This is a genomic window from Streptomyces iranensis, assembly GCF_017874715.1.
Taxonomy (GTDB): Bacteria; Actinomycetota; Actinomycetes; order Streptomycetales; family Streptomycetaceae; genus Streptomyces; species Streptomyces iranensis.
This window is the reverse complement of record NZ_JAGGLR010000001.1, coordinates 287672-345342: the sequence shown is the minus strand read 5'-3', so window position 1 is coordinate 345342 and position 57671 is coordinate 287672. Positions and strand designations below refer to the sequence as shown.

Below are 57671 nucleotides of genomic sequence, written 5' to 3'. Positions count from 1 at the left end.
AAGGATGCGGTCGGTGATGATCTCCGCATGCTTCATCTCGTCGAAAGACTCCGACCGGGTGTATTTGGCAAGCCGAGTCCAGCCAAAGTGGTCCTGCATCTTTGAGTGCAGAAAGTACTGATTGATCGCGGTCAGCTCGCCGGTCAGCTGCTCGTTGAGGAACTCGAGAACCTCGGGGTCACCCTGCATCGGAGGGGCTCCTTCCAATCCGATCGGGAACGGCAGGTTCCGCGCATCGTCGCACCGCGCCTGTTGGGGCGTCCAGTAAGTGCACGCTTAGTACGAGTTGTGCCTGTCCTCGATGCCCTGGTCACGACCACCCCCGGCGGTCTGAGACCATGGAGCCCATGGGTCAGTCGGAAAGCCGCGAGGGGGAGCTCGCGAAGCTGCCTCCTGGGCAGCGACTGCAGCGCGGTTGGCCGGTTACGCACTATGGGCCGGTCCCGAAGTTCAAGCCGGACCGATGGGAGTTCCGGGTCTTCGGCGCCACGGCGGACGGCGAAAAACACTGCTGGACGCATGAGGAGTTCTCGGCCCTGCCGTACTCGACGGTCGTGGCCGATCTGCACTGCGTCACCAAATTCAGCATGCTCGACGCCGAATGGGGCGGGGTTTCCTCGCTGGAGATCGCGAAGCTCGCACCGCCGGCGCCCGATGTCACTCATGTGATGGTGTGGGCCGAATACGGGTTCAGCTCGAATCTGCGGCTGTCGGACTTCATGGCGGAGACCACGATTTTCGCCACCCACAAGGACGGCGAGCTGCTCACCGCCGAGCACGGCTTTCCGGTGCGGCTGGTGGTGCCCCATCTGTACGCCTGGAAGGGCCCGAAATGGGTGCGCGGGGTGGAGTACATGACCGCTGACCGCCGCGGCTTCTGGGAGGAGCGCGGCTACCACAACATCGGCGACCCCTGGACGGAGAAGCGCTACTCCTACCAGGAGGAGCCGGGCGACGGCCCGGAGCTCTAGGCCGGGCCGCCGGGTAGCGGTGTTCGGTCACGCCGCCGTTGTGCGGTCAGTGGTACTGGTGGACCACCGCGTGCCCCTTGCCCCGCCCGATCATCCACTTGTTGACCGGCGTGGTGACCAGGAACGCCACCACGAACGACAGGGCCAGGCTGAGCCAGAAGAGAACGTCCGACAGCGTCGCGTCCATCGCGCCCGGGAAGACGACGATCGTCGCGTTGTCGGCCAGCTCCATGATCGTGATCGATACGGTGTCGGCCGCCAGTGCCACCCGCAGCGCGCTGCGCACATCGAGCCCCGCCCGTAGCACGCCCCGCATCGTCAGGGAGTAGCCGAAGACGAAGGCGAGCACGATCGCGAGGATCATGGTCGGGGCGTTGTGCCAGGCCAGGGCCGTGCCGATGGCCATGCCCACGACCTCGCCGATGGCGCAGCCGGTGAGGCAGTGCAGGGTGGCCTGGGCGGCCATCGACCAGCTGGTCGCGCCCCCGTGGTGCTCCTGATGGTGCTCCTGGTGCCCATGGCCTTCGTGCCCATGGCCCTGGTGGCCATGGTGCTCATGAGGTCCGCTCTGCGTGTGCTCATGCTGCCGCATGTCCGTACCCCCAGCGGTGATCGCGGATTCGTCGACCACTGTCAACGCTATACCCCCTAGGGGTATTCCTCAACGCGCCGGGCGCGTTCTCAGGCCGCCCCGGCGCGCAGCTCCTTCAGCCGGGCCACATCCGCCGCATGCCCCTCCGTACCGCCCGGTGTCTCGATTACCAGCGGCACCCCGTCGGTCGCGGGGTGGGTGAACAGCTCGCGGAACGGCTCCGCCCCGATATGCCCGGCGCCGATGTTCGCGTGCCGGTCCTTGTGGGCGCCGGCCACGTCCTTGGAGTCATTGGCGTGGATCAGCCTGAGCCGCCCCTCACCGGCGACGGCCACCAGCTCGTCCAGCGTCTGCTTAACACCGCCCGGGGCGGCGAGGTCATGGCCCGCCGCGAACACATGGCAGGTGTCCAGGCAGACCCCCAGCCGGGGATGCCGGTCCAGCGCCTCGACATACGGGCCCAGGTCCTCCACCAGCGCGCACAGCGAGGTGCCCTGCCCGGCGGTCGGCTCCAGCAGCAGCCAGGGGTCGTCGTCCCGGGTCAGCTCGTCCAGCAGCGGCAGCACCCGCTCCCGCACCTGCGCGATCGCGGTGGCACGCGGACGTCCCCCGGTCGCCGAGCCGGTGTGGACGACCACGCCGAGCGCGCCGATCTCCCTGCCGCGCCGGAGCGAATGGCGCAGGGACGCGACGGAGCGTTCGGCCGTGGCCTCGGTGTGCGAACCGAAGTTGATCAAGTAAGGGGCGTGGACGTACACCGGTATCGACCGCTCGGCGCAGCCGGCGCGGAACGCCTCGTCCTGGGCGGGCGTACCGGCCGTGGTGGCCCAGCCGCGCGGATTGGCGACGAAGACCTGGACGGTCTCGGCGCCGATGTCGGCGGCGTGCGCCAGACCGACGGTGGCCAGGCCGCCGGCCACACGGATATGGCCACCGATGGGGTTGCGGATGCGATGCGTACTCACGTCATCAAGGGTCCCAGGTGCGAAGGGCCCGCGTGTCCATCGTCGTCGCGCCCTGGGCGGGGTCAACCCATCGGTGGGCCGAGGAGCTGGTGCGCACCCGAGTTCTCAGAACACGCCGCCCTTGGTCCTGATGGTGATCGTGCTGCCCTTGGGCGCCTCGTCGCCGCCCTCCACCGACTGGTCCTGCACCTTGTCCCCGGGGAACAGCAGCGCCTTCTCGACGTCCACCTCGAACCCGGCGTCCTCCAGCTCCGCCTTGGCGTCGTCCACGTTCATCCCCGTGACGTCCGGCACCTCGACCATCTGCACGCCCTTGGAGACCGTCAGCGTCACCGTGTCGCCCTTGGCGCCCTCGTCGTCCGCCGACGGGGACTGCTCGGCGACCGAGCCCTTGTCCTCCTCCGAGAACACCTGCCGTTCGGCGATCTTCACCTTGAAGCCCTCGTCCTCCAGCGTGGACCGGGCCTCGTCGACCGAATCGCCCACCACGTCCGGGATGTCGACCGGCCGGCCCTTGCTGACCACCATCGACACCGGTGTCTCGGGGCGGCGCACGGAGTCGGGGGCCGGGCTGGTCGAGAGGACCGAGCCCTGGGCCGTCTCACTGCTGAAGCGGCCGGTGACCTTGCCGACCGTGAGCCCCTGGTCCGCGATCTTCCGCTTGGCCTCGGCGAGCGGCATGCCCACCACATTGGGCACCTCGGCCCGCGGGCGCCCCTGGGAGACCCGGATGGTCACGGTGCCGGTGTCGCGGATGCGCTCACCCGGACCGGGCTTGGAGCCGATGACCTTCCCCTTGGGGATGACATCGCTGAACTCGTTGACGACCTTCACATCGAGACCCGCGCCGTGCAGCTTCTTCTCGGCCTCCGCCTGGGTCTTCCGCAGCACCGGCGGGACCTCGGTGAACTGGCCGACGCTGATGTACCAGACCCCGACACCGAGGGCGATCGCCAGCAGCACCGCGGCGGCGATCGTCACGATCCCGCGGCGCGGCAACCGGCCCCGGCCGCCGCGGCCGCCCCGGCGGTGCCGCTCCTGCCGGGGCGGTTCCTGGGGCAGCTCCAGACGGCTGGTGTGGTTGAGCTGGTCCTGGTCGTCGGGGGCCGCCGACGGGCGCGGAACCACCGCCGTACGGTTCTCGGACCCGGCCGAGAGGTCCTCCTTGGCCTGCGGCGGCACCGCGTCCAGCTGGTCGTCGGTCAGCGCGGCCCGCACCGCACGGCTCGCGCTCAGCAGCGCGACGGCGTCGGCGGGGCGCGCCTCGACGGCGCGCGCGGTGGCCGAGGCCACCAGCGCGTCCAGCTCCGGGGCGACCCCGGGCGCGAGGGCGGAGGGCGGCGGGACGTCCTCGTTCAGATGCTGATAAAGGACCTGCGCCGGGGTGCTGCCGCCGTGCGGCTTGGCGCCGGTCAGCATCTCGTACAGCACCACACCGCAGGCGTAGACATCGGCGCGGGTGTCGGCCGTGCCGTGCTCGATCTGCTCGGGCGCGAGGTACGAGACGGTGCCGAGGACGCTGCCGGTGGAGGCGCTGGTGTTGGTGTCCACCGCCCGGACCAGGCCGAAGTCGGCGACCTTGACCCGGCCGTCGTCCCCGATGAGCACGTTCTCGGGCTTCATGTCGCGGTGGACGAAACCGGCGCGGTGGGCCGCGCCGAGCGCGGCCAGCACCGGCTCGAGAATGTCCAGCGCGGCGCGCGGATGCAGCGCCCCGCGCCCGCGGAGCACATCGCGCAGGGTGCAGCCCGAGACGTACTCCATGGCCAGATAGACATGGCTGCCGTCTGCCCCCTGGTCGTAGACGGCGACCACATTGGCGTGCGCGAGTCTCGCGACGGACTTCGCCTCCCGGATGAAGCGCTCGACGAAGGCGGCGTCGGAGGCGAGGCTCTGATGCATCACCTTCAGCGCGAGCACACGGTCCAGCCGGGTGTCGACGGCCCGGTAGACCGTCGCCATCCCGCCAACGGCGATGCGCGCCTCAATGCGGTAGCGGCCGTCGAGCTCCTGCCCGACGAGGGGGTCCTGGAGGGTCGTATCCACGGGGGAAGTCTACGAGGCGCCGATATCGGCCAGGACCGCCCGCCCCAGGTGGGGCGGGTACTGCAGCGGAACGGTGACACCGGCGGGTCAGTTGTGCGACGCGGCGGCGATCGCGGCCAGCTCCTCCAGCGCGGAGGTCCAGGACAGCGTGGCGTACTCGGCGTGCTTGGCCTTGGCGTCGTCGGGAACGGCCAGGGCGCGGATACCGCTCTCCGCGAACCGCAGCCGGGTGCCCCGCCCCTCGGGCGAGAGCGCGAACTCCACGAGGGTGGCTTCACCGGGGTCCGAGGGGGCGTGATCGGGCTCCAGGGCCAGCCGGAACCGGAAGAGGGCATCCGGGACCGCCCGCTCGACCTGGCCGTGGAACTCTCCGTGCTCGTCCCAGCGGAACCGGAGCCGCCCGCCGGGGTGCGGATCGATCTCGCAGCCGCCGGGGGCGTACCAGGCGCGAATGTGCTCGGGCGTGGTCAGCACCCGCCACACCCGGTCGATCGGCGCCGGTACGTACACCTCGCGCTCGATCCGGTCGTCCACGGTCACGGTCACGGCGACCACCTCCGGGCTGTGGGCTGCTCCCTCCCTCCACGGTAGGGCCCCACGGGGCGAGGACACCGGCCGACCGAACGCGCTGGGCCTGGCCGGACGCGCTGGGCCTGGCCGGACGCCCTGGGTCTGACCGAAGGCCCAGGGCGGCCTGGCCGAAACGCGCTGGGCCCAGCCGAAGGCGTCGGGCCCAGCAGAAGGCCCAGGGCCTAGCCGAAGGCCGGGCGCTCGGGGTCCAGGGCGGCCAGGCCCTCGGCCGGACTCGATGCCTCGGCGAAGTGGCGGCGCGGGATCCGGCCCGCCCGGTGGGCCAGCCGCCCCGCCTCCACCGCGTGCCGCATCGCCCCCGCCATCAGCTCCGGCTCCTGGGCCCGGGTGACGGCCGAGGCGAGCATCACCGCCGCACACCCCAACTCCATGGCCAGCGCGGCGTCCGACGCCGTGCCCGCGCCCGCGTCCAGGATCACCGGCACGGTGGCGCGCTCGGTGATCAGCTGGAAGTTGTGCGGATTGCGGATGCCGAGCCCGGAGCCGATCGGGGAGCCGAGGGGCATGATCGCGGCGCAGCCGACGTCCTCCAGCTTCCGGGCCAGGATCGGATCGTCGTTGGTGTACGGCAGGACCGTGAACCCGTCGTCCACCAGGATCTCGGCCGCGTCCAGCAGCTCGATCGGATCGGGGAGCAGGGTGCGCTCGTCGGCGATCACCTCCAGCTTGACCCAGTCCGTGCCCAGGGCCTCCCGGGCGAGGCGGGCGGTGAGCACGGCCTCACCGGCGGTGAAACACCCGGCGGTGTTGGGCAGCGGGCGGATCCCGTGCCGGTCGAGCACGGAGAGCACCGACCCCTGCACCGTGGGGTCGAGCCGCCGCATCGCGATGGTCGTCAGCTCGGTGCCGGAGGCCAGCAGCGAACGCTCCAGAACCTCCAGACTGGGCGCGCCGCCCGTGCCCATGATCAGCCGGGAGCCGAAGTCGGTCCCGGCGATGGTCAGCGGGTCGGGCGCGGCGGGCGTCGCGCGGTCGGTGACGCCGGGGGCCGTCGTGGCGTCGGGGGCGGTGGTGGTGACGGCTGGGGTGGTCGGGGCGACCGGGGTGGTCGTGGTGGTCGTGGTGGTCGGGGTGGTCGTGGTGGGAGCCATGGGTGGGATCAGCCTCCTTGGACCGCGGTGAGGACCTCGACGCGATCACCGTCGCCGAGCGAGGTCGCGGACCACTGGGTGCGCGGGACAACCGTCTCGTTGACGGCGGCGGCGACACCCGAGGGCGCCTGGGTGAGGGTCGCGACGAGCCGGTCGAGCGTGATGCCCTCGGGCACCTCGCGAGGCTCGCCGTTGACGGAGACGGTCATGTGTGCTGCTCCTGTGCTGGGGAGTGCGCGGCGCCGGGGGCACCGGGAGAGGGCGCCGCCGAGCCGGGCGCGGGGGCGGCCGGGGCCGGGGCGGTGTCCGCGGTGTCCGCGGGGGCCGCAAAGCGCCTCGGGCTGAACGGCTGGGCCTCCGGGGGGAGTTCTCCGCTGGTGAGGGCCTCGGCCATGACATCGCCGGTGATCGGGGTGAGGAGCACGCCGTTGCGGAAGTGGCCGCTGGCCAGCAACAGCCCCGGCAGCGCGGTCGGGCCGAGCATCGGGGCGTTGTCGGGGGAGCCGGGGCGCAGCCCGGCGGACGTCTCCACCAGCGGCAGTTCGGTGATGCCGGGTACCACCTCATGGGCGTCCCGCAGCAGTTCGTACACCCCGCCCGCGGTGACCGTGGTGTCCCAGCCCAGCTCCTCGCTGGTCGCGCCGATGACCAGCTCGCCGTTCTCGCGCGGCACCAGGTAGACCGGCCCGCCGCGCACCACGGCCCGTACGGTCCGGGAGAGGAACGGCGCGTACCGCTCGGGCACCGACAGCCGCACCACCTGCCCCTTGACGGGCCGTACGGGCGGCAGGACGTCCTCGGGAACGCCCGCGAGCCGTCCGCTGAGGCTGCCCGCGGCCAGTACGGTCCGCTCGGCGGCCAGGCGCGTACCCCCGGTCAGCTCGACTCCGGTGGCGCGGTCGCCGTCCAGCAGCAGCTGCTCCGCGCGGCCGCGGTGGAAGGCGACCCCGGCCCGCTCGCACGCGGTGAGCAGCGCCGCCGTCAGCCGCCGCGGGTCCACCTGGTGGTCACCGGCGACACGCAGCCCGCCGTGTACGCCCGGCGAGAGCATCGGTTCCAGACGGCGGCATTCACGCCCCGTCAGCCACTCGGACTCCAGCCCGAGCCCCTGCTGGAAGGTGTGGAGCTCACGCAGATGGGCGCGGTCGTCGGCGTCGAACGCGACGGCGAGCGTGCCGCACGCGCGGTGGCCCACGTCCTGGCCGCTGGCCTCCTCGAGCTCGGCCACGAAGTCCGGATAGCGGCGCGCGGAGGCCATGTTGAGGCCGAGCAGGGTCTGCTCGCCGTAGTGCAGCTCGGTGACGGCCGCCAGCATCCCGGCCGCGACCCGGGCGGCTCCGCCGCCGGGCGCGGGGTCGACGAGCGCGGTGCGCAGCCCGCGCTGGGCCGCCCGCCAGGCCGTGACCAGCCCGATGATGCCGCCGCCGATGACGAGGGCGTCGTAGCGTCCGCCGGGTGGCGGACCGCCTGAGGTGTGTGGTCCGTCGTCGTGACTTGGTGCGTGCGTGGACACGCTGCCCCTCCCTTCGCCGGCATGACCCGGATCAGGTTCGTACGGTCGGAGGCCGTTCCAGCCTCCCTCTCAGCCCGGTCCGTCCGGGCTCCCGCGAGTGCTCTGTCCCGCCACCCTAGTACGTGCCCCGAATCGCCCGAAAGAGCGGCCGCACACCAGGCAATCCAGCCCTTCAGCGTGTCCCGCCCCGTGCTTCGGCGATTTCCCCCCGCTCCCGGTACGTCGCAACCCCGCCCCGGCGATACCCCACCCACCCCCTCCAGCGGGCACCTCCCAGCGGTAGCTGGGGGAGTTAGAGGAACGAGGATCGGGGGCGGAGCCCCGTAACCCAGCCTCTCCGGCGTTCGGGGAGCGAGGCCGGGGGCGGAGTCCCGCACCCCCGGCCTCTCCGGCGTTTGAGGATCGGGAGCCCGGGGCGGAGCTCCGCGCACCCGGCGTCTCCGGCGTTCGGGGAGCGGGGCCGGGCGCGGAGCGCCATAACCCAGCCTCTCCGGCGTTTGAGGAGCGGGGCCGGGGGCGGAGCCCCGGTGGGGGCCGAGGGGGCGCAGCCCCATCGTTTCGGGAAGGGGCGGGGTGGGGGCTCACCGCCGGAGGCGCCCACAACCCGCACCCCGCCCACCCCGTCCGGCCCCCTCCCACCCCCGTCCGACCCCCGCCCGGCCCCCCGCTCTGTGTCCGACCTCTCGTAAGCCACTCTCCAGTCCGCCCCACCAGCCGCAATACAGTGATCGTGTGAGCGATGAGACGACGACGAAGCCGTCCTCGAACGGCGCCGGACAGCGCGTGGTGATCGTCGGCGCGGGCATGGCGGGAGTGCAAACCGCCGTCGCGCTGCGCGAACAGGGCTGGACCGGGGAGATCGTCCTGCTGGGCGCGGAGCCCCACCAGCCCTATGACCGGCCCCCGCTGTCCAAGGCCGTACTGCTCGGAAAGGCCGAGGGCTCGACGCTCGACGTGGACTTCGCCGGGCTCGGCATCGGCCTGCGCCTCGGCGTCCAGGTCACCGGCCTGCGCCCGGACAAGCGGCTCGTCGAGACCGCGACCGGCCAGCTCCCGTACGACGTCCTGGTGATCGCCACCGGCGCCGAGCCGATCCCGCTGCCGGGCAGCGAAGGAGAGCCCGGCGTCCATCTGCTGCGCACGCTGGACGACGCCGAGCGGCTGCGCCCGGTGCTCGCCCGGCAGCGCGAGGTCGCGGTCGTGGGGGCGGGCTGGATCGGCGCGGAGTTCGCCACGGCCGCGCGCGAGGCGGGCTGCGCCGTGACCGTGGTCGAGGCCGCCGACCGGCCGCTGGCGGGCGCGCTCCCGGCCGAGGTCGCGGCCCCCATGTCGGCCTGGTACGAGGACTACGGCGCCCGGCTGGTCACGGGCGCCCGAGTGGCCTCCGTCGACGAGAGCGGGCTGCTGCTCGGCGACGGCACCCGGCTGCGCGCGGGCGCGGTGGTCGTCGGGATCGGGGCCCGGCCCGCCACGGACTGGCTGGCGGGCTCGGGCGTGGAGCTGGCCGAGGACCGGTCCGTCGCCGCCGACGACCGGCTGCGTAGCTCCGTGCCGGACGTCTACGCGGTCGGCGACTGCGCCTCCTTCCCGTCCGCCCGCTACGGATCGCGGCTGCTGGTGCACCACTGGGACAACGCGCTCCAGGGGCCGCGCACCGTCGCCGCCAACGTGGTGGGGAGCCGGACGGCCGCGCACTTCCCCGGTGTGGTGTACGACCCGGTGCCGTACTTCTGGTCCGAGCAGTTCGGGCGCTTCGTGCAGTACGCCGGGCACCACTCGGAGGCCGATGAGCTGGTCTGGCGCGGCGATCCGGCCGGTGCCGCCTGGTCGGTGTGCTGGCTGCGCGAGGGCGCCCTGGTCGCCCTGCTGGCCGTCGGCCGTCCGCGCGATCTGGCTCAGGGGCGCAAGCTGATCGAGCGCGGCGCCCGGCTGGACCGGACGCGGGCCGAGGACCCCTCGGTGCCGCTGAAGTCGGCCGTCCTCTGACCGGCGGGCAGACCGCCGATCGGCCGTCGGCCGGGACCCCGGGGGGCGGGGCGGGTGGCCCGCGCGGCGGGCGCCCGGCTACCCACTGTCAGTCCCAGATGGCAGGCTTGTTCCGTGACCGAGATTGACGCAAAGATCGATGCTCTCGTCCCCGCCTGGCTCACCCTCCCCGACGTCGCCGAACGACTGGGGGTCGAGGTGACGCGCGTCCGGCAGCTAGTCAAGGAGGGCCAGCTGATCGCCGTGCGCCGTGGCGAGAACAGGGTCCTTCAGGTGCCCGAGGAGTTCATCGGTGACGGAAAGGTCGTCAAGGGCCTCGTGGGGACCTTGACGCTTCTGAAGGACGACGGCTTCAGTGACGAAGAGATGCTGGAGTGGCTCTTCACCCCCGACCCGAGCCTGCCCGGCACCCCGGCACAGGCGCTGAGCGAGAATCGCGGTACGGAAGTGAAGCGGCGCGCTCAGGCCCTCGCCGTCTGACGCCGTCTGCGCGCCGTCTGACGCCGTCAGCGCCCAGCTTTCCGTGGCTTTCCGTACGGGGCTCGTACACAGCCCGTACGGGGCCTGTACAGGGCTGGTCGTTTTCGCGCAGGCTCCGCGCTCTCGCCGTCGTTGTCGCACCTGACCGCACCCTGATCGCAATCTGATCGAACCCTGATCGCACCTGGCGTACGGGCCGGGCTCCACCCACGGCCCGTACGCCGCCCGACCCTCCGGGGGGACCCATGTCCACCACCGCCACCACCGCCACTTCCACCACCGCCGCCGCCACCACCGCCACCGCTCGCGAGCAGCTGGCCGACGCCCGCCTCTATCTGTGCACCGATGCCCGGAAGCGCCAAGGCGATCTGCCGGAGTTCCTGGACGCCGTCCTGGGGGCGGGGGTGGACATCGTCCAGCTCCGGGACAAGGAGATGGAGGCGGCCGAGGAACTGGAACACCTCCAGGTCTTCGCGGACGCCTGCCGTCGGCACGGCAAGCTGCTGGCCGTCAACGACCGGGCCGATGTCGCGCATGCCATCGGCTCGGATGTACTCCATCTGGGCCAGGGCGATCTGCCGGTGCCCGCGGCGCGCGCGATCCTCGGCGAGGACGTGCTGGTCGGGCGCTCCACCCACGCGGAGGCGGAGGTGGACGCGGCGGCCGTCCAGTCCGGTGTGGACTATTTCTGCACCGGCCCCTGCTGGCCCACCCCGACCAAGCCGGGCCGCACCGCCCCGGGGCTGTCCCTGGTGCGCCACGCCGCCGCGCTGGGCACGGAGCGGCCGTGGTTCGCCATCGGCGGAATCGACGCCTCCAACCTGGATCAGGTCCTGCAGGCGGGCGCCCGCCGCATCGTCGTGGTCCGGGCCATCACGGCCGCCGACGACCCGGCGGGGGCGACGGCTGAGCTGGCGAAGCGGGTCCGCGCGGCGGCCTGATCGGGTCCGGCCTGACCGGGTCCGGCCCGACCGGGATGGGGTCCGGCCCGAGCGGGATGTGGCGCGGCCCGACCGGCGTGGGAGCGCCCCGCGGCCCGGCCCGGCTTTTCACCTGGGCTTCACCCACCTTTCATCCGGCCCGGCCCGTCCGCCGGTCGAACGCGTACGGAACTGTCCGCACTGCGGACAGAAAGCTGGCAAAACCCCCATATCTCCGAGGTCGGGTGGGCGTAGCCGGGCCGGGTCGATAGCCTGCACATATGGCCCTAGGCACCGCTTCCACCAGGACCGATCGCGCCCGAACCGTGCGCGATCTGCTCGCGTCGGGCGAGCAGTCGTATTCCTTCGAATTCTTCGCCCCCAAAACGGCGAAGGGCGAGCAGACGCTGTGGAACGCCATCCGCAGGCTGGAAGCCGTCTCGCCCACCTTTGTCTCCGTGACCTACGGAGCCGGCGGTTCCTCCCGCGAGGGCACCGTCCGTGCCACCGAGCGCATCGCGACGGACACCACGCTCACCCCCGTCGCCCATCTGACCGCGGTCAATCACTCCCGGGCCGCGCTGCGCAACATCATCGGGCAGTACGCCGGCGCCGGGATCCGGAACATGCTGGCCCTGCGCGGCGACCCGCCGGGCGATCCCATGGGAGAGTGGGTCCAGCACCCCGACGGTCTCAACTACGCCGCCGATCTGGTCCGGCTGATCAAGGAGTCCGGCGACTTCTGCGTCGGCGTGGCCGCGTTCCCCGAGATGCACCCCCGCTCGACGGACTGGGACACCGACATCCGTCACTTCATCGACAAGTGCCGCGCGGGCGCCGACTTCGCCATCACGCAGATGTTCTTCTACCCCGAGGACTATCTGCGGCTGCGTGACCGGGTCGCCGCAGCGGGCTGTACGACACCGATCATCCCTGAGATCATGCCGGTCACGAACGTCAAGCAGATCGAGCGGTTCGCACAGCTCAGCAATGCCGCGTTCCCGCCCGAACTGGCTGAGCGGATCCTGGCGGTGAAGGACGACCCGGCGGCTGTACGCTCGATCGGGATCGACTACGCCACGAAGCTGTGCGCGCGGTTGATGGCCGAGGAGATCCCCGGGCTGCACTTCATTACCCTGAACCACTCCACGGCGACGCTGGAAATCTACGAGAATCTGGGACTGCATCAGCGGTCCTGATGACGGCAGCCGACGGGCGGCCGCACTGAGAGGGGCGGGCATGGGCTGGACGGTCCTCTACATCGCTTTCGGCGTCGTCGCGCTATGGCTGCTCGGAGAGGTCCTCCTGCAGTACAAGGCGCGGCTCCGCTGGCGGCTGCTGGCCTTCGTGGGCTTCCTGGGCGTGGTCCTCGGTGTGCTGATCCCGTCGGTTCCGGTGATCGGGGTGGGCGCGATCGCCTTCGCCGTCGGCCAGACGTATGTGACGCTCTCCTTCCGGCGCGGTTTCGCCGCGGGCTGGGCGCTGAGCGGCGGGCTGCCGGGGCTGCTCGGGCGCGAGGGGAGGGGCACCCGGCCGGACGACGCGGACAAGGAGCCGATCCTCGAGATCTCGGACCTGGAGGCGGTCCCGGCGGCGCGGCCGGAGCCCCCCGCGTACCAGCCGGAACCGCCCGCGTACCAGCCGGAACCGCCCGCGTACCAGCCGGAGCCCCCCGCGTACCAGCCGGAGCCGCCCACCTACCAGCCGCAGCCGATGCCCGACGACACTGGCGAGTACGGCGTCTACGAGGAGCCGTCCCCCTTCACCCCGGCCTCGGGCGGATACAACGAGGCGACGGCGGACGGCTACAGCGCGTACGAGACGTACGGCGGCTATGGCGCGCAGCAGGACCACAGCCAGGGGCAGGGCCACAACTACGGCCAGGACGTCTACGCGGACCAGATGGGCCAGGCCGGGCAGTACGGCTATGGGAACGAGGCGTACGCGGCCTACGGCCAGGACCCGTACGGCGCCGCCCAGCCCCAGGCCCAGCCCTACGACCAGCAGACTTACGGCCAGCAGACGTACGACCAGCAGGCGTACGGCCAGCAGCAGTACGCCGACCAGTACGCGGCCTACGGCCAGCAGGATCCGTACGGCGGGACCTACGGGGGCGGCGACCACTGGGCGGCCGAGGCCGGCTACGCCTCGCCGGACCCGGCCTACGACGTGATGCAGTCCGGCGGGCCCTGGGTACCGCAGCAGCGCGAGGGCGACGCCGCGCCCCCGGCGGACCAGCAGGCGTACCCGTACCAGCAGCAGCACCAGGGCCAGAACCAGGGCCAGAACCAGGGCTACCCCCAGGGCTTCGACGAGCAGTACCGCTACTGAGCTCCGCCGACAGGTGGGTGCCGCTCCCGGGAGCGGCACCCACCTGCGCGTTTGCGGGGCCCGCGCTACTCGTTTCCCGGGCCCGCGCCACGGCTGGGACGCGCCGCTCGGGCCCGCGCTACTGGGAGCCGCGCCATTCCCCGCCCTCGACGATCAGCCCGGCCACCAGCGCGCCCGACATCCCGGCGTGGGCGAGCCCGCCGCCCGGATGGGCCCAGCCGCCCGCCAGATACAGACCCGGTATCCGGGTGGCATTGGCGGGCCGCAGAAACGCGCCGTCCGCCCCGGCGAGCACCGGGCCCGGGACGCCACCGCCCCGGGCGCCCGTCTCCGCCGCGGTGTCGGCGGGTGTGCGGACCTCATGCCACAGCAGCCGCCCCCGCAGATCCGGTATCGCGGCCTCGGCGGCCGTGATCAGCCGCTGGGCGTCCTGCTCCGCCGCCGCGCCGTCCGTCCAGTCCACCGGGCCGTGCGGGGCGACGACGGCGGTAAGGGTGACGGCCTCGTGCTCCGCGTCCGGGCGCACCGTGGGGTCGTCCGGCCGCAGCACGGTCACCGTGGGCCGGGGGCAGGGCTCGCGGAGCCCCTGGCCGTCGCCGAAGACGGCGGCCAACTCCGCGTCGCGGTCCGGGGCGTGGACCACGGTGCGGTGCGCGGTGTCCTCGGGGCGGGCGCCGCGCAGCGCCAGAAAGACGGTCAGCCGCCCCGGTGTGCCGCCGCCCGCGCCGGGCTCCGGCCGCACGTCCCCCTCCCGCCAGGGCTGCTGCCCGCCGAGCAGTGGGGGCAGCAGCGCGGGGTCGACGCCCGAGACCACCGCGTCGGCCTCCGCGACGCCGCCGTCGGCCAGCTCCACACCCGCCGCACGGCCGTCCTTCTCCACGATGCCGGTGACCTCGGCCTCGAAGTGGAACTCCACCTTCCGCTGACGGCAGCGCTCATGGAGAGCATCGGCGAGCGCCCGCATCCCCCCGCGCACATACCAGGTGCCGAAGGTCTGCTCGACGTAAGGCAGCACGGTGGCCGCGGCGGGGGCTGAGCGCGGGTCCAGGCCGTGCGCCAGCGCATGGCTCTCCAGGAGGGCCACGGCGCGCGGATCCCCCAGCTCACGGCGGGCCACCTCGGCGAGCGTGGGCGGCCCGGCGGCGCCGCCCCGGCGGAACAGGCCGCCGAGCCGGCCGCGCCGCACGGGGGCGGCCGGATAGGGGTCGCGGCCCAGAACCCGCCAGTTGGCGCGCAGCGGCTCCTCCAGGAGCGGTCTGCGGGTGGCGTCCCACACCTCTCGCGCCCGGTTGACCAGATCGCTCCAGCGCTCGCCCGCGCCCGCGCCGAAGGCGCCGTCCAGCGCCTGGAGCACCCCGGCCCGCGAGGCGTTGGGCAGCCGGACGTCCGTGCCGTCGGCGAAGAGGTGCCGGCTCGCCGGGTCGACCTGGACGAGCTCGACGCTCTGCTCCAGGGTCTGCTTGCCGGTCTTCATGAACAGATCCCGGTGGACGGCGGGCAGATGGAGCAGCCCCGGGCCCGTGTCGAAGCGGAAGCCGTCCCGCTCGAAGCGGCCGACCCCGCCGCCATGGGTGTGCCCGCGCTCGTACACCACCACCCGGTGGCCCGCCACGGCCAGCCGGGCGGCCGCCGCCATGGCGCCCATCCCGGAGCCGATCACCACAATCCGTGCCATGACCGTGACTTTATCCGCCCCCACCGACAGCCGGGTCACCGCGCCTGGGGACGAACGCGCAGAGCTGAGTACGCGTACTCAGCCGGGGAGATGAGTAGCCGCGCGGATGGGCCGCCACCTGCGCGGACGAGAGAGTGGAGCACACGGAAGGGCGCGCGCCGCACCGCCGGCACGGGGCGGCGGAACGGCGCGGGCCCGGACGAAAGGTGGGAGTCACCGGGAGTCTCCGGACCAGGAGCCTCCAACGGGGGAAGTACGGGGGAGTTACGGGGGGAGGCGCTGTTCCGGTCAGGTCGATGAAAGTCGATCTGCCGGAACAGCGCCTTCTGCTTTCACCCCGAGGCCACGGTCCCGCCGACGCGGCCCTGCAGCAGCCGTGACAGCGCCGCGTGCACATCCTCCAGCGACCGCTCCGGCTGATAGGACTGCCAGTCCAGCGCGGCCACCAGCACCATCCCGAACAGCGCCGAGGCCGTCAGCGGGATGTCGATGTCCTCGCTGAGCTCATGCGTGGCCACCCCGGCCCGCAGCTCGGCCTCGATCACCGCTATGGCCCGCTGCCGGACCATCATCAAGGTGGACTGCCAGGCGCGGTTGGTGCGCCACAGCTCGGCCACGTACAGCTGGGTGAGCGACGGATAGCGGGAGATGAAGTCGAGCCCGGCCCGGACCATGGCGTCCAGCGCGTCCACATGGCTGCCGCCGCGCTCGGCGTTCTCGTCGGCGGCGGTCTGGAGCGAGGCGGTCAGCAGCTCGATGCCGTGCTGCAGCAGCTCCTCGAAGAGCACGGTCTTGCTGGCGAAGTTGTAGTACACCGTGCCCTTGGCCACCCCGGCCCGCTCGGCGATCTCGTCCACGGTGGTGGAGGAGAAGCCCTGTTCCGCGATGAGGGTGACCGCTGCCTCGAAGAGTTTCTGCCGGGTGGCCTGGCGGCGCGTGCTGCTGCTGTCCATGGCGCCGATTCTGCCCGTTGTCGATGTTATCCCGCTCACAGGCTCAGCTCCGGGTGCAGCCGGTCCACCGTCCACACCTGCCGGCGCCGCGCCGACCAGGTGGTGAGCGCCAGGGCGGCCGCGGTGAATCCAAGGAGCACTCCGCAGGCCAGCCACACCGGTCCGAGCCCGCCGCCGGTGATGAGCCGGCGCAACCCGTCCACCACGTAGGTCATCGGCAGGAAGGGGTGGATGGCGTTGAAGAAGCGCGGACTGGTCTGCACCGGATAGGTGCCGCCCGCCGAGGTCAGCTGGAGCATCAGCAGGGCCAGTACCAGGATCCGGCCGGCCGGTCCGAAGCGGGCGTTCAGCCACTGCACGATCGCCGCGAAACAGGCCGTCACCAGCATCAGGAAGCCGAGTGTGCCCGCGGCCCGCACCATCTCGAGGCCGATCGCCCAGTGCAACACCGCCATCAGGGCCAGCGTCTGGAGCACACCGATCGCGGCGACCGGCAGCCAGCCCGCGAACGCGATCCGCCAGGAGGATGCGCCCGCCGCCAGCGCGCGCCCGTTGAGCGGCTTGATCAGCATGTAGGCCACCATCGCGCCGACCCACAGGGAGAGCGGGATGAAGTACGGGGCGAAGCCCGTGCCGTAGTTGGGCGCCTTGTGCAGCGCCTGGTTGACCAGTCGCACCGGATCCGACATCACCTCCGTACGGGCGTCCCGGTCCTGCTTGCCGTAGTCGGGGATCTTGGCCGCTCCGTCGTGCAGACCGCCGGAGAGCTTCCCGGAGCCGTCCACGAGCCGGTACATCCCGCCGCCCAGGGTGTCCGCGCCGCCGCGCGCCTTACCGACGCCACTGTCGAGGTCGGACGCGCCGGTCTTGGCGGTGCTCAGCCCGGTGTGCAGGGTTCCGGCGCCCTTGGCGACCTTCCGCGCCCCGGAGTTGAGGGTGTTGACCTTCCGTACGGCGGAGTCCAGGTCGGTGTCCAGGTGCGGGGCGTTGCGCGCGAGCCACAGCGCCTGGTCGTGCAGGTCGTCCAGATGGCCGCCAAGGGCGTCGAGTTGGCCGGTGTGGTCCTGGACCAGCTTGTTGACGTCCTCGGCCACGTCGGCGGCGGTGTCGGCCGCCGTCACCGACTTCTTCAGCGCGGGGCAGTCCGGGTCGGTGGGCACCGCGCCCTCGCAGCGGGTCCGGTGGTCGGCGGCGAGGTCGTCGGACGCCTTACGGGCCTTGGTGGCCGCCGTGGAAGTCTTCTCGGGCAGGGTGTCGAGGTTGTCGGACGCCTTCTGGGAGGCGTCGGCGACCAGTTGGGAGATGTCCCCGATCTCCTTGCCGTGCTCCTTGAGGAACGGGCGGACCTTGGCCGCCACGTCGTTGACCTTGTCGGACAGGGACTGGGTGCCGTCGGCGACCCCGCCCGCGCCGGTCTCCAGCGTCCCGGAGCCCTTGTAGAGCGTGCCGAGCCCGGACTTCAGATCGCGGCTGCCCTCCTTGGCCTTGGCCAGGCCCTTGGCGAGGTCGTCCGCGCCCTTCTTGGCCTTGCCGATGCCCTTACCGAGCTTGTCGGCGCTGTTGGCGGCCTTCTCCGTCTCGCCGTGGATGTCGGCGAAGGAGATGAAGATGTTGTCGTAGAAGCCGCGGGACGCCTTGGTGGAGGCCGCGGCGCGCACTTCGGAGAAGACCGAGCGGGAGATCTGGCCGACGATGTAGTTGTTGGCGTCGTTGGTGCGCACCTTGAGGGCGCCGGTCTCCGGGGACTTCCCGGAGCTGGAGGCGATCTGCCGGCTGAAGTCCGGGGGGACGGTCAGCGAGAGGTAGTACGTGCCGTTCGCGACGCCCTTACGGGCCTCGGCGGCGCTTGTGGGGTGCCATTCGAAGGTCTCGCTGTCGAGCAGCTTGTCGGTGATGTCGTCGCCCGCGGTGAGGTGCTCGCCCTTCACGGAGGCGCCGGTGTCCGAGTTGACGAGGGCGACCGGGATCTTGTTCAGCTTGCCGTACGGATCCCAGAAGGACCACAGGTACAGCGCGCCGTAGAGCAGCGGCAGCAGGAGCAGGGCGGCGAGCGCCGCACGCGGCAGCTTGCCCCTCCCGAACCGCTTCAGCTCAAGCGCGGCGAGTTTCGGCGAGCGCATCCGCCGCCCCCTCCTCGTTCTCGTCGTGTTCGTGTCCTTCGGTGGCGGGCGCGTCGGCCTGCTGGGCCCGGCGAGTCTTCTCGCCGTTCTCGGCGGCTCTGGTGCGCTCGGTGCGGATCACGACCGCGCCGGGCGGGGCCTGGCTGCACACCGCGAGGACCGTGGTGCCGTCCCCCGCGATCTCCCGCAGCAGCGCCCAGGCCCGCTCGCGATCGTCGTCCGAGAGCTTCAGGTCGGCGTCGTCGACGGCCAGCAGCCGCGGCCGGGCGATGAGCGCGAGCGCGATCGACAGCCGCAGCGCCTCCAGCCGCTCCAGGTCCCGCACGGCCGTACGTGACCCCTTGGGCAGCGTGTCGAGGTCCAGCCCGGCGGCCATAAGGGCGGCGTCGATCGCGGCCCGGGACGCGGCGGCCCGCTCCCGGCGCGGACGCAGCAGCCCGCGCGGGGAGTCGGCGAACCGGCGCCGCAGCAGGGCCCGCTCGCGCAGATGCTCGGCGACCGTGAGCACCGGGTCGAGCTCGGTGACGCCCGGCACATGCGCGAGCGCGCTGATCCGGCGTATACGCGCCATCTGTTGGGGCACTCGGAAGCCACCGACACCGCCGTGTCCCTCGGTGGGGCGCATCCGGCCGGTGAGCGTGAGCAGCAGGGAGGTGCGGCCCGAGCCGGACGGGCCCTCGATGGCGATCAGCGCACCCGGGTCGGCGGCGACGTCGGCACCGCGGAACGCCCAGCCGTGCGACCCCCTGACGCCGAGCCCTTCGGCCGTCACCGCCGCCCCCGTCACCGCCGCCCCGATCCCCGCTTCTGGGGTGCCCCCCACACAGATCACTTCCTTGATTTTTGAACTGACTGGTCAGTGCAAAAACCAGTATGGGGCATGGCCGAGCGAGGTGTGGTACCGGGGGTGTTCGCGCTGGTCAGGGCCGATTGTCAGTGGTGTGCCCCACGATGGCCCCATACGGCGGTCGCTTTACCACACGAGTGGCCGCCACGCGACGACAGGAGGTCCGTCATGGCCAGTACCGCCGCAGCGCGCCGGCACCGTGCCGCCGCCCCTGCCCCCTCGTTGACCGGTCCCGCGGGCGATGTCCACCCCGTGCTGCGCCGCGCGTCCGCCCCGCCCGCCGCCGCGGCCCTGCTCACCCAGGCCCATGAGGGTCTGGAGGAGGCCGCCGCGCTCGAGACCCCCAACGAGCGCTTTGCGGCCGCACATCTGGCCGCCCTGCGCACGGCCGCCGCCGTGCTCGCCGTGCGCGGCCGCCCCGAGCCCACCGCGCGCCGCCGCGCCCGGATCCGCAGCGCCTGGGAGGTGCTGCCCGAGGTCGCTCCCGAACTGGCCGAGTGGAGCGCCCTGTTCGCCTCCGGCGCTGAGCGCCGGGCCCGCGCCGAGGCGGGGATACAGGGCGCCGCGAGCCTGCGGGACGCGGACGATCTGCTGCGCGCCACCGCGATGTTCCTCCGCCTGGTGGAGCGCATGCTGATGCTGCAGCCCGCCCTGCCCCACCAGAGGCCGGACGACGAGCCGGGCCCGTCGGGGGCGTGAGGGGCGGCCCGGTATGGGCGCGGGGGCGGCCCTGCATCCGCGCGGGGGTCGTCCGGCGTCCGCGTGGGAGCGGCCTGGTGTCCGCGTGGGGGCGGTCCGGTATCGCGCCGGGGCGGTCGGGTGTCCGCTGGGGGACCGGTATGGGGGACCGGTAGGGGACCGGTGTTCGCGTGGCGCCGGTCCGCCGGCCGTCTCGGCGCGGCCCGCCCCACGGAGGCAATAGGCTGGGAGCGCCGACGTTCAGTAAGCCGTCGTCACCGCCTCCGGGCGGTGACGGCACCGCGCCGAGGAGCCACCCGCCGTGTCAGACCCGCAGCGCCCCCGTGCGTCCCTCCGTACCGCCGTGGTCTGGGAGGTCCTGAAAGACGCCCTGGAACGGCGGGCCAAGGCCACGGGCCGGGAGTCCGCCGGGGGCGGGGCCGTGCACGGCGCGCTGGACGTCCTGGACACCGGCGGCGGCAGCGGCAATTTCGCCGTCCCCGTGGCCCGCCTCGGCCACCGTGTCACCGTGGTCGACCCGAGTCCGAACGCGCTGTTCGCGCTGGAGCGGCGGGCCGCCGAGGCCGGGGTCGCCGACCGGGTGCGCGGGGTCCAGGGCGATGCCCACGGGCTGTTCGACGTGGTCGAGCGGGGCGGTTACGACGTGGTGCTCTGCCATGGCGTCCTGGAGTACGTGGACGACCCCGTCGAGGGCCTGCGGAACGCGGCGGCGGCCCTGCGCCCCGCCGGGACCCTCAGCGTGCTCGCCGCGGGCCTGGGCGGCGCCGTGCTGGCCCGCGCCCTCGCCGGTCACTTCACCGAGGCCCGGCAAGCGCTTACCGACCCCGAGGGCCGCTGGGGCTCCGGGGACCCGATGCCGCGCCGCTTCACCGAGGACCAGCTGTCCGGGCTGGTACGCGCGGCCGGTCTGGAGATCGCCGCGGTGCACGGGGTGCGGGTCTTCGCCGATCTTGTCCCCGGAGTGCTCGTGGACACCGAGCCCGGGGCGCTGGACGCCCTGTTGCAGCTGGAGGAGGCCGCCGCCGAGCTGCCCGCCTTCCGCTCCGTCGCCACTCAGCTGCACGTTCTCGCCGAGCGGGACTAGAGCGCTCCTCCCGCCCCACCCGACGACGGGCGCCGCAGGTGGAGTCGGCCACAGGAGACCCGATCGGACGCCCGGCGCCGTATGATCGGGGTACACCGTCCGGCATGGCCAATCGGCGGGAGGGGAATGGACGTCTCAGCGTCAACTTTCGCCACGCCCGAAGGGGTGGGCGAATTGGCGTTGAGGGGCGGGTTTCACGGGGGCGATTCCCTGCCTATCCTGAAAGGGTCGCACCCGGTCGCCCCCCGCGACCGACGAGTAGGAGGACTCCGTGCCGCTCTCGGAGCACGAGCAGCGCATGCTCGAGCAAATGGAGCGAGCGCTGTACGCCGAAGATCCCAAGTTCGCGACAGCGCTTGAGGGAAGCGGCCTGCGAACGTACACCCGGCGACGGGTCTACCAGGCGGTCGCGGGTTTTCTGGTGGGCATCGCACTCCTCATGGTCGGGGTGATCGTTCCCCAGATCTGGATCAGCGTGGTGGGCTTCCTGATCATGCTGGGATGCGCGGTGCTCGCGGTGACCGGTTGGCGCAAGGCTCCCAAACCCGGCGAGGCACAGCGTGACGGCGGGGCGGCTCCCCGCCGTCAGGGCCGTCAGCGCCGCTCGATGATGACACGCATCGAGGAGCGGTGGCAGCGGCGCCGTGATGAGCAGGGCCACTGAGAATTCACGGATGAGCGGTTGAGGGGCGGTCGCCGACTGGCGACCGCCCCTCAACCATGCGGTGCGCTTCCGCGCCGCGGCCCTTCGTCCCTACGGTGGCCCCGCACGTCCCCGCACGCCCCCGCACGCCACAGGGCCGGGGCCGCAGGCGCTCAGGGCCGCGCGGGGATCAGTTCTCCTGCTGGCCGCGCGGGGTCCGGAGCTGGGAGGCCCAGCGGGCCCAGCGGGGCGCTCCCCACCGATCGACCAGCGCGGACCAGCGCTGTCCGGCCGCCCACACCAGCTGGGCCGCGGACCGCGGGGCCAGCAGCGCCCGCAGCCGCTCCCGCCGCCCCGCCTCGGCCCGGAATCCGGCCAGCACCAGCCGGACGTCGTCCGCGACGCCCGTGACCGGGCGCGGCTGTGGTGCGTACAGCACCTGCTCGACCGCCTCGGCCACCCGCTGCGCCGCCCGTGCCGGTTCGTCGTCGAGCCCGGCGATCCGCACCATGCGGGCCACCGCTCTGCGCGAGGTCAGCGAGTCGTCCGGCAGTACGCCGAAGTCCCAGGCCGAGTCGGTGAGTTCACGCCATGCGGCGAGCACCCGGTCGGCGGCGTCCTGTTCGGTGCGCCCGCCCGAGCCGTTCAGTCTGCGGGTCCGTATCCGCCGCCGCCACAGCATGGGCAGCAGGGGCACCACGGCCAGCAGCACCGCCAGCGAACTCCAGCTGGTGACCTTGGTGGCCGACCAGCCCCCGCCCGAGGCGCCGTTGTCCGGCTGCTGGGCCGCGGCGCCGCCACAGGTGCCCAGCTTCTTCATGTCCGGGGAGCAGCTGTCGGACGCGGTCGGCGCGGCCGTCGGCTCGGAGGTCTCGGTGGGCTCGGTGGTGGGCTCGTCGGTCGGGGTGCCCGAGGGCGTCTGCTCCATCGTGTAGTCGGGCTGGGTGCCCCGGCTCGGGGTGGGCTCGAAACGGGTCCAGCCCACGCCCTCGAAGTACAGCTCCGGCCAGGCGTGCGCGTCCTTCAGGCCCACCGACACCGAGCCGTCCGCCTGGGCGGTGCCGGGGGTGAACCCGACCGCGACCCGCGCCGGAATGCCCAGCGTCCGGGCCATCGCCGCCATCGAGAAGGAGAAGTGGACGCAGAAGCCCTCCTTCTGCTTCAGGAACCGGACGATGGCGGCCGAGCCGCTGCCGGACTGCACCTGGGTGTCGTAACGGAACCCTCCGTTCACCGCGAACCAGTCCTGGAGCTTGACCGCCTTCTCGTACGCGTTCGCCGCGCCGGCGGTCACCTCCCGCGCCGTACGGGCCACCACGGACGGCAGCGAGTCCGGCACCTCGGTGTACTCCTTCCGCAGCCGGGAGGGCGGTGCCGGGGCGGCCGCCAGCTGGTCGGCCGTCGGCTCCACCAGCAGGCTGGTGGCCCGGTAGCGCGCGCCCCGGGTGGTCTGGCCGCGGTCGCCGACCAGTGTGCGGCCCTCCGGCTCATAGCGCCAGCGGCCGTCGATCTCGACCCTGGACGCGGGGTAGGGGAGGGGCAGCCAGTTCTGCGCGTACCAGTCGGCGGCCGAGACCGAGGTGTCGATCGAGGAGACCCGGACCGAGGGGCCGAGCCCGGCGGGCGAGGGAAGCTGACTGGGCACATCGGTGACATGCCGCTCGGACGACTTCCACGAGGTGCCGTCGAACCGGTCCAGCGCCACGATCCGCAGATAGAGGTCCTGGGTGGTCTGCGAGGAGGTGCGATAGCGCAGCACCTCCTTGTTCTCCGGCTGGTTCAGGCTGTCCTGGAGCGACACCAGCGGATTGACCGCCGAGATCGTGCCGCCGCCGCTGCCCGCCCCGCCGTTGCTGCCCTGCCGGTCCAGCAGCCCGCCGTCCAGTGACGGCAGCACCGCGGGCACCGCGAGCGCGATGCCCAGCGCCAGCACGCCGATCCGGCGGCCGGTGCGGACCGGGGCGAGCGCCGGACTGCCTCCGGCCCCGGCCAGGCCCGAGGGCGGCATACCCGCCGGATGCGGGGCTCCGCCGCTGAACACCCGGCCCCACTGGGACAGCCGGTCCCGGCCCTCGGCCAGGAGCAGCAACAGATAGCCGGCCGCCGCCAGCAGGAACCACAGCCAGTCGCTCCCGTCGTCGGACAGACCGGCCGCGACCGAGTAGAGCGCGAGCAGCGGAAGCCCGGCGGGGGCCGCGCTGCGGTACGTCACCGCGAGCGCGTCGACCACCAGGCCGATCACCAGCACCCCGCCCACCAGCATCAGCCGGATGCCGTCGGTGAGCGGCGCGGGGATCGCGTACTGCCCCACGTCGTCGCCGCCGTCGCGCAGCAGCAGCGCGAACTCGTGGAGCGCCTGCGGGCTCGGCAGCAGCCCGCCCAGCGCCTGGTCGTGTGCGAAGACCAGGGTGAGCAGCAGCAGCGTCACCACGGCCTGCGCGGCCAGCGTCAGCGGGCGGGCCAGCGGCACCCGGCGGGCCGCCACGCCCGCGGCGCTCTGGACCGTCAGCAACAGGACGGCCTGCAACAGCCAACTCGCCGGATCCACCAGCGGCAGCAGCGCACAGGCCGCCGCCACCGTGGCCAGCGCCGCACATATCGCGAGCCGAACGCTTCCACTCATGTCCAGCTCCCTGTCATGCCGCCGACCGCGCGGCTTCCGGCGTCCGCCCGGGTGGCGCCCTGGGCGTCGGCCTGCCGCCACAGCCGCGCCAGCGAGGTCCCGGGGCCGACCGGCAGCGCCGTCCACCCCGCCTCGCGCAGCCGCCGCAGCCGGTCCTCCAGCTCCTGTGTGCTCCCGAACTCCGCTCCGCGTGACCAGGCGGCGCCGTCCAGCACAAAGGCCACCGCGGCCGTGGTGCGGTGGCGCATCCGGGCGGCCATCGCCGCCTGCCCCTCGTCCAGATCGCCCAGGAAGGCCACCAGCAGCCCCTCACCGCCGCCGCGCAGCACCTCATAGGCGGGCGAGAGCCCTCCGCCGTCGGAGTGGTCCACCACGGCGAGGGTGTCCAGCATCAGCCCGGCCGTCTCCGCCGAGTCATGGGTGGAACCGGTGAAGCCGCCTCCGCCGTCCGGGCCCGGCACCGAGCTTCCGGTGTCGGTCAGCAGCCGGACCGCATAGCCCCGCTCCAGCAGGTGGACCGCGGCCGAGGCCGCCCCGGAGACCGCCCATTCGAAGGCCGAGTCCGGCCCCGAGCCGTAGTGGGCGGTGCGCCGGGTGTCCAGCAGCACGGTGCAGTGGGCCCGCTGCGGCTGCTCCTCCCGGCGGACCATGAGCTCCCCGTAGCGCGCGGTGGAGCGCCAGTGCACCCGGCGCAGATCGTCGCCTATGCGGTAGCCACGTGGGATGACATCGTCCTCACCGGCCAGGGCCAGCGAACGGTGCCGCCCGTCCCCGTACCCCGCGGCCTCACCGGTCAGGCGCACCGGTGGCAGCGGCTCGACCCGGGGCACCACCGTGAGCGTGTCGTAGGCGCTGAAGGCGCGGGTGAGTTCGCACATCCCGAACGGATCGCTCAGCCGCAGTTGGAGCGGGCCCAGCGGATAGCGGCCGCGCAGATCCGAGCGGACCCGGTAGGACACCTCGCGGCGGCCGCCCGGCTCCACCCGGTCCAGTACGAACCTCGGGCGCGGCCCCAGCACATAGGGCACCCGGTCCTGGAGCATCAGCAGCCCGGTGGGCAGCCGCGAGACATTGTCCATCCGCAGGTGCACCCGGGCCTCGGAGCCCGCGGGCACCCGCGCGGGCGCGAGCCGTCGGCTGCCCGCCACCCGGTACCGGGTGCGGTAGACCACGGCCACGCAGACCAGCGGCAGCGCTGCCAGCAGCAGCCCGACCCGCAGCAGATCCGCCTGGCCCAGGACATAGCTGCACACCGCGGCGGCCACCCCGGCGGCCAGGAAGGAACGGCCGCGGGTGGTCAGGCCGGCGAGGGCGGCCCGCAGCCCGCCCTGCTGCTCGCCGGTGCCGGGCCCCTCGGGACCCAGGTCCGTCCCCCCTGCGGCCATCACAGCCTCCGCGCGCCCGGCTGCTGCCGCCCGAAGTCGGCCGGGGGCATGGGCGGCATGGGGGGCATCCCGCCCGCGCCGCGCTGGGCGGAGGTGGGCACCGGGGTGCGCTGCACGATGTCCGCGACGACCTGCTCGGAGGTGCGGCGGTTCAGCTGGGCCTGCGCGGTGGGCAGCAGCCGGTGGGCCAGCACCGCGACGGCGAGGGTCTGCACATCGTCCGGCAGCGCGAAGTCCCGCCCCGCCAGCGCGGCCGACGCCTTGGCGGCCCGCAGCAGATGCAGCGTGGCGCGCGGCGAGGCGCCCAGCCGCAGATCGGGGTGGTTGCGGGTGGCGGCCACCACGTCCACCGCGTAACGCCGGACGGCCTCGGCGACGTGCACCGAGCGCACCGCCTCGATCAGCTTGACGATCTCATGGGCGTGCGCCACGGGCTGCAGGTCGTCCAGCGGGGACACCCCGCCGTGGGTGTCCAGCATCTGGAGCTCGGCCTGCGGGCTGGGGTACCCGATGGAGACACGGGCCATGAAGCGGTCGCGCTGCGCCTCGGGCAGCGGATAGGTGCCCTCCATCTCGACGGGGTTCTGCGTGGCCACCACCATGAAGGGGTTGGGCAGCTCGTAGCTTTCCCCGTCGATGGTGACCTGGCGCTCCTCCATCGACTCCAGCAGCGCGGACTGGGTCTTGGGCGAGGCGCGGTTGATCTCGTCGCCGATCACGATCTGGGCGAAGATGGCGCCCGGCTTGAACTCGAACTCCTTGCGCTGCTGGTCGAAGATGCTCACGCCGGTGATGTCGGACGGCAGCAGGTCCGGGGTGAACTGGATCCGCCGCACGGAGCAGTCGATGGACCGGGCGAGCGCCTTGGCCAGCATCGTCTTGCCCACGCCCGGGACGTCCTCGATCAGCAGATGCCCCTCGGCGAGCAGCACGGTCAGCGAAAGCCGTACGACCTCGGGCTTGCCCTCGATCACACCCTCCACCGACCTGCGGATCCGATCCGCTGTGGTGGTCAGATCGCTGAGGCTCGCTCGCTCGTCATAGGTCGTCACCCGGCCCTCCTCGGCCCGTTCTCAGGGCCGTTGCCCTCGGAACGGACCGGCCCACCGCAAACGCTGACACCGGCCCCCCGCGTGGTTGCGGGGGACGATGTCACCTATGCATTCTTGCGGTCTCCGCGGCCTCGCGTCACTCGGCTGTGGATAACCCGGGGTTATTTGTCACGCTTGTACGAGTTCGAGTGCTGAATCCCTTCCGTATCTCCAGCACCTCTCACGTCCGCGGCGTGACCTCCCGCAGCAGACCCGTCGTCACATCGAAGATGAAGCCGCGGACGTCGTCGGTGTGCAACAGGAACGGCGAGGTGCGCACCCGCTGCATCGACTGGCGGACGTCGGCGTCGAGGTCCTTGAACGCCTCCACCGCCCACGACGGGCGCTGTCCCACCTCCTCCTCCAGCTCGTGCCGGAAGTCCTCGGTGAGGTTCAGCAGACCGCAGCCGGTGTGGTGGATGAGCACGACGCTGCGGGTTCCGAGGGCCCGCTGGCTGATGGTCAGGGACCGGATGATGTCGTCGGTGACCACACCGCCCGCGTTGCGGATGGTGTGGCAGTCGCCCAGCTCCAGGCCGAGTGCCTCGTGCAGGTCCAGACGGGCGTCCATGCACGCGACGACGGCGACGCGCCGCACCGGCCGCGCGTCCATCCCCGGGTCGGTGAACTTGTCGGCGTAACTGCGGTTGGCCTCCACGAGGCTGTCGGTGACCGTGTCTCCCGTGCGGGCGTCGCGGTCGGTGGACGGGTTCGGCTGCGGCGCTGATATCGACATGATGACGACGCTACCTCTCACCAGGGAATTTTGTCTTCTCTTTAGGTAGGGCAAACGAGGGCAACGGGGTGGGCCGAAGGGGTGATGTGAGGCAATCCACAACCCCCCGCGCCCCGCGGTCCGGTGCCCAGGGGAGGGGATACCACCCCCGGGGCGGGACGCGCAGGCCGGTTGGTTGACCGAAGGGACGAGTGGACTAAAGTGGCGCGAAGTGGGAGGCGTGACGCTCCCCTCGGATCCCGGAATTTCGCGTGAGCGCGGTGCGTACGTACCCCTCGGCCTCCTCCCGCTCCGGTCGCCTGACGTCACTTCCCCGGCGCCAGTAGGCCACTTCCCCTTCAGAGCGGGTGGGGACCCGGCGGTGCGTATCATCCTCGCCCGATCCTCAGAAGGGCGCACGAGCAGCGCAATGAGCAGTAACGCTCTCCATGTTCCCGTCATGCTCCAGCGCTGCCTGGACATGCTGGCCCCCGCTCTCGCCCGGCCCGGCGCGGTCGTGGTCGACTGCACCCTGGGCCTCGGCGGCCACAGCGAGGCGCTGCTGCGCGACTTCCCCGAGGCCCGGCTGATCGCCCTGGACCGCGACCCGTCCGCACTGCGGCTCGCCGGGGAGCGGCTCGCCCCTTACGGCGATCGGGCGACGCTGGTCCACGCGGTCTACGACGAGTTGCCCGAGGTCCTCGACCGGCTCGGCGTCCCGCGCGTCCAGGGGATCCTCTTCGACCTCGGCGTGTCGTCCATGCAGCTGGACGAGGCCGGGCGCGGCTTCGCCTACGCCCAGGACGCCCCGCTGGACATGCGGATGGACCAGACCACCGGAGTCAGCGCGGCGGAGGTGCTCAACACCTATCCGCCGGGCGACCTGGTGCGCATCCTGCGGACGTACGGCGAGGAGAAGTTCGCCAAGAAGATCGTGGACGCGGTGGTGCGCGAGCGCGCCAAGGAGCCGTTCACCAACAGCGCCCGGCTCGTCGAGCTGATCCGCGAGGCCCTGCCACAGGCGGCCAAGCGCACCGGCGGCAATCCGGCCAAGCGCACCTTCCAGGCGCTGCGGATCGAGGTCAACGGCGAGCTCGCGGTCCTGGAGCGGGCCATCCCGGCGGCCGTAAGGGCGCTCGCGGTCGGCGGGCGGATCGCCGTGCTGTCGTATCACTCGCTGGAGGACCGCCTGGTCAAGCAGGTGCTCGCGGCCGGTGCCAGCAATACGGCGCCCCCGGGGCTGCCGGTCATCCCCGAGCAGTACCAGCCCCGGCTGAAGCTGCTCACCCGTGGCGCGGAGCTGCCCACCGAGGAGGAGATCGCCGAGAACCGGCGGGCCGCCCCGGCGCGGTTCCGGGGGGCGGAGCGCATCCGGGAAGAGGTCGCCCCATGAGCGCGCGGGGGGCGGGCCCGAAAGGACGGCCGGCGCCGGGCGCCACCACGGCCAGGCGCACGCCCTTCGTGCTGCTCGTCGTGGTCCTGCTCGGCTCCGGCCTGATCGCGCTGCTGCTGCTGAACTCCTCCCTCAACCAGGGGTCGTTCGAGCTCACCAGACTGGAGAAGCAGACCAAGGAGCTCACCGACGAGCGCCAGGCCCTCCAGCAGGACGTGGACCAGCTCTCCGCGCCCGACGAGCTCGAGCGGCGCGCCCGGGAGCTGGGGATGGTGCCCGGCGGTACCCCCGCCTTCCTCAACCCGGACGGCTCGGTCAGCGGAGTGCCCGCCCCGGCCACGGGGCAGCCCTCGGTGCTCGGCGGCCCCGGCCGGGTGCTGCCGCCCTCGCTCGGCACCACGCCGTCCCAGGCGTCGCCCGTCCGGTCCGAGGCGTCGCCTACGCCGTCCGCCCTCGCGCCGCCGGCGCCGCTGTCCGCCACGGCCTCGGTGGCCCCGTGGGGGCTGCCCACCGGCCCCTCCGCCTCGGCATCCGCCTCCCCCTCCGCCTCCGCCTCCGCGAACTCCACCCCGGCCCCTCAGTAGGTGACACGGTGACGCGATCCCCAGCCTGCGCCCAGCCCACCCCGCCCGCGCGGACGACCGCCCGCGCCCGGTGGACGGCCACCGAGCCGTGGGCGGCCACCGACCCGTGGACGGCCACCGAGCCGAGGGTGCCCACCGACCCGAGGGCGGCCACCGACCCGAAGGTGGCCACCGACCCGAGCGCGGCCGTCGCGTGAGCGCCCCCCAGGACCCCCGCCGCCGTGGAGTGCCCGGCCCGGCCGGTCCGCGCGGCGACCGCCGCCCACGCCAGGACCCGGCGCGGCGTCCCGGCGACCGACCCGGAAAATCTTCCGGCCGTCCGGCCCCGCGCCCCCGGCCCGGCGCTCCCCAGCAGCTGCGGCTGGGCAGCCCGCGCCCCCGGCTGCGGCTGATCAGCCTCGGCCTCACCCTCGTCATGCTGGTCTTCGTCGTACGGCTGCTGCAGGTGCAGGCGGTCGACGCCGGCGCCTACGCGGCCAAGGCCAACGTCAACCGCTACATCCCGGTGAAGCTGTCCGCCGAGCGCGGCTCCATCACCGACCGCAACGGTGTCGACCTGGCGACCACGGTGGACGCCTACGACATCACCGCCGCCCCCGACCTCCTCACGCCCAAGACGGCCAAGTCCCACGACGCGCCCCGCCAGGCCGCGGCCCTGCTCGCGCCGATCCTCGGCAAGGACCAGGCGGACCTGGAGAAGAAGCTCACCGACAACCCCAGGTCGCAGTACGTCGTACTCGCCCGGCAGCAGTCCCCGCAGGTCTGGAACCAGATCAAGGACCTGAAGAGCGCCATGGACGACGCGGCGGCCAAGGGCAAGGGCACCAATGTCCTGGCCGGGGTGAACCGCGAGGCGCACAGCAAGCGGGTCTATCCGAACGGGGACCTCGCCGCCGGGATACTGGGATTCGTGGGCGCCGACGGACGCGGCTCCGCGGGGCTCGAGCAGCAGCTCAACAAGAAGCTCGCGGGCAAGGACGGCAAGCGCGTCTACGCCCAGTCCGGCGGCCACCAGGTGCCCACCGGCGACGTCAGGGAGCAGCCCGCGGTCCCCGGCAGCGACTACGAGCTGACCATCGACCGGGACATCCAGTGGGCAGCCCAGAGCGCCATCGCCGACCAGGTGCGCAAGTCCGGGGCCGACCGCGGCTACGTCGTCGTCCAGGACACCCGCACCGGGCAGCTCCTGGCCATGGCCAACGCCCCCGGCTTCGATCCCAACGACATCACCACCACGAACGCCGACGCCCTGGGCAACGCCGCGGTCTCCGACGCCTACGAGCCCGGCAGCGTCAGCAAGCTGATGTCCATGGCCGCGGTCCTCCAGGAGGGCGTGGCGCGCTGGGACACCCATGTGGTGGTCCCCAACCGGCTGCCGCGCGCCGACCGGGCCTTCGCCGACGACATCGACCATTCGACCTGGTACCTCACGCTCAACGGCGTGCTCGCCAAGTCCAGCAACATCGGCACGATCCTCGCCACCGAGCAGCTGGCCAAGACCAAGCGGCAGAAGAACCAGATCCTCTACTCCTACCTGCGCAAGTTCGGGCTCGGCCAGCCCACCGGGCTCGGCCTCCCCGGCGAGACCCCGGGCATCCTGGCCAAGCCGCAGGACTGGAGCGCCTCGCAGCAGTACACCATCCCCTTCGGCCAGGGGCTTTCGCTCAACGCCGTCCAGGCGGCCTCGGTGTACTCCACCATCGCCAACGGGGGCGAGCGCATCGCGCCCACTCTCGTCCGCGGCGCCAGGGGGGCCGGCGGCGACTTCACCGCCGCGCCCGCCCCCAAGAAGACCCGTGTCGTCAGTAAGGAGACCGCGAAGACGCTCGCCGAGATGCTGGAGTCGGTCGTCGACGATCAGCAGGGCACCGGCGCCAAGGCGAAGATCCCGGGCTATCTTGTCGCGGGCAAGACCGGCACCTCCAACCGGGTGGACCCCAAGACCGGCCGCTACCGCGGCTACACCGCGTCCTTCGCCGGCTTCGCCCCGGCCGACAAACCTCGGCTGACGGTCTACTGTGCCGTTCAGAACCCGACCAAGGGCAGCTACTTCGGCGGTCAGGTCTGCGGACCGGTCTACAAGAAGGTCATGGAGTTCGGCCTCAAGGCCCTGCAGGTCCCGCCCTCCGGGAAGCAGCCCAAACGGCTCCCGGTGAGCTACAACCCGGGCCAGTGAGCGGGCCCAGCAGTGATGACGATCACGCCGGACCCCGGGAACCACGGTCCGGTACGGCCCCGCACCGCCGCCTCATTTCGCGGGGGAGCGGGTGTCCCGGGTACGCTCACCGCCGTGCCCCACGCTGATCAGTCCCAAACCCCTCAGAAGGACGTTTCTGTGGAATACCCGGGAGCGCCCCGTCCTCTCCAGGTCCGCCCGATCCCGCTGGCGGAGCTGGCGGATCAGCTGGGCGCCGAAGCCCCCGAAGCCTCGGAAGGGGCCGCGGTCACCGGGATCACCCATGACTCGCGGGCCGTACGCCCCGGCGATGTGTACGCCGCGCTGGCCGGTGCCCGCCTCCACGGCGCGGACTTCGCCGCCCAGGCCGCCGACCTCGGCGCGGTCGCGGTGCTGACCGACCCGGCCGGCGCCGAGCGCGCCGCCGCCACCGGCCTGCCGGTCCTCGCGGTGGACGACCCGCGCGGCCGGATGGGCGCGCTGGCCGCCACGATCTACGGCGAGCCGGGTCACGACCTGCTCCAGATCGGCATCACCGGTACCTCCGGCAAGACCACGACCGCGTATCTCATCGAGGGCGGCCTCAAGGCCGCCGCGAAGCACGACGGCGGCCTTACGGGTCTCATCGGCACCGTGGAGATGCGGATCGGCGACGAGCGCATCAAGTCCGAGCGCACCACCCCCGAGGCCACCGACCTTCAGGCCCTGTTCGCGGTGATGCGGGAGCGCGAGGTCCGCTCGGTCGTCATGGAGGTCTCCAGCCACGCCCTGGTCCTCGGCCGCGTCGACGGCTGCGTCTTCGACGTCGCGGTCTTCAACAACCTCAGCCCGGAGCACATGGAGTTCCACTCCGGTATGGAGGACTACTTCCAGGCCAAGGCGCAGCTGTTCACCAGGGCCCGCAGCCGTCTCGGAGTGATCAACTACGACGACGAGTACGGCCGCCGCCTGATCGAGCAGTCCGAGGTGCCCGTCACCACCTTCTCCGCCGAGGGGCACCCCGACGCCCACTGGCGCGCCGCGGACGTCGAGGTGGGCCCGCTCGGCTCGACCTTCACCGCCGTCGGCCCGAACGGTGAGTCCGTACGGGCCGCCGCGCCCCTCCCGGGCCCCTTCAACGTGGCCAACGCGCTCGCCGCCGTAGTCGCGCTCGCCGTCGCCGGGATCGACCCGCAGACGGCCGCCGACGGCGTCGCCGCCGTCCCCGGCGTACCGGGCCGGCTGGAGCGGGTCGACGTGGGCCAGCCCTACCTCGCGGTCGTCGACTACGCCCACAAGACCGACGCCGTGGAGTCGGTGCTGCGTGCCCTCCGTAAGGTGACCGACGGCAAGTTGCACGCCGTCCTCGGCTGCGGCGGGGACCGAGACCGGCTCAAGCGCGGCCCCATGGGCGCCGCGGTGGCCCGGTACGCCGACACGGCCGTCCTCACCTCCGACAACCCCCGCTCCGAGGACCCGCTCGCGATCCTCGCCGCCATGCTCGCGGGCGCCGCCGAGGTGCCCGCCCACGAGCGCGGTGATGTCCTGGTCGAGGAGGACCGGGCCAACGCCATCGCGGCCGCCGTCGCCCGCGCCGAGCCGGGTGACACCGTCATCGTGGCGGGCAAGGGCCACGAGCAGGGCCAGGACATCGCGGGCGTGATCCGGGCCTTCGACGACCGCCAGGTACTCCGCGAAGCCATCGAACTCAGTGAGCGAGCCCGCAGGCGCGATGCCACGCGCCCCGAGGCGAGCCCACAGCACCGGGACAAACACCTAGACCACCAGGGATGACAGACCGCCATGCGCGCACCAGCCCCCTCCAGGCAGCTCTCCCGCACGGCCGGAGGTGATCAGTGATCGCACTGTCCCTCACTGAGATCGCCGGCCTAGTCGGTGGACAGCCGCACGACATACCGGACCCGGACCTGAAGGTCACGGGCCCTGTCGTGATCGACTCCCGTGAGGTGCGGCCCGGCAGCCTCTTCGCCGCGCTCCCCGGGGAGCGCGTGGACGGCCACGACTTCGCCAGGGGCGCGGTCGAGGCGGGCGCCGTGGCGGTCCTGGCCGCCCGCCCCGTCGGCACTCCGGACGCCCCCGTACCGGCGATCGTCGTCCCCGACGTCATCGCCGCCATGGGTGCGCTCGCGCGCGCCGTCGTGGAGCGCCTGGGCACCACCGTGGTCGCCCTCACCGGCTCCGCCGGCAAGACGAGCACCAAGGACCTCATCGCCCAGCTGCTCCAGCGCCGCGGCCCCACCGTATGGACGCCGGGCAACTTCAACAACGAAATCGGGCTGCCCGTGGCCGCGCTCAGCGCCGACGCGGCCACCCAGCACCTGGTGCTGGAGATGGGCGCCCGCGGTAAGGGCCACATCCGGTACCTGGCCACTCTCACCCCGCCCCGTATCGGACTCGTGCTCAACGTCGGCACCGCCCATATCGGGGAGTTCGGCGGCCGGGAGCAGATCGCCGAGGCCAAGGGCGAGCTCGTGGAGTCCCTGCCGTCCGCCGTGGAGGGCGGGGTGGCGGTGCTCAACGCCGACGATCCCTTGGTGCGCGCCATGGCGTCGCGCACCAAGGCCCGTACCGTCCTGTTCGGCGAGGCCGAGGACGCCGATGTGCGTGCCGGGAATGTCCGGCTCGCCGACGGCGGCCGTCCCGCCTTCACGCTTCACACCCCTACCGGGTGCAGCGAAGTGACCATGCGCCTGTACGGTGAGCACCACGTGTCGAACGCGCTCGCCGCGGCCGCCGTCGCCCATGAGTTGGGCATGTCCGTCGACGAGATCGCAGTGGCGCTCTCCGAGGCGGGGCAGCTCTCCCGCTGGCGGATGGAGGTCACCGAGCGCTCGGACGGCGTGACGGTCGTCAACGACGCCTACAACGCGAACCCCGAGTCCATGCGAGCAGCGCTGCGCGCGCTGGTCGCCATGGGCGCTGTCACACCGGGGCGTCGCACGTGGGCGGTGCTCGGCCCGATGGCCGAGCTGGGCGAGGAGTCACTGGCCGAGCACGACGCGGTCGGGCGGCTGGCCGTCCGGCTCAACGTCAGCAAGCTCGTGGCGGTCGGCGGCCAGGAGGCCGCCTGGCTGGACATGGGCGCCAAGAACGAGGGTTCGTGGGGTGAGGAGTCGGTGCACGTGTCCGACGTGCGGGCAGCGGTCGATCTGCTGCGCGGCGAGCTGCGACCGGGGGACGTCGTGTTGGTGAAGGCATCCAGGTCGGTGGGGCTGGAGCAGGTCGCGCAGGCGTTGCTCGAGGGCGAGGGTGAGGGCGTCCGCTGATGGGTGGCATGAGGCAGATCCTCTTCTCGGGAGCCATCGGGCTCTTTCTGACCCTGATCGGCACCCCGCTGCTGATCAAGCTGTTGGCGCGCAAGGGCTACGGCCAGTTCATCCGGGACGACGGCCCGCGCACCCACGGCAGCAAGCAGGGCACGCCCACGATGGGTGGAATCTCCTTCATCCTGGCCACGCTGATCGCCTACGCCCTGGCGAAGGTGATCACGGGCAGCCAGCCGACCTTCTCGGGTGTGCTGGTGCTCTTCCTGTTCGCGGGCATGGGCCTGGTCGGCTTCCTCGACGACTACATCAAGATCGTCAAGCAGCGCAGCCTGGGTCTGCGGGCCAAGGCCAAGATGGCCGGTCAGCTGATCGTCGGTATCGCCTTCGCGATCCTCGCACTGAACTTCGCCGACGCACGCCAGCAGACCCCCGCCTCCGACCGGCTCTCCTTCGTCCAGGACTTCGGCTGGTCCTTCGGCCCGGTGATCTTCGCGATCTGGGCGCTGTTCATGATCCTTGCGATGTCGAACGGCGTGAACCTCACCGACGGTCTCGACGGTCTGGCCACCGGCGCCTCCGTGATGGTCTTCGGCGCCTACACCTTCATCGGCGTCTGGCAGTACCAGGAGTCCTGCGCCAACGCGGAGACCCTCACCAACCCGGCGTCCTGTTTCGAGGTCCGCGACCCGCTCGATCTGGCCGTCGTCGCCTCCGCCCTGATGGGCGCGTGCTTCGGCTTCCTGTGGTGGAACACCTCACCCGCCAAGATCTTCATGGGTGACACCGGTTCGCTCGCGCTCGGCGGCGCGCTCGCCGGCCTCGCCATCTGCTCCCGTACGGAGCTGCTGCTGGCCCTCCTCGGCGGTCTGTTCGTCCTGATCACCATGTCCGTGGTCATCCAGGTCGGCTCCTTCCGGACGACCGGGCGACGGGTCTTCCGGATGGCACCGCTCCAGCATCACTTCGAACTCAAGGGGTGGAGCGAAGTCCTTGTGGTGGTCCGGTTCTGGATCATCCAGGGCATGTGCGTGATCGTCGGCCTCGGCCTCTTCTACGCGGGGTGGCGGGCCTCGTGACGTCCGGCGCCGCCTCCCCCGACGTGTCCGACCTCGCCGGACGGCAGGTCACCGTCGCCGGACTCGGCGTCTCCGGGGTCCCCGCAGCGCGTGCGCTGCGGGGCCTCGGGGCCTCGGTGACCGTGGTCAACGGCAGCGACGGCGAACCGCAGCGCGCCCAGGCGGCCGAGCTGGAGCCGCTGGGCATCACGGTCCGCCTCGGCGACGGGGAGACGGTTCCCGACGGCACCGAGCTGATCGTGACCACCCCCGGCTGGAAGCCCACCAGCCCGCTCTTCCTGGCCGCCGCCGAGGCGGGCGTGCCCATCTGGGGCGATGTGGAGCTGGCGTGGCGGCTGCGCGGGAAGGACGCCCCGCCCTGGCTCGCGGTCACCGGTACCAACGGCAAGACGACCACCGTAAGGATGCTGGCGGCCATCCTGGAGGCGGCCGGGCTGCGCACCGCCGCCGTCGGCAACATCGGCGTCTCGCTCCTGGACATCGTGCTGGGCGACGAGCCGTACGACGTGCTGGCCGTCGAGCTCTCCAGCTACCAGCTGCACTGGGCGCCCTCGTTGCGCGCCCACTCCGGGGCGGTGCTCAACCTCGCCCCCGACCACCTCGACTGGCACGGCTCCATGGCGGCCTACGCGGCCGACAAGGGCCGGATCTACGAGGGCAACCAGGTGGCCTGCGTCTACAACGTGGCCGACCCCGCCACCGAGGACCTGGTGCGTGCGGCCGACGTCGAGGAGGGCTGCCGGGCCATCGGCTTCACCCTCGGCACCCCGGGCCCCTCCCAGTTCGGTGTCGTGGAGGACATCCTCGTCGACCGGGCGTTCGTGACGGACCGGCAGAAGCAGGCGCAGGAGCTCGCCGAGGTCTCCGACGTGAACCCGCCGGCCCCCCACAACATCGCCAACGCCCTCGCGGCCGCCGCCCTGGCCCGCGCCTACGGCGTCCCGCCGACGGCCGTACGGGACGGCCTGCGCGCCTTCCGGCCCGACCCGCACCGGGTGGAGCATGTGACGGACGTCGACGGCGTGGCCTACGTCGACGACTCCAAGGCGACCAACACCCATGCCGCGGAAGCGTCGTTGGGCGCCTATGAACACATCGTGTGGATCGCGGGCGGCCTCGCGAAGGGGGCCACGTTCGACGAGCTCGTCCTTACGGCGGCCAAGCGGCTGCGCGGGGTGGTGCTGATCGGCGCCGACCGGGCCCTGATCCGGGAAGCGCTCGCGCGACACGCAGCAGATGTCCCGGTCGTGGACCTCGACCGGACCGACACTGGGGCGATGGCTGCGGCTGTGCGCGAAGCGGCGCGGCTCGCCCGGCCGGGCGATACCGTCCTGATGGCCCCGGCCTGTGCCTCGATGGACATGTTCACCAACTACAACAAGCGGGGCGACGCCTTCGCCGCGGCGGTTCATGACCTGGCCTCCGGCCGGGTACCGGACGATCAGTAGCCCGCCGGTCCCCCGCGAGGACCGCCCGCGCGGGGAAACCGGAGGGGATACGACATGACGCCTGACCAGCCCGCCGCCCCGCGCTCCCGGACGGCCCGCCCCGGCACCGGCCGCCCGGTACCGCGCTCGGGCGGTGCCCCGCGGCTGCGGGAGGCCGTACGGGGCAGGGGCCGGGCGGCGTCACCGGCTCGTCCGCGCGGTACGGCGGGCGCCTCCCGGCCTCCGCGCCGCCCGCCGAGGGTGAACGTGCTGGATGCCCTGCGCGGGCTTCAGCAGCGCGTCAGGCGGGCCTGGGACCGGCCGCTGACCGCGTACTACCTGCTGCTCGGCGGCTCGCTGCTGATCCTGGTGCTCGGGCTGGTCATGGTCTACTCCGCCTCCCAGATCAAGGCGCTGCAGTCCGGGCTCTCACCGTCGTACTTCTTCCGCAAACAGCTCTTCGCCGCCGCGCTCGGCGGCGCGCTGATGCTGCTCGCCGTGCGGATGCCCATCAAACTGCACCGCGCCTTCGCCTACCCACTGCTCGCGGTCTCGGTCTTCCTGATGTGTCTGGTGCAGGTCCCGGGCATGGGCATCGCGGTCAACGGCAACCAGAACTGGATCTCCTTCGGCGGCCCATTCCTGCTCCAGCCCAGTGAGTTCGGCAAGCTCGCGCTGGTCCTGTGGGGCGCCGACCTTCTCGCCCGCAAACAGGACAAGCGGCTGCTGGCCCAGTGGAAGCACCTGCTGGTCCCGCTGGTGCCCGCGACCGGCATGCTGCTCGGCCTGATCATGCTGGGCGGGGACATGGGTACCGCGATCATTCTCACGGCGATCCTTTTCGGCCTGCTGTGGCTGGCCGGCGCCCCCACCCGGCTCTTCGTGGGCGTCCTCGCCTTCGCCGGGGTCATCGGCATGCTGCTCATCAAGACCAGCGCCAACCGGATGTCCCGGCTCGCCTGCATCGGCGCCACCGAGCCCGGTGCGCACGATCAGTGCTGGCAGGCGGTGCACGGGATCTACGCGCTCGCCAACGGCGGATGGTTCGGCTCGGGGCTCGGGGCAAGCATGGAGAAATGGGGCGAACTGCCCGAACCGCATACTGACTTCATCTTCGCCATTACCGGGGAGGAACTCGGCCTGGCGGGGACGCTGTCCGTTCTCGTTCTCTTCGCGGCTCTAGGCTATGCGGGTATCCGCGTGGCCGGACGCACGGAGGACCCCTTCGTGAGGTACGCCGCGGGAGGCGTGACCACCTGGATCACGGCCCAGGCCGTGGTCAACATCGGCGCGGTGCTGGGTCTGCTGCCGATCGCGGGTGTTCCGCTCCCGCTGTTCTCCTACGGAGGGTCCGCCCTGCTGCCGACCATGTTCGCCGTCGGCCTGCTGATCGCCTTCGCACGGGCAGAGCCCGGTGCGCGGGCGGCGCTGGCCATGCGGCAGCCTGCTTTGCGGAAGAAGCTGGCTCGGGTGAGACGGAAGACGATGAGACGGCCCGTCAAGAGGCGGCCGTCCGGAGAGCGGTGAATTTCGGTGCATGTCGTACTCGCCGGTGGGGGGACCGCCGGCCACATCGAGCCCGCGCTCGCCCTCGCGGACGCCCTACGCAGGCAGGACCCGACCGTGGGGATCACGGCGCTCGGCACGGAGCGCGGGCTCGAGACCCGGCTCGTACCGGAGCGCGGCTATGAGCTCGGGCTCATCCCGGCCGTACCGCTGCCGCGCAAGCCCACCCCCGAGCTGATCACCGTCCCCGGGCGGCTGCGCGGCACCATCAAGGCCGCCGAGCAGATCCTGGAGCGCACCAAGGCCGACTGCGTCGTCGGCTTCGGCGGCTATGTGGCGCTGCCCGGCTACCTGGCGGCCAAGCGGCTCGGCGTGCCGATCGTCGTCCACGAGGCCAACGCCCGCCCCGGCCTCGCCAACAAGATCGGCTCCCGCTACGCCCACTGCGTGGCGGTCTCCACCCCGGACAGCAAGCTCCGCAACTCCCGCTATGTGGGCATCCCGCTGCGCCGCTCCATCGCCACCCTCGACCGGGCCGCGGTCCGCCCCGAGGCCCGCGCGGCCTTCGGGCTCGACCAGAACCTGCCGACGCTGCTGGTCTCCGGCGGCTCGCAGGGCGCGCGGCGGCTGAACGAGGTGGTCCAGACGGTGGCGCCGTTCCTCCAGCGCGCCGGGATCCAGGTACTCCACGCGGTCGGTCCGAAAAACGAACTGCCGCATGTGGACAACATGCCCGGAATGCCGCCCTATATCCCGGTACCGTATGTGGATCGGATGGACCTCGCGTACGCCGCGGCCGACATGATGCTCTGCCGCGCGGGCGCGATGACCGTCGCCGAACTGTCCGCCGTCGGGCTCCCCGCCGCCTACGTCCCGCTGCCGATCGGCAACGGCGAGCAGCGGCTCAACGCCCAGCCGGTGGTCAAGGCGGGCGGCGGGCTGCTGGTCGACGACGCCGAGCTGAGCCCCCAGTGGGTGCAGAGCAATGTGCTGCCGGTGCTCGGCGACCCGCACCGGCTGTACGAGATGTCCCGGCGCGCCGCCGAGTTCGGCCGCAGGGACGCCGACGAGCTGCTGGTCGGCATGGTGTACGAGGCGATCAGCGCACGCCGCCAGGCGTGAGGAGGCAGGGAGCGTGGCCGGACCGTCGACCGCCGAGCGCGGCGCACGAGGGACGACTCCGTCCGGCCCGCCCCCACGCCTCCGGCGGGTCCGTCGCAGGCTCCGGCCGCCCGGCCGCCGCACCCTGCTGGTGACGGCGGTGGGGGTGACCCTGCTCGGCGCCGGGGCCGTCTGGCTGCTCTACGGCTCGAGCTGGCTGCGGGCCGAGCGGGTGCGGGTCGCCGGCACCACCGTGCTCACCGCCGACGAGGTGCGCGACGCCGCCGATGTATCCCTGAACACCCCGCTGGTGGCGGTGGACACCGGCGCGATCGAACACCGTGTACGCGAGCGGCTGAAGCGGATTGCGAAAGTGGACGTATCCCGGTCATGGCCGCACACCATCAGTCTGGTGGTGACGGAACGCAGGCCCGAAGCCATTGTCGAAGAGGACGGGAAGTTCCACGAAGTGGACGCCACAGGAGTCCGGTTCTCCACGCTGAGCAAGCGTCCGAAGGGGGTTCCGCTGCTGGAAATGGAGCCGGATCGGTCGCCGAGTTCGCGCCATTTCGGCCCGACCGGACTGCGCCGCGAGGCGGTCCGGGTGGCCACCCAACTCCCCGAGAAGGTCCGCCAGGACACCCGTTCCCTCCGGGTCCGCTCGTACGATTCGATCACCCTGGAGCTGACCGGGGGCCGTACCATCGCCTGGGGGAGCGGAGAGCGCGGCGAGGCGAAGGCGAAGGCGCTCACCGCCCTGATGAAAGCGCGGCCGGACGCCGACCACTTCGACGTCCAAGCGCCGAGTGCCCCCGCGGTGTCTCGCAGTTGACGTGGATAGCGGCAGGCCAGCACCCTGGTTGGCTAGCCCGCTGGGTGATCACATAGGGTGAAAAGAAAAGCGGGAGGTTCGGCGTGTTCATTGAACGCGCGACACTTGTCGACTTAGTGTCCTGTTCCGAAGAGTCCGGGAAACAGAGGCACTGGTAACCCTAAACTTCAGCGTTAGGGTTGGGGTCGGCAATCGGAACCGTCCCATTCGGCATCAGTCGGCACACCGCGGCAACAGCGGGGTGGCGACACGTAACTCGAGGCGAGAGGCCTTCGACGTGGCAGCACCGCAGAACTACCTCGCAGTCATCAAGGTCGTCGGCATCGGCGGCGGTGGCGTGAATGCCATCAACCGGATGATCGAGGTCGGGCTCAAGGGCGTCGAGTTCATCGCGATCAACACCGATGCGCAGGCCCTGCTGATGAGTGACGCGGACGTCAAGCTGGACGTCGGTCGTGAGCTCACCCGGGGCCTGGGAGCCGGCGCCAACCCCGACGTCGGCCGTAAGGCCGCCGAGGACCACCGCGAGGAGATCGAGGAGGTCCTCAAGGGGGCCGACATGGTCTTCGTGACGGCGGGTGAGGGCGGCGGCACGGGCACCGGCGGTGCCCCGGTGGTCGCGAACATCGCCCGCTCGCTTGGCGCACTGACGATCGGTGTGGTCACCCGTCCGTTCACCTTCGAGGGCCGCCGCCGCGCCAATCAGGCGGAGGACGGCATCGCGGGTCTGCGGGACGAGGTCGACACCCTCATCGTGATCCCGAACGACCGGCTGTTGTCCATTTCGGACCGTCAGGTGAGCGTGCTCGACGCGTTCAAGTCGGCCGACCAGGTGCTGCTGTCGGGCGTTCAGGGCATCACCGACCTGATCACCACCCCGGGTCTGATCAACCTCGACTTCGCGGACGTCAAGTCCGTGATGTCCGAGGCCGGATCGGCGCTCATGGGCATCGGCTCGGCCCGCGGTGATGACCGCGCGGTGGCCGCGGCCGAGATGGCGATCTCCTCGCCGCTGCTGGAGGCGTCCATCGACGGCGCCCGGGGCGTGCTGCTCTCCATCTCCGGCGGCTCGGACCTCGGTCTGTTCGAGATCAACGAGGCCGCCCAGCTGGTGAGCGAGGCCGCCCACCCCGAGGCCAACATCATCTTCGGCGCGGTGATCGACGACGCGCTCGGCGACGAGGTCCGGGTCACCGTGATCGCGGCGGGCTTCGACGGCGGTCAGCCGCCCGCGAAGAACCGCGACAAGGTGCTCGGCTCCTACAGCGGCGGCGGCCGCGAAGAGGGATCCGGCAGCTCCTCGAACCGCCCGGCCGGCCAGGACACCGGCAGCCGCCCGTCCTTCGGCGGGCTCGGCAGCGTCACCCCGCGCGATGAGGAGCCCGCCCCGGCGGACCCCGCCCCGGTCGCCGAGGTGCCGCCGCCCCCGGTGCCCACCCCGCACCCCCAGGTCCCCCCGGCTCGCCCCTACCCGGAGAGCCAGGCCGAGGAGCTGGACGTCCCGGACTTCCTGAAGTGAGCCGTCCGGCATGGCTCGACGGCGACTTTGAAGTGAACCAGACGTGATAGCGCAACAGCACGACGCGAGCGGCGCGCACTTCGCCTTCACCGACCGGTGGGGCGGGGTGAGCGCCGCTCCGTATGAGGAGCTCAACCTCGGCGGGGCGGTCGGCGACGACCCCCAGGCCGTACGGACCAACCGCGAGCTGGCCGCCAAGGCGATGGGCCTGGACCCGGCGGCGGTCGTGTGGATGAACCAGGTGCACGGCCGGGACGTCGCGGTGGTCGACGGACCGTGGTCGGACGAGGAGATCCCGGCGGTGGACGCGGTGGTGACGCGGCGTCGGGGCCTCGCCCTGGCCGTCCTCACCGCCGACTGCACCCCGGTGCTGCTGGCCGATCCGGTGGCCGGGGTCGTCGGCGCCGCCCACGCCGGGCGGCCGGGACTGGTCGCCGGAGTGGTCCCGTCGGTGGTGAAGGCGATGACCGAACAGGGCGCCGAGCCCGCCCGGATCGTCGCCCGCACCGGTCCCGCGGTCTGCGGCCGCTGCTACGAGGTCCCCGCGGACATGCGCGCCGATGTCGCCGAGACGGTGCCGGAGGCGTGGGCCGAAACCAGTTGGGGTACCCCCGCCGTGGATGTGGCGGCCGGTGTGCGGGCCCAACTGACCCGCGCGGGTGTGCGGATGGACGAGATGGATGGACAATCTCACATCTGCACCCTGGAGTCGGCGGACCACTTCTCGTACCGGCGCGAGCACACCACGGGGCGGCTCGCGAGCTATGTCTGGTTGGGCGGCTGAGCTGTGACGGATCGCAAGGCGGAACTGGCCGCGAATCTGGCCCGGGTGGAGGAACGTATCTCTGCCGCCTGCGCCGGGGCCGGTCGCAAGCGCGAAGAGGTGACCCTGATCGTGGTCACCAAGACCTACCCGGCGAGCGATGTCCGTTTGCTCGCGGAACTCGGCGTACGGCATGTCGCCGAGAACCGCGACCAGGAGGCCGCCCCCAAAGCCGCGGAATGCGCGGACCTGCCATTGATCTGGCACTTTGTCGGGCAATTGCAGACCAATAAGGTGCGTTCCGTATCGAGTTATGCCGATGTGGTGCAATCTGTCGATCGCAAGCGATTGGTCGACGCGCTCTCCCGTGCGGCTGTGGGGGCCGCGCGGGAGCTGGGCGTCCTGATTCAGGTCGCGCTCGACGTGGACTCCAGTGACCGGGGAGAGCGCGGAGGGGTGGGACCGGACGGAGTGGAACGGCTCGCCGGGTCCGTGGCCGAGGCCGAAGGGCTCCGGCTCGACGGTCTGATGACCGTCGCCCCGCTGATGGGTCCCTACGAGGGGCGGCCGCGGGCGGCGTTCGACCGGCTGATGGAAATCTCATCCCGCCTGCGCGTGGCCCATCCGGCTGCGAACATGGTCTCGGCGGGGATGAGCTCGGACCTGGAGGAAGCAGTGGCGGCGGGGGCGACACATGTGCGCGTCGGCACTGCGGTACTCGGAGTCCGACCCAGGCTCCGGTAACGTCGCGAAGAAGTCGGACCACAGCAGAAAATATGGTCATTCCCGTCAAAAGACGGGCGGGCCACGTGGATCCATGGCATCCGGTGGCGGAGCCGATCCACCACAGAGCGGAGGACGCAGAAAATGGCCGGCGCGATGCGCAAGATGGCGGTCTACCTCGGCCTCGTGGAGGACGATGGGTACGACGGCCGGGGATTCGACCCCGACGACGAGTTCGAGCCCGAGCCGGAGCCCGAGCGGGACCGTCGGCGGCATCAGGTAGTGGAGACCGAACCGCGGCCGGAAAGGGGCGAATCTGTGCGAGTCGTCCACCCTCCCGCACAACGCGAACCGGCCCCACTTGCGGTGGAAACCGGGCGACCCGCGCGAATTGCCCCCGTGGCGTCCATCACACCTGAACGTCAGAACTTGGAGAAGAACGCGCCAGTGATCATGCCCAAGGTCGTGTCCGAGCGGGAGCCGTACCGCATCACCACACTGCACCCCCGGACCTACAACGAGGCCCGTACTATCGGGGAACACTTCCGTGAGGGCACTCCCGTGATCATGAATCTGACGGAGATGGACGACACGGATGCGAAGCGACTTGTCGACTTTGCGGCCGGTCTGGTGTTCGGTCTCCATGGGAGCATTGAGCGGGTGACGCAGAAGGTGTTCCTGTTGTCTCCTGCTAACGTCGATGTCACGGCGGAGGACAAGGCCCGTATCGCAGAGGGCGGGTTCTTCAACCAGAGCTGAGACGCAATAACGGCAAACCGGCAACACCGAGTCATCCGAGGCCGAAAGGCCGAGTACGAACCAGGGGAGAGGGACGCGCGGGATGGGCATCGCACTACAGGTGATCTACATCGCGCTCTACTGCTACCTGATCGTGCTGATCTTCAGGCTCGTGATGGACTACGTCTTCCAGTTCGCGCGCTCGTGGCAACCCGGTAGGGCGATGGTGGTCATCCTCGAGGCCACCTACACTGTGACCGATCCGCCACTCAAGCTGCTGCGGCGGTTCATTCCGCCGTTGCGTCTCGGGGGTGTGGCGCTCGACCTGTCCTTCTTCGTGCTGATGATCATCGTCTGGATCCTGATCACCGTCGTGAGCAATTTTGCGAGCAGGGTGTGAACGATACGGTCTTGCCGATTGCCGACGACTACGTTGAGGTGAAGTAGAGATGCCGTTGACCCCCGAGGACGTGCGGAACAAGCAGTTCACGACCGTCCGCCTCCGAGAAGGCTATGACGAGGACGAGGTCGATGCCTTCCTCGACGAGGTCGAAGCCGAACTGACCCGGCTGTTGCGGGAGAACGAAGACCTGCGCGCCAAGCTGGCCGCCGCGACACGTGCCGCGGCCCAGAGCCAGCAACAAGGCATGCGCAAGCCTCCCGAACAGCAGGAGCGGCCGGGCGCACCTGTGCCCGCCGCCATATCTGGACCGCCGCAGCCGGTGCCGCCCGGCCAGCAGCAGATGGGTGGCCCGCCCCAACTCCCGGGCGGAGCCCCGCAGCTGCCGGCCGGCCCGATGGGCCAGAACGGCCCCGGGCCGATGCAGCAGGGTGGCCCCGGACCGATGCAGCAGGGCGGCCCTGGCCCGATGCAGCAGGGCGGGCCCGGCCCGATGGGCCAGAACGGACCCATGGGTCCCGGCGGCCCCATGGGTGGCCCGATGGGCGGTCCCGGTGGCCCGGGTGGCCCCGGCGGTCCTGGCGGCCCCGGTGGCCCGCAGCTGCCGCAGCCTGGGCAGGGCCCGGGTGGCGACAGCGCCGCGCGCGTGCTCTCGCTCGCGCAGCAGACCGCCGACCAGGCGATCGCGGAGGCCCGTTCCGAGGCCAACAAGATCGTCGGCGAGGCCCGTAGCCGCGCCGAGGGCCTGGAGCGGGACGCCCGCGCCAAGGCCGACGCGCTGGAGCGGGACGCGCAGGAGAAGCACCGTGTCGCGATGGGCTCCCTGGAGTCCGCTCGTGCCACGCTCGAGCGCAAGGTCGAGGATCTGCGCGGCTTCGAGCGCGAGTACCGCACGCGGCTGAAGTCGTACCTGGAGAGCCAGCTGCGCCAGCTGGAGAACCAGGCCGACGACTCGCTCGCCCCGCCGCGTACCCCGGCGACCGCCTCGCTGCCGCCGTCCCCCTCGATGAGCGGCTCCATGGCCTCGGCCGGCGCCGGCACGATGGGCGGCCACACGATGGGCGGCAACCAGTCCATGGGCGGCCACAACCAGAACGGTGGAGCGCCGTCCTACGGTGGCCAGCAGCAGATGTCTCCCGCGATGACCCAGCCGATGGCACCGGTGCGGCCGCAGAGTCCGCAGCCGATGCAGCAGGCGCCCAGCCCGATGCGGGGCTTCCTCATCGACGAGGACGACAACTGACGCGGGGCGCGTAAGCGCGGAGCGTTCGGCAATCGCAAGGGCCGGGTCCCAGGAGTTTCCTCCTGGGACCCGGCCCTTTGCCATGCGCGCGGCCCGCGGAGGCTTTTCCCCTACCCGCCCCTTCCCGCAGCATCGATATGCGGCTCCGCCGCGTGGCGGGGCTCCGCCCCGGACCCCGGTCCTCAATCGCCGGACGGGCTGAATTCAGCCCGTCCGGCGATTGAGGACACGCCCGAAGGGCGTCCGGGGTTCAGGGGCGGAGCCCCTGGTTCGGGAAGGGGCGGGGTGGGGGACAAACCCCCGGCCGGGGTTACACCTTGCGGAGGCGGAAGGTGAGGCCCAGCGGGGCGTCGGTGAACTGGTCGCCGTAGCCTTCCTCCCCGTCGCCGGAGGCGAAGTCGGTCGCGAGGACCTCGTCCGCGATCAGCTCGGCGTGGTCGGCGAGGGCCTGGCGGAGCTCCTCGTCGGCCGACTGCCACCGCAGCGCGATCCGGTCCGCCACATCCAGCCCGCTGTTCTTACGGGCCTCCTGGATCAGCCGGATCGCGTCACGGGCGAGACCCGCGCGCCGCAGCTCCGGGGTGATCTCCAGGTCGAGGGCGACCGTGGCGCCCGCGTCGGAGGCGACGGACCAGCCCTCGCGCGGGGTCTCGGTGATGATGACCTCGTCGGGGGAGAGGGCGACCGGCTCGCCGTCCACCACGACCGACGCGTTCCCCTCGCGCAGCGCGACCGACAGCGCGGCGGCGTCGGCCTCCGCGATCGCCTTGGCGACCGGCTGGGTGCCCTTGCCGAAGCGCTTGCCCAGGGCGCGGAAGTTGGCCTTCGCGGTCGTGTCGACCAGCGAGCCGCCCACCTCGCTCAGCGACGCGAGCGAGGAGACGTTCAGCTCCTCCTCGATCTGGGCGCGCAGTTCGGCGCCGAGGGTTTCGAAGCCGGAGGCGGCGACCAGCGCGCGCGACAGCGGCTGGCGCGTCTTCACACCGGACTCCGCGCGGGTCGCGCGCCCCAGCTCCACCAGGCGCCGCACGAGCGCCATCCGCTCCGAGAGCGCCGGGTCGATCATCGACCGGTCCGGCTCCGGCCAGGTGGTCAGGTGCACGGAGGCCGGGGCCTGCGGGCTCACCGGGACGACCAGGTCCTGCCAGACCCGCTCGGTGATGAAGGGCACCAGGGGCGCCATCAGCCGGGTGACCGTCTCGATGACGTCGTGCAGGGTGCGCATCGCGGCCGCGTCGCCCTGCCAGAAGCGGCGGCGCGAGCGGCGCACATACCAGTTGGACAGGTCGTCGACGAACGCCGACAGCAGCTTTCCGGCGCGCTGGGTGTCGTACGCCTCCAGGGACTCGGTGACCTGCTCGGTGAGCGTGCCCAGCTCACCCAGCAGCCAGCGGTCCAGCAGCGGCCGCTCGGCCGGGGCCGGGTCGGTTGCCGACGGCGCCCAGCCCGAGGTGCGGGCGTACAGCGCCTGGAAGGCGACGGTGTTCCAGTAGGTGAGCAGTGTCTTGCGCACGACCTCCTGGATGGTGCCGTGGCCCACCCGGCGGGCCGCCCACGGCGAGCCGCCCGCGGCCATGAACCAGCGCACCGCGTCCGCGCCGTGCTGATCCATCAGCGGGATCGGCTGAAGGATGTTGCCCAGGTGCTTGGACATCTTTCGGCCGTCCTCGGCCAGGATGTGACCGAGGCAGACCACGTTCTCGTACGAGGACTTGTCGAAGACGAGCGTGCCGACCGCCATCAGTGTGTAGAACCAGCCGCGGGTCTGGTCGATGGCCTCGGAGATGAACTGCGCCGGGTAGCGCCGCTCGAAGAGCTCCTTGTTGCGGTATGGGTAGCCGTACTGGGCGAACGGCATGGAGCCCGAGTCGTACCAGGCGTCGATGACCTCGGGCACCCGCTCGGCCGTCAGCGAGCAGCCGTCGGCGGCGCAGGTGAAGGTGACCGCGTCGATGTACGGCCGGTGCGGGTCCAGACCGCTCTGGTCGGTGCCGGTCAGCTCGGAGAGCTCGGCGAGGGAGCCGACGCAGGTGAGATGGGACTCGGCGCAGCGCCAGATGGGCAGCGGGGTGCCCCAGTAGCGGTTCCGCGACAGCGCCCAGTCGATGTTGTTATTGAGCCAGTCGCCATAGCGACCGGTCTTGACCGACTCGGGATACCAGTTGGTCTTCTCGTTCTCCCGCAGCAGCGCGTCCTTGATCGCGGTGGTGCGGATGTACCAGGACGGCTGGGCGTAGTAGAGCAGCGCCGTATGGCAGCGCCAGCAGTGCGGGTAGCTGTGCTCGTACGGCACATGCCGGAACAGCAGCCCGCGCTCCTTGAGGTCCGCCGTCAGCGCCTCGTCGGCCTTCTTGAAGAACTGGCCGCCGACCAGGTCCAGGCCCTCCTCGAAGGTGCCGTCCGGGCGGACCGGGTTGACCACCGGCAGCCCGTAGGCCCGGCAGGTCAGCAGGTCGTCCTCACCGAAGGCGGGGGACTGGTGGACCAGACCGGTGCCGTCCTCGGTCGTCACATAGCCGGCGTTGACGACGAAGTGGGCGTCGGGGATCTCCACCAGGTCGAAGGGGCGCCGATAGGTCCAGCGCTCCATCTCGGCCCCGGTGAAGGACTCGCCGGTGACCGTCCAGCCCTCGCCGAGCGCCTTCTCGACCAGCGGCTCGGCGACGACCAGCTTCTCCTCGCCGTTGGTGGTGACCACATAGCGCACCTCCGGATGCGCGGCCACGGCGGTGTTGGAGACCAGGGTCCACGGCGTGGTCGTCCACACCAGCAGCGCCGCCTCGCCCGCCAGCGGGCCGGAGGTCAGCGGGAAGCGTACGAAGACCGAGGGGTCGACGACCGTCTCATAGCCCTGGGCGAGCTCGTGGTCGGACAGCCCGGTGCCGCAGCGCGGGCACCAGGGGGCCACCCGGTGGTCCTGGACCAGCAGCCCCTTGTCGAAGATCTCCTTGAGGGACCACCACACGGACTCGATGTACCCGGGGTTCATGGTCCAGTACGCGCCGTCGAGGTCGGTCCAGAACCCCATCCGGGTGGTGAGCTCGGCGAAGGCGTCGGTGTGCCGGGTGACGGACTCCCGGCACTTGGCGTTGAACTCGGCGATGCCGTACGCCTCGATGTCCTTCTTGCCGTTGAAGCCCAGCTCCTTCTCGACCGCCAGCTCGACCGGCAGGCCGTGGCAGTCCCAGCCCGCCTTACGGTCCACGTGGTAGCCCCGCATGGTGCGGAATCGGGGGAAGACGTCCTTGAAGACGCGGGCCTCGATGTGGTGGGCGCCCGGCATGCCGTTCGCGGTCGGGGGGCCCTCGTAGAAGACCCACTCGGGCCGCCCCTCGGACTGATCGAGGCTACGGGCGAAGATCTTGTTCTCCCGCCAGAAGTCGAGCACGGCGTGCTCGAGGGCGGGCAGGTCGACCTGGGCGGGCACCTGGCGGTACTGCGGCGTCATCGGGGCTCTTCTTCCTCCGGCGGACACGTGCTCTTCCGTTTCCGTCGGAGGGACGAGAGCCGTGCGCTCCCGCGGTACCACCCTCCTTGACCGGCAGCGGCTGGCTCCCGGCCCCCTCATTGGGATCGCGATGCCGGTTCTACTGGCCCGGGGCGGGCGTTCTTCCGGCGGCTCCGGGGTGATCCTTCACATCGCGCTCGCCCCCGGGCTCACACCGTCCCCGGGTCGCTCTTGGCCGCCTACGACGCTACTCGTCCCCATCCACGCCTTTCGCTGCGCCCAGTGTACGGGGCCGAGGAGACCGGGGCCGACCGAATATGGCACCGCTCGGTCACCACTGCGGCACTGCGCCGGACGGGGGACGGCCGGGCCCGGGGACTGACCCGATTGGCCGGACGCCGGGGGCCGCGATCAGGGTCGTCACGCTGGGTCACCCCCGGGTGCCGGATCCCGGACGGATTACCGGAGGCGGAGTGGGGCACAACGGTGGAGACCGGGTTGTCGTACGGGCAAGCCGGGCGAATCGGGCGGCGTGCCCCGTTGCCGCCCGCCCGGAGTCGATTTATCGTTCCGGAACGATTCGCGCGCAAGATCACAATATGTGAAGGGGCCGCGGCCATGGTGGCGAGAAAGACCACCGTGCAGAAGAGCACGGCGAAGGCGACGAAGGCCGCGCCCGGCAAGAAGAACGCCTCGGGCAAGAAGGCCGTCAACAAGACCGCGGCCCCCGGCAGGGCCGCCGCGCAAGACGCCGCCAAGGCGGCGAAGAAGAGCGCACCGAAGAAGAAGTCGGAGACGCCCGCCAAGAAGGCCGCGCCCGCCGACAAGGCGGTGCCCGCGAAGAAGACGGGAGCCAGGAAAGTGGTTGCGAAGAAGACCTCGGGTGGTGCGCCGAACGGCAAGAAGGCCACGACGACCGCGCCGCCCCTGCCCAAGGCCCGTGCGGCCGGCGCCCCCGTCGACCCCAGCGAGCTCGCGGTCCGCCCGGGTGAGGACCCCTGGTCGGCCGAGGAGGTGGACCAGGCGCGCGCCGGGCTGCTGGCCGAGGCCGGCCGGCTGCGCACCGAGATCCTCGCCTCCGAGGAGGCGATCACCGGGCTGATGCGTGATTCCGGCGACGGCGCGGGCGACGACCAGGCCGACACCGGCACCAAGAACATCACCCGCGAGCATGAGATGGCCCTGACCGGAAACGCCCGCGAGATGCTGCTCCAGTCCGAGCGCGCCCTGGATCGGCTGGACACCGGGACGTACGGACTGTGCGAGAGCTGCGGCAACCCGATCGGCAAGGCGCGGATGCAGGCGTTCCCCCGGGCCACGCTGTGTGTGGAGTGCAAGCAGCGCCAGGAGCGGCGCTGACGGCCGTACGTGTGTGCCGTACCCTCGTCCCTCACAGGGGGAGACAGACTCACGAGGTTGAGGGACTCACGTGACAGAGGCGGAGCAGGCCATCGGTACGCCGGACGCGGGGAAGGCAGAGGGGGGCGCCGGGACCAGCGCCGCCGGATCCGGTGAGGCCGAGGCGGGCAGGGGGAAGCGGCGTGTCGGGGTGCTCCTCGTGGTCGCGGCGCTGGCCTATCTGATCGATCTGAGCAGCAAGCTGGCCGTGGTCGCGAAGCTGGAGCACCACGCTCCGGTCGAGGTGATCGGCACCTGGCTGCAGTTCGAGGTGATCCGCAACCGGGGGGCCGCGTTCGGCTTCGGCGAGGCCATGACCATCGTCTTCACGGTGATCGCGGTCGGCGTCATCGTGGTGATCGCGCGACTGGCCCGCAAGCTCCACAGCCTGCCCTGGGCCATCGCGCTCGGGCTGCTGCTCGGCGGCGCCTTCGGCAATCTCACCGACCGGATCTTCCGGGCGCCCGGGGATTTCCAGGGGGCGGTCGTCGACTTCATCGCGCCCTCCCACTTCGCGGTCTTCAACCTCGCCGACTCGGCCATCGTGTGCGGTGGCTTCCTGATCGTGATCCTGTCCTTCCGCGGTCTGGACCCGGACGGCACGGTGCACAAGGACTGACGCGGCTGACAGGGACTAACGCGACTGACAAGGACTGACCAGGGCCGACACCGGTCCGGCCCTGGAAGGGGCCGGGCGGCCGGTATCCGACGGGCGTACGAACCGGTGCTCCCGGTCCGGCATACTCGTCGGGTGAGTACGATTCCCGAGATCCGCACCCTGCCCGTACCGGACGGTCTGGAGGGCGAGCGCGTCGATGCCGCCATCGCCCGCATGTTCGGTTTCTCCCGGACCAAGGCGGCCGAGCTGGCCGCCGCCGGAAAGGTGCAGCTCGACGGCAGTGTCGCCGGGAAGTCCGACCGGGTCTCCGGGGGTGCCTGGCTCGAGGTCGAGATGCCGCAGGCCGCGCCGCCGGTGCGGATCGTCGCCGAACCCGTCGAGGGCATGGACATCGTGCACGACGACGAGGACATCGTGGTCGTCTCCAAGCCGGTCGGCGTCGCGGCCCACCCCAGCCCCGGCTGGACCGGCCCCACCGTGATCGGCGGGCTCGCCGCCGCCGGTTTCCGTGTCGCCACCTCGGGCGCCGCCGAGCGCCAGGGGATCGTGCACCGGCTGGACGTCGGCACCTCCGGGCTGATGGTCGTCGCCAAGTCCGAGCTCGCGTACTCCGTGCTCAAGCAGCAGTTCCGCGAGCGCACCGTGGACAAGCGCTACCACGCGCTGGTCCAGGGCCACCCGGACCCGCTGAGCGGCACCATCGACGCCCCGATCGGCCGCCATCCCCAGCACGACTACAAGTGGGCGGTGACCGCGGACGGCAAGCCGAGCGTCACCCACTACGACCTCATCGAGGCGTTCCGGGCCGCGAGCCTGCTGGACATCAAGCTGGAGACCGGCCGCACCCACCAGATCCGGGTGCACATGGCGGCCCACCGCCACCCCTGCGTCGGCGACCTCACCTATGGCGCGGACCCGACGCTCGCCAAGCGGCTGAAGCTGACCCGGCAGTGGCTGCACGCCGTGCGGCTCGGCTTCGAGCACCCCGCGCACGGCGGATGGGTCGAGTTCGAGAGCGTTTACCCGGACGATCTGCGCGGGGCGCTGGACATCGTGAAGGCGGAGAGCGCGTGATCGAGGTCGTGACCGACGGGGACCTGTCCGGCTGCTTCGCGGTCCGCCGCGAGGTCTTCGTAGTGGAGCAGCGGATCCCCGAGGCGGAGGAGATGGACGCGTACGACGCGCACGCCGTCCACCTCCTGGCCACCGGCGACGGGGGCCGCCCGGTCGGCACCGTCCGCTTCCTGCACGGCGCGGCCGCGGACAAGAAGTACGGTCACGCCGGTGTCGACGGCGCCACCACCGCCGTGCTCGGCCGCCTCGCGGTGGCCGGGGCGGCGCGGGGCACGGGGCTGGGGGCCGATCTGGTCCGGGCCGTCGAGGCGGAGGCCCGCCGGCGCGGTCTGGCCGAGGTCTATCTGGAGTCCCAGACCCATGCGCTCGGCTTCTACGAGCGGCTGGGCTACGAGGCGTTCGGCCCCGAGTTCGACGAGGGCAGCGGCATTCCGCACCGGGCGATGCGACGGTCGTTGTAGCGGCGGGCCGCCGGGCTCACCGCGAGTGCCGGGCGTCCTTGCGCAGCCCGTCCTCGAAGCGGGCGAAATGATCCTGGCGCTCTCGCCGACGTTCGCTCTCCAGCAGCGCCTGCGGGGCCTGGGCGGCCGGAGCGGTGGCGATGCGCGGCAGGGCGTACGGATGGGCGTCCCGCAGCCAGGTGATCATCTTCTCGCGCACCTCACACCGCACGGTCCACGCGTCGTCCGGGTCCCGCGCCGTGATGAGCGCCCGCACCATGATGGTGCTCGGGGTGGTGTCCGTCACCACCAGGTTCCAGTCCCGGCCGTCCCAGGCCGGGGACTTCTGCACGATCTCGCGCAGATGTTCCCGCATCTCCTCGATCGGCGCGGTGTGGTCCAGGTGGAAGTAGACCGTGGCCACCTTCTGGGTGCCGCCCCGCGACCAGTTCTCGAACGGCTTGTTGGTGAAGTACGACACCGGCATGGTGATCCGGCGCTCGTCCCAGGTCCGTACGGACAGGAAGGTCAGCGTGATCTCCTCGACCGTGCCCCACTCGCCGTCCACGACCACCGTGTCGCCGATCCGCACCATGTCGCCGAAGGCGATCTGCAGCCCCGCGAAGAGGTTCCCCAGCGTGGACTGGGCGGCCACCCCGGCGACCACCCCGAGGATCCCGGCGGAGGCCAGCATGGAGGTGCCGACCGTGCGCATCGTCGGGAAGGTCAGCAGCATTGCGGAGGCCGCCACCACGCCGACGATCGCGGCCACCACCCGCTGGATCAGCGTCACCTGGGTACGCACCCGGCGCACCCGCGCGGGGTCGTGCGCGCTGGAGGAGGCGTAGCGGAAGTAGGAGGACTCCACCACGGCCGAGGAGACCCGCACCATGAGCCACGCCGTGGCCGCGATGAGCACCAGCGCGAGCAACTGGCCGATCGCCGACCCGTGCTCCTGGACCACCCTCGCCTCGGTCTTGTCGTACGAACCGCTCAGCAACGCCGTGCACACGGTCACCTGAAGAGGGAGCCGGCAGCGGCGCAGATGACCCCACAGGGGGGTCTCGGGATGCCGGGCATCGACCCTCCGCAGCAGCCAGTCGACGGCCCAGCCGATGAACAGCGTGATGGCCAGTGAGCCGCCGATGACGATGAGCGGACGCAGCACGTCCTCCATGGACACCTACCTCATCCTTCCTCAGGGGAGACTCCAGGGTGTCCTGTCCCGCCTTCCCCGGATCCGGCGTCCTCAGACTGTGACTGGCACGATAGGAGGGGCTGATCCACGGAAAGTGAAACGGGAAGGAAAGTGACGGCGGTGGCCGATACCTCGACGATTGTGCTGTTCCACTCCTCGTACGGGCTGCGGCCCGCCGTGCACGAGGCGGCCGACCGGCTGCGGGCGGCCGGGCATGAGGTGGTCGTGCCGGACCTGTACGAGGGGGAGACCGCCGAGACCGTCGAGGACGGCATGGTGATCAAGGAGCGGATCGGCCGCGACGAGCTGCTGAAACGGGCCGTCACCGCCGCCGCGCCGTACTCGGACCGCGGGCTGGTCTACGCCGGGTTCTCGCTCGGCGGCTCCCTGGCGCAGAACCTGGCACTGGCCGACGACAGGGCGCGCGGCCTGCTCCTGCTGCACGGCACCTCGGACATCGCCGACGACGCCGCGGCCGACGACCTGCCGGTGCAGCTGCATGTGGCCGACCCCGACCCGTTCGAGCCGCACGACTGGCTCAACGCCTGGTATCTGCGGATGCGGCGGGCCGGTGCCGACGTGGAGGTCTTCCGCTACGGCGGGGCCGGGCACATCTTCACCGACCCCGAGCTGCCGGACTACGACAAGGAGGCCGCCGAGGCCACCTGGCGGGTGGCGCTCGGCTTCCTGGCGAGCCTCTGAGCCTTTGGCGCGCGGGCGAGCCTCAACGCATGGGTGAGCCTTTGGCACGCGGGCGAGCCTCAAGGCATGGGTGAGCCTTCAGCGCACGGGCGCGTCGGCGCGCTCGACCTTCTGGCTGCCCGCCTGGGTGCGGTACGACCGCGTCCAGGCGCTCGTGGCGTGCGGATCGGTCCGGTCGGAGACGGTGTAGTAGTCCATCTGGGACCGTCGCGGGGTGACATCGAGCACGCCGTAGCCGTGCGAGTCCATGTCCACCCACTTCACATGGCGGTTGGCGGCCCTGATCGCGGCGGCCGCCGCCAGGGACACCGTCTGCGGCGCCACATGCAGCAGATCGTCGAGGTTGTCCGAGGTCACCGAGGTGACCACGAACTCGGTCGCGGCCGACCGGGAGAGCGGATAGGTGGCGGCCTTTACCGGTACGTCGTTGGCCCACGCCATATGGATGTCACCGGTGAGGAAGACCGTGTTGCCGATCCCGTGGTCGGTGAGGTGGGCGAGCAGCTCGCGCCGGTCGTCCGTATAGCCGTCCCACTGGTCGGTGTTGATGGCCAGCCCGCCCCTGGGCAGCCCCAGCAGCTCGGCCAGCGGGCCCAGCAGCTCGGCGGGGAGGGCCCCGAAGGCGACCGGTGAGATCATCACCGAGTTGCCCACCAGCCGCCAGGTGGTGTCCGAGGCGGTCAGGCCCGACTTCAGCCAGTCGAGCTGGGCACGCCCGGTCAGGGTGCGCTCCGGGTCGTCCACGTCCCCGCTGCCGGTGGCCGCCTGCCGGGAGCGGAACGAACGCAGATCGAGCAGGTGGAGATCGGCGAGGTTGCCGTAGCGCAGCCGCCGGTAGGTGGTGCCCTGGGTGGAGGGGCGCACCGGCATCCACTCGAAGTACGCCTGCTTGGCGGCGGCCACCCGCTGGGCCCACGCCCCCTCGGTGCCGGGCGTGTGGTTCTCCGCCCCGCCGGACCAGGCGTCGTTGGCGAACTCGTGGTCGTCCCAGATCGCGATCAGGGGGAGCGCGGCGTGCAGGGCCTGGGCGTCGGGGTCGGTCTTGTAGTTCCCGTGCCGGACGCGGTAGTCGGCGAGCGTGACGATCTCGTGGGTGGGGGCGTGCGGGCGCACGACGTATTTGGCCTCCGGGTACTCGCCGCTCTGGTACTCGTAGATGTAGTCGCCCAGATGGAGTATCGCGTCCAGGTCGGTGCGGGCGGCCAGATGGCGGTACGGGGAGAACCAGCCCGCCTCCCAGTTGGCGCAGGAGACCACGCCGAAACGCGCCCCCTCGGTCGCCGCGTCGTGCGCGGGGGCGGTGCGGGTGCGCCCCACGGGGGAGCGGACGCCGCCGTCCACGCCGAAGCGGTAGAAGTAGCCGGTGGCGGGCCGCAGCCCGCGCACATCGGCCTTGACGGTGTGGTCGGTGTCGGCGGCGGCCTTGACGGTGCCGCGGGCGACGACCGAGCGGAAGTCCTGGTCCTCGGCGACCTCCCAGGTCACCTCGACGGCGGGGCCGAGCCCCGAGCCGGGCGCGGCGTCGGGGGCGGGCGTGATACGGGTCCACAGCAGGATCCCGTCGGGCAGCGGGTCGCCCGAGGCGACGCCGTGGAGGAAGGCGGGCCCGGAGGCGGCGTGGGCGGCGGGGCCCGGTACGAGGGGCAGCAGGGCGGCGGCGGCCGCCGCGGCCGTGACGGTGCTTCGGCGCGATATGTGGAGGTCGGTCACGGCCGAGGAGATTACTGACAAGTAGCCCGCGGAGACAGAGGGCTTGGGGGATGTTCGCCCACCCGTCGCCGCCAGGTCACTGGCGGCATCGGGCCATAACGCCGTCGGCGGGCGCGCCCTGGGGCACGCCCGCCGACCCGGCGGGGATGGGCCGGACGTTACTTCTTGAGCTCCTGCTTGACGAGCGGGGTGAACTGGTCCGGGGTCATCGGCGGGTTGTCGCCCACCTGCAGCTTCTTCCCGTTCAGCTTGAAGGACGGGGTGCCGGTGATGTCCTTGGTGTCGTTGAACGTCTTGGACATGGCCAGCGCCCACCGGTCGTAGGTGCCGTTCTTCACGGCCTTCTCGAATGCCGTGTTGCCCTTCAGCTCCTTGACCTGCTGGGCGACGTCGATCAGCTTCTGGTCGTTCGCGAAGGCGTCATCGGTCTCCTCCGGGTGGTTCTTCGGCGCGTACAGCGCCTCCTTGTAGTCCAGGAACGCCTGCGGGCTGACGTCGAGGGCCGCGCCGAGCGCGCTCAGCGCGTTCTTCGACCCGGCGCCGGGCTGCTGCTTGTTGTCGTCGAGGAAGGTGCCCATGGTGAACTGCGCCTTGTAGGTGCCGTCCTTGATGTCCTTGAGGACGGTCGGGCCGGTGTACTTCTCGAACTGGGCACAGACCGGGCAGCGCATGTCCTCGTAGACGTGCAGGGTGTTCTTGGCCTTCTTGTCGCCGATGACGATCGTCGTGCCCTGGGGGCCGGTGGTGTTGGCGGGCTTGGCGAACGTCTTCTTCTCGGCCGCCGCCCGCCATTTCTGGTTGGCGTTGTCCGAGTTCATGTTGGTGACGGCGTAGCCGATGCCGCCGGCTATCGCGAGGACCGCGACGACCGCGCCGCCGACGAACAGCTGGCGCCGCATCCGGTCCTTCTTCGCCTGGCGCTCGCGCTCGGCGCGCAGCCGTTCGCGCGCGGCCTGCTTGTTCTGCTGGCTGTTGCGATTGCTCATGATGGTTCGATCTCCGTGGGTGTGCGTC

At 71.7% G+C, this 57671-nt stretch carries 51 protein-coding genes and 1 riboswitch (1 of these 52 cut by a window edge); of the genes, 31 read left to right on the top strand and 20 right to left on the bottom strand.

Annotated elements, in window-relative coordinates; translation table 11 throughout:
- Positions 1–189, bottom strand: the 5' portion of a protein-coding gene (bfr, locus tag J2Z30_RS01540) for a bacterioferritin (RefSeq protein ID WP_044576820.1). It extends 327 nt beyond the left edge of the window; the window shows 189 of its 516 coding nt (coding positions 1–189); its start codon is at positions 187–189; its stop codon lies off the left edge, out of view.
- A 158-nt stretch (positions 190–347) separates the two neighbouring features.
- Here bfr and J2Z30_RS01535 point away from each other — a divergent pair, with 158 nt between their 5' ends.
- Positions 348–971 carry a sulfite oxidase-like oxidoreductase gene (locus tag J2Z30_RS01535; protein WP_020872041.1) on the top strand — a complete coding sequence of 208 codons (624 nt, stop codon included), beginning with the start codon at positions 348–350 and terminating at the stop codon, positions 969–971.
- Positions 972–1017: 46 nt separating this feature from the next.
- Here the strand turns inward: J2Z30_RS01535 and J2Z30_RS01530 are convergent, their stop codons facing one another.
- The 7 genes from J2Z30_RS01530 to thiO form a co-directional block, all read right to left on the bottom strand.
- The gene (locus J2Z30_RS01530; protein WP_044582072.1) at positions 1018–1563 is read right to left on the bottom strand and encodes a DUF4396 domain-containing protein; all 546 of its coding nucleotides are present in this window, start codon (positions 1561–1563) and stop codon (positions 1018–1020) included.
- 89 nt (positions 1564–1652) lie between these two features.
- Positions 1653–2528 carry a deoxyribonuclease IV gene (locus J2Z30_RS01525; RefSeq protein ID WP_044576823.1) on the bottom strand — a complete coding sequence of 292 codons (876 nt, stop codon included), beginning with the start codon at positions 2526–2528 and terminating at the stop codon, positions 1653–1655.
- A 105-nt stretch (positions 2529–2633) separates the two neighbouring features.
- Positions 2634–4574, bottom strand: coding sequence for a Stk1 family PASTA domain-containing Ser/Thr kinase (pknB, locus tag J2Z30_RS01520; RefSeq protein WP_044576826.1), 1941 nt, complete (start codon positions 4572–4574; stop codon positions 2634–2636).
- Between the two features lie 87 nt (positions 4575–4661).
- Positions 4662–5120, bottom strand: a complete 459-nt coding sequence (locus tag J2Z30_RS01515) for an SRPBCC domain-containing protein (protein WP_052702117.1) — start codon at positions 5118–5120, stop codon at positions 4662–4664.
- A gap of 206 nt (positions 5121–5326) precedes the next feature.
- On the bottom strand, positions 5327–6070 hold the full coding sequence (locus tag J2Z30_RS01510) for a thiazole synthase (RefSeq protein WP_044582074.1): 744 nt from the start codon (positions 6068–6070) through the stop codon (positions 5327–5329).
- Positions 6071–6264: 194 nt separating this feature from the next.
- The gene (thiS, locus tag J2Z30_RS01505) at positions 6265–6465 is read right to left on the bottom strand and encodes a sulfur carrier protein ThiS (protein ID WP_044576828.1); all 201 of its coding nucleotides are present in this window, start codon (positions 6463–6465) and stop codon (positions 6265–6267) included.
- Entirely contained in the window at positions 6462–7685 is a 1224-nt protein-coding gene (thiO, locus tag J2Z30_RS01500) for a glycine oxidase ThiO (RefSeq protein WP_078957390.1), read from the bottom strand. The genes thiS and thiO overlap by 4 nt, the downstream gene beginning before the upstream one ends.
- Positions 7686–7760: 75 nt before the next feature.
- A riboswitch (TPP riboswitch) is annotated at positions 7761–7874 on the bottom strand.
- Positions 7875–8501: 627 nt separating this feature from the next.
- Between thiO and J2Z30_RS01495 the strand changes: the two genes are divergently transcribed.
- From J2Z30_RS01495 to J2Z30_RS01475, 5 genes are all read left to right on the top strand, one after another.
- On the top strand, positions 8502–9755 hold the full coding sequence (locus tag J2Z30_RS01495) for an NAD(P)/FAD-dependent oxidoreductase (RefSeq protein ID WP_078956957.1): 1254 nt from the start codon (positions 8502–8504) through the stop codon (positions 9753–9755).
- A 114-nt stretch (positions 9756–9869) separates the two neighbouring features.
- On the top strand, positions 9870–10235 hold the full coding sequence (locus tag J2Z30_RS01490) for an Rv2175c family DNA-binding protein (protein WP_044576833.1): 366 nt from the start codon (positions 9870–9872) through the stop codon (positions 10233–10235).
- Positions 10236–10480: 245 nt separating this feature from the next.
- A complete protein-coding gene (gene thiE, locus J2Z30_RS01485) occupies positions 10481–11176 on the top strand; it encodes a thiamine phosphate synthase (RefSeq protein WP_044576834.1) in 696 nt (231 codons plus the stop codon).
- Positions 11177–11436: 260 nt separating this feature from the next.
- On the top strand, positions 11437–12354 hold the full coding sequence (metF, locus tag J2Z30_RS01480) for a methylenetetrahydrofolate reductase [NAD(P)H] (protein ID WP_044576837.1): 918 nt from the start codon (positions 11437–11439) through the stop codon (positions 12352–12354).
- A 40-nt stretch (positions 12355–12394) separates the two neighbouring features.
- Positions 12395–13486, top strand: a complete 1092-nt coding sequence (locus tag J2Z30_RS01475; RefSeq protein WP_044576839.1) for a membrane protein — start codon at positions 12395–12397, stop codon at positions 13484–13486.
- Between the two features lie 118 nt (positions 13487–13604).
- Here J2Z30_RS01475 and J2Z30_RS01470 read toward each other — a convergent pair whose 3' ends face one another.
- The 4 genes from J2Z30_RS01470 to J2Z30_RS01455 form a co-directional block, all read right to left on the bottom strand.
- Entirely contained in the window at positions 13605–15161 is a 1557-nt protein-coding gene (locus tag J2Z30_RS01470; protein WP_044576841.1) for a phytoene desaturase family protein, read from the bottom strand.
- 332 nt (positions 15162–15493) lie between these two features.
- Positions 15494–16114 (bottom strand): TetR/AcrR family transcriptional regulator, encoded by a 621-nt coding sequence (locus J2Z30_RS01465; protein WP_020872057.1) that lies wholly within the window; start codon positions 16112–16114, stop codon positions 15494–15496.
- Between the two features lie 35 nt (positions 16115–16149).
- Positions 16150–18234, bottom strand: a complete 2085-nt coding sequence (locus J2Z30_RS01460) for a YhgE/Pip family protein (RefSeq protein WP_044576844.1) — start codon at positions 18232–18234, stop codon at positions 16150–16152.
- Complete coding sequence (locus tag J2Z30_RS01455) at positions 18206–19057, bottom strand: ATP-binding cassette domain-containing protein (RefSeq protein WP_044576847.1); 852 nt, start codon at positions 19055–19057, stop codon at positions 18206–18208. The genes J2Z30_RS01460 and J2Z30_RS01455 overlap by 29 nt, the downstream gene beginning before the upstream one ends.
- 192 nt (positions 19058–19249) lie before the next feature.
- Here J2Z30_RS01455 and J2Z30_RS01450 point away from each other — a divergent pair, with 192 nt between their 5' ends.
- From J2Z30_RS01450 to J2Z30_RS01440, 3 genes are all read left to right on the top strand, one after another.
- Positions 19250–19780, top strand: a complete 531-nt coding sequence (locus J2Z30_RS01450; RefSeq protein ID WP_044576850.1) for an SAV_6107 family HEPN domain-containing protein — start codon at positions 19250–19252, stop codon at positions 19778–19780.
- 301 nt (positions 19781–20081) lie between these two features.
- Complete coding sequence (locus J2Z30_RS01445) at positions 20082–20864, top strand: methyltransferase (protein WP_044576853.1); 783 nt, start codon at positions 20082–20084, stop codon at positions 20862–20864.
- Between the two features lie 271 nt (positions 20865–21135).
- The gene (locus J2Z30_RS01440; RefSeq protein ID WP_044576856.1) at positions 21136–21528 is read left to right on the top strand and encodes an SCO2097 family morphological protein; all 393 of its coding nucleotides are present in this window, start codon (positions 21136–21138) and stop codon (positions 21526–21528) included.
- A 169-nt stretch (positions 21529–21697) separates the two neighbouring features.
- On the opposite strand, the gene J2Z30_RS01435 is transcribed toward J2Z30_RS01440, so the two are convergent.
- The 4 genes from J2Z30_RS01435 to J2Z30_RS01420 all read right to left on the bottom strand — a co-directional run bounded on the left by J2Z30_RS01435 (position 21698) and on the right by J2Z30_RS01420 (position 27342).
- Entirely contained in the window at positions 21698–24130 is a 2433-nt protein-coding gene (locus tag J2Z30_RS01435; RefSeq protein ID WP_044576857.1) for a transglutaminase TgpA family protein, read from the bottom strand.
- Positions 24127–25515, bottom strand: coding sequence for a DUF58 domain-containing protein (locus J2Z30_RS01430; protein ID WP_044576860.1), 1389 nt, complete (start codon positions 25513–25515; stop codon positions 24127–24129). The genes J2Z30_RS01435 and J2Z30_RS01430 overlap by 4 nt, the downstream gene beginning before the upstream one ends.
- Entirely contained in the window at positions 25515–26567 is a 1053-nt protein-coding gene (locus tag J2Z30_RS01425) for an AAA family ATPase (RefSeq protein ID WP_044576862.1), read from the bottom strand. The genes J2Z30_RS01430 and J2Z30_RS01425 overlap by 1 nt, the downstream gene beginning before the upstream one ends.
- A gap of 220 nt (positions 26568–26787) precedes the next feature.
- Positions 26788–27342: a beta-class carbonic anhydrase gene (locus J2Z30_RS01420; protein WP_044576865.1), complete on the bottom strand. Its 555-nt coding sequence runs from the start codon at positions 27340–27342 to the stop codon at positions 26788–26790.
- Positions 27343–27751: 409 nt separating this feature from the next.
- Here J2Z30_RS01420 and rsmH point away from each other — a divergent pair, with 409 nt between their 5' ends.
- The 17 genes from rsmH (at position 27752) to J2Z30_RS01335 (ending at position 46068) form a co-directional block, all read left to right on the top strand.
- Positions 27752–28714, top strand: a complete 963-nt coding sequence (gene rsmH, locus J2Z30_RS01415) for a 16S rRNA (cytosine(1402)-N(4))-methyltransferase RsmH (protein WP_044576869.1) — start codon at positions 27752–27754, stop codon at positions 28712–28714.
- Positions 28711–29298, top strand: a complete 588-nt coding sequence (ftsL, locus tag J2Z30_RS01410; RefSeq protein WP_044576871.1) for a cell division protein FtsL — start codon at positions 28711–28713, stop codon at positions 29296–29298. Before rsmH ends, ftsL begins: the two co-directional genes overlap by 4 nt.
- Before the next feature lie 8 nt (positions 29299–29306).
- Positions 29307–29495, top strand: a complete 189-nt coding sequence (locus J2Z30_RS01405; protein WP_044576873.1) for a hypothetical protein — start codon at positions 29307–29309, stop codon at positions 29493–29495.
- A complete protein-coding gene (locus J2Z30_RS01400) occupies positions 29492–31474 on the top strand; it encodes a peptidoglycan D,D-transpeptidase FtsI family protein (RefSeq protein ID WP_078956958.1) in 1983 nt (660 codons plus the stop codon). Before J2Z30_RS01405 ends, J2Z30_RS01400 begins: the two co-directional genes overlap by 4 nt.
- 12 nt (positions 31475–31486) lie before the next feature.
- On the top strand, positions 31487–33247 hold the full coding sequence (locus J2Z30_RS01395; protein ID WP_044576880.1) for a UDP-N-acetylmuramoyl-L-alanyl-D-glutamate--2,6-diaminopimelate ligase: 1761 nt from the start codon (positions 31487–31489) through the stop codon (positions 33245–33247).
- Between the two features lie 62 nt (positions 33248–33309).
- A complete protein-coding gene (locus tag J2Z30_RS01390) occupies positions 33310–34740 on the top strand; it encodes a UDP-N-acetylmuramoyl-tripeptide--D-alanyl-D-alanine ligase (RefSeq protein ID WP_044576884.1) in 1431 nt (476 codons plus the stop codon).
- Between the two features lie 8 nt (positions 34741–34748).
- Positions 34749–35816, top strand: coding sequence for a phospho-N-acetylmuramoyl-pentapeptide-transferase (gene mraY / locus J2Z30_RS01385; protein ID WP_044582076.1), 1068 nt, complete (start codon positions 34749–34751; stop codon positions 35814–35816).
- The gene (gene murD, locus J2Z30_RS01380) at positions 35813–37264 is read left to right on the top strand and encodes a UDP-N-acetylmuramoyl-L-alanine--D-glutamate ligase (RefSeq protein ID WP_209468494.1); all 1452 of its coding nucleotides are present in this window, start codon (positions 35813–35815) and stop codon (positions 37262–37264) included. Before mraY ends, murD begins: the two co-directional genes overlap by 4 nt.
- A 54-nt stretch (positions 37265–37318) precedes the next feature.
- Positions 37319–38770: a putative lipid II flippase FtsW gene (gene ftsW, locus J2Z30_RS01375; protein WP_209468493.1), complete on the top strand. Its 1452-nt coding sequence runs from the start codon at positions 37319–37321 to the stop codon at positions 38768–38770.
- Positions 38771–38776: 6 nt separating this feature from the next.
- Positions 38777–39871 (top strand): undecaprenyldiphospho-muramoylpentapeptide beta-N-acetylglucosaminyltransferase, encoded by a 1095-nt coding sequence (gene murG, locus J2Z30_RS01370; protein WP_044576886.1) that lies wholly within the window; start codon positions 38777–38779, stop codon positions 39869–39871.
- Positions 39872–39884: 13 nt separating this feature from the next.
- Entirely contained in the window at positions 39885–40682 is a 798-nt protein-coding gene (locus J2Z30_RS01365) for a cell division protein FtsQ/DivIB (RefSeq protein ID WP_044576889.1), read from the top strand.
- A gap of 277 nt (positions 40683–40959) precedes the next feature.
- Complete coding sequence (gene ftsZ / locus J2Z30_RS01360; RefSeq protein ID WP_044576891.1) at positions 40960–42201, top strand: cell division protein FtsZ; 1242 nt, start codon at positions 40960–40962, stop codon at positions 42199–42201.
- Positions 42202–42244: 43 nt separating this feature from the next.
- Entirely contained in the window at positions 42245–42985 is a 741-nt protein-coding gene (pgeF, locus tag J2Z30_RS01355) for a peptidoglycan editing factor PgeF (protein WP_044576895.1), read from the top strand.
- Positions 42986–42988: 3 nt separating this feature from the next.
- Entirely contained in the window at positions 42989–43708 is a 720-nt protein-coding gene (locus J2Z30_RS01350; RefSeq protein WP_044576898.1) for a YggS family pyridoxal phosphate-dependent enzyme, read from the top strand.
- A gap of 123 nt (positions 43709–43831) precedes the next feature.
- Entirely contained in the window at positions 43832–44446 is a 615-nt protein-coding gene (locus tag J2Z30_RS01345) for a cell division protein SepF (RefSeq protein WP_020872079.1), read from the top strand.
- Positions 44447–44528: 82 nt separating this feature from the next.
- A complete protein-coding gene (locus tag J2Z30_RS01340; RefSeq protein ID WP_014060001.1) occupies positions 44529–44825 on the top strand; it encodes a YggT family protein in 297 nt (98 codons plus the stop codon).
- 49 nt (positions 44826–44874) lie between these two features.
- A complete protein-coding gene (locus J2Z30_RS01335; RefSeq protein ID WP_044576905.1) occupies positions 44875–46068 on the top strand; it encodes a DivIVA domain-containing protein in 1194 nt (397 codons plus the stop codon).
- Between the two features lie 310 nt (positions 46069–46378).
- On the opposite strand, the gene ileS is transcribed toward J2Z30_RS01335, so the two are convergent.
- Entirely contained in the window at positions 46379–49516 is a 3138-nt protein-coding gene (gene ileS / locus J2Z30_RS01330; RefSeq protein WP_044576907.1) for an isoleucine--tRNA ligase, read from the bottom strand.
- A gap of 618 nt (positions 49517–50134) precedes the next feature.
- On the opposite strand from ileS, the gene J2Z30_RS01325 reads away from it, so the two are divergent.
- The 4 genes from J2Z30_RS01325 (at position 50135) to J2Z30_RS01310 (ending at position 53068) form a co-directional block, all read left to right on the top strand.
- Entirely contained in the window at positions 50135–50875 is a 741-nt protein-coding gene (locus tag J2Z30_RS01325) for a TraR/DksA family transcriptional regulator (protein ID WP_044576908.1), read from the top strand.
- Between the two features lie 70 nt (positions 50876–50945).
- Positions 50946–51533 (top strand): signal peptidase II, encoded by a 588-nt coding sequence (lspA, locus tag J2Z30_RS01320; RefSeq protein ID WP_044576910.1) that lies wholly within the window; start codon positions 50946–50948, stop codon positions 51531–51533.
- 132 nt (positions 51534–51665) lie between these two features.
- Positions 51666–52607 (top strand): RluA family pseudouridine synthase, encoded by a 942-nt coding sequence (locus J2Z30_RS01315; RefSeq protein ID WP_044576913.1) that lies wholly within the window; start codon positions 51666–51668, stop codon positions 52605–52607.
- Positions 52604–53068: a GNAT family N-acetyltransferase gene (locus J2Z30_RS01310; protein ID WP_044576916.1), complete on the top strand. Its 465-nt coding sequence runs from the start codon at positions 52604–52606 to the stop codon at positions 53066–53068. The genes J2Z30_RS01315 and J2Z30_RS01310 overlap by 4 nt, the downstream gene beginning before the upstream one ends.
- A gap of 16 nt (positions 53069–53084) precedes the next feature.
- On the opposite strand, the gene J2Z30_RS01305 is transcribed toward J2Z30_RS01310, so the two are convergent.
- Entirely contained in the window at positions 53085–54224 is a 1140-nt protein-coding gene (locus J2Z30_RS01305; RefSeq protein WP_044576919.1) for a mechanosensitive ion channel family protein, read from the bottom strand.
- Between the two features lie 132 nt (positions 54225–54356).
- Between J2Z30_RS01305 and J2Z30_RS01300 the strand changes: the two genes are divergently transcribed.
- The gene (locus tag J2Z30_RS01300) at positions 54357–54947 is read left to right on the top strand and encodes a dienelactone hydrolase family protein (protein ID WP_044576922.1); all 591 of its coding nucleotides are present in this window, start codon (positions 54357–54359) and stop codon (positions 54945–54947) included.
- A 78-nt stretch (positions 54948–55025) separates the two neighbouring features.
- On the opposite strand, the gene J2Z30_RS01295 is transcribed toward J2Z30_RS01300, so the two are convergent.
- Together J2Z30_RS01295 and J2Z30_RS01290 are read right to left on the bottom strand one after the other, a co-directional pair.
- Positions 55026–56657 carry an alkaline phosphatase D family protein gene (locus J2Z30_RS01295; protein WP_044576925.1) on the bottom strand — a complete coding sequence of 544 codons (1632 nt, stop codon included), beginning with the start codon at positions 56655–56657 and terminating at the stop codon, positions 55026–55028.
- 158 nt (positions 56658–56815) lie between these two features.
- On the bottom strand, positions 56816–57643 hold the full coding sequence (locus J2Z30_RS01290) for a thioredoxin domain-containing protein (protein WP_044576928.1): 828 nt from the start codon (positions 57641–57643) through the stop codon (positions 56816–56818).
- Positions 57644–57671: the final 28 nt, after the last annotated feature.

Coding starts and splice junctions, on each gene's coding strand:
- J2Z30_RS01535 (WP_020872041.1), top strand. CDS start 348: ATGGGTCAGTCGGAAAGCCGCGAGGGGGAGCTCGCGAAGCTGCCTCCT.
- J2Z30_RS01530 (WP_044582072.1), bottom strand. CDS start 1,563: ATGCGGCAGCATGAGCACACGCAGAGCGGACCTCATGAGCACCATGGC.
- J2Z30_RS01510 (WP_044582074.1), bottom strand. CDS start 6,070: ATGGGCACGGGCGGCGCGCCCAGTCTGGAGGTTCTGGAGCGTTCGCTG.
- thiS (WP_044576828.1), bottom strand. CDS start 6,465: ATGACCGTCTCCGTCAACGGCGAGCCTCGCGAGGTGCCCGAGGGCATC.
- thiE (WP_044576834.1), top strand. CDS start 10,481: ATGTCCACCACCGCCACCACCGCCACTTCCACCACCGCCGCCGCCACC.
- metF (WP_044576837.1), top strand. CDS start 11,437: ATGGCCCTAGGCACCGCTTCCACCAGGACCGATCGCGCCCGAACCGTG.
- J2Z30_RS01475 (WP_044576839.1), top strand. CDS start 12,395: ATGGGCTGGACGGTCCTCTACATCGCTTTCGGCGTCGTCGCGCTATGG.
- J2Z30_RS01470 (WP_044576841.1), bottom strand. CDS start 15,161: ATGGCACGGATTGTGGTGATCGGCTCCGGGATGGGCGCCATGGCGGCG.
- J2Z30_RS01465 (WP_020872057.1), bottom strand. CDS start 16,114: ATGGACAGCAGCAGCACGCGCCGCCAGGCCACCCGGCAGAAACTCTTC.
- J2Z30_RS01460 (WP_044576844.1), bottom strand. CDS start 18,234: ATGCGCTCGCCGAAACTCGCCGCGCTTGAGCTGAAGCGGTTCGGGAGG.
- J2Z30_RS01450 (WP_044576850.1), top strand. CDS start 19,250: ATGGCCAGTACCGCCGCAGCGCGCCGGCACCGTGCCGCCGCCCCTGCC.
- J2Z30_RS01435 (WP_044576857.1), bottom strand. CDS start 24,130: ATGAGTGGAAGCGTTCGGCTCGCGATATGTGCGGCGCTGGCCACGGTG.
- J2Z30_RS01430 (WP_044576860.1), bottom strand. CDS start 25,515: ATGGCCGCAGGGGGGACGGACCTGGGTCCCGAGGGGCCCGGCACCGGC.
- J2Z30_RS01420 (WP_044576865.1), bottom strand. CDS start 27,342: ATGTCGATATCAGCGCCGCAGCCGAACCCGTCCACCGACCGCGACGCC.
- rsmH (WP_044576869.1), top strand. CDS start 27,752: ATGAGCAGTAACGCTCTCCATGTTCCCGTCATGCTCCAGCGCTGCCTG.
- ftsL (WP_044576871.1), top strand. CDS start 28,711: ATGAGCGCGCGGGGGGCGGGCCCGAAAGGACGGCCGGCGCCGGGCGCC.
- mraY (WP_044582076.1), top strand. CDS start 34,749: ATGAGGCAGATCCTCTTCTCGGGAGCCATCGGGCTCTTTCTGACCCTG.
- ftsW (WP_209468493.1), top strand. CDS start 37,319: ATGACGCCTGACCAGCCCGCCGCCCCGCGCTCCCGGACGGCCCGCCCC.
- J2Z30_RS01345 (WP_020872079.1), top strand. CDS start 43,832: ATGGCCGGCGCGATGCGCAAGATGGCGGTCTACCTCGGCCTCGTGGAG.
- J2Z30_RS01340 (WP_014060001.1), top strand. CDS start 44,529: ATGGGCATCGCACTACAGGTGATCTACATCGCGCTCTACTGCTACCTG.
- J2Z30_RS01335 (WP_044576905.1), top strand. CDS start 44,875: ATGCCGTTGACCCCCGAGGACGTGCGGAACAAGCAGTTCACGACCGTC.
- ileS (WP_044576907.1), bottom strand. CDS start 49,516: ATGACGCCGCAGTACCGCCAGGTGCCCGCCCAGGTCGACCTGCCCGCC.
- J2Z30_RS01325 (WP_044576908.1), top strand. CDS start 50,135: ATGGTGGCGAGAAAGACCACCGTGCAGAAGAGCACGGCGAAGGCGACG.
- J2Z30_RS01305 (WP_044576919.1), bottom strand. CDS start 54,224: ATGGAGGACGTGCTGCGTCCGCTCATCGTCATCGGCGGCTCACTGGCC.
- J2Z30_RS01290 (WP_044576928.1), bottom strand. CDS start 57,643: ATGAGCAATCGCAACAGCCAGCAGAACAAGCAGGCCGCGCGCGAACGG.